The following is a 56,129-nucleotide window of genomic DNA, read 5'->3' on the forward strand; positions in this document are numbered from 1 at the left end:
GGGGCGGCGTGAGAGCGGTGCGCCGAGGATGGGTGGTCGTGGTGCGCGCCGGAGGCGGCGTGTCGATGCGCCTCGTGATGACCGGCCTGGGACTGCGAAATCAGCGGGCCGATCAGCAGCAACAGCATGGCCGTGAGCGCCGCGTGAAGCGCAACGCGGTACCAACGACGATGGGTAAAGCGCTGAAGTGGCAAGATGACGACCCTTGGCAAAACGTCGATAGCGGGCCTTGAGGGGCAGGCGGCCCGATTGATCGTGCCATGGTAGCGTAAAACGTGACCCGTTAAGAGGTTCGCGATGTGGCCTTTTGTCCCGGGCTCGGTCCCATTATTGCACGGCTTGCGCTTTTATGGTGCCTTTTCAGTCAGAATGTTCAATTCTGGTGCATGGCGTTGGTCACGATGAGTTGCTCTGCCCCGGCAAAGGGCCGCTTGGCATCCTTTCACCATTTTGGCGCATTAATTGCATTGGTCAGGGAATATGAATCAATCGATCAAGAGCGACCGTCTGATGACGGCATGCGATAGCAACGCATCATACACCCCCTCCGGCCACCGTTTCGACGACCAGCGCCGCTGGGCGGCGTCGCTTGCGCTGCGTTTTGCCCAGCGCGACGGCGCCACGCGCATGACTCAGGCGCGCCATCAGGGCCCGCTTCGCGTACAGCGCCCGTTCTACCCGGAAGGCCGCGGTGAGGCCTGCCATATCTACGTGCTGCACCCGCCTGGTGGTTTGGTCAGCGGCGATGCGCTGAGCATCGAGGCACAGGTGGAAAAGGGCGCCCACGCGCTTCTGACCACCCCCGCCGCCAACAAGCTCTACAAGGCAGACAGCCAGGGCGTGGCCTGGACCCAGCGCACTGCGCTTACCGTGGAGGATGGCGCGGTGCTCGAGTGGCTCCCCCAGGAAACCATCGCCTTCGATGGCTCGAAAGGCGAGCAGCGCACCCATATCGCCCTTCACGGTAGTGCCAAATGCCTGGGCTGGGAGGTGATGGCGCTGGGCCGCCCGGCAAGTCAGCTTCCGTTCGTGTCCGGGCGCATCGAGCAGCACTTTCGCCTGACGCTGGACGGCAAGCCCCTGTGGCTCGAGCGCCAGCCGCTGGACCCGCTGCACCCGCGTTTCGTCGGCCGTTGGGGCCAGGGCGGCGCCACGGTGCAGGCCACCCTTTGGGCGATAGGACTCGAGGACGGCCCCGCCGCCATCGAGGTGCTGCGCGAGACGCTTGCGGCCGAGCCGAACTGGGCAGTGACGCTTCGCCATGGCGTGCTGCTTTTGCGCTACCTGGGCGGCTCGCGGGTGGATGCCTGGTCGCTTTGCGAGCGGGCCTGGCAGCTTCTGCGCCCGCGCTTGATCGACCGCGAGGCCCACACGCCGCGCATCTGGCTGACCTGACGCTTCATCTTTTTGAGAGGATAACGCCGCATGGAACTGACCCCGAGAGACAAGGACAAGCTGCTGCTGTTCTCCGCCGCGCAGCTAGCCGAGCGTAGAAAGGCGCGCGGTTTGAAGCTCAACTACCCGGAAGCCGTGGCGCTGATCAGTTTCGAGATCATCGAAGGCGCCCGCGACGGCAAAACCGTGGCCGAGCTGATGAGCTTCGGCCGCGAGATATTAACCCGCGATGACGTCATGGAGGGCGTGGCCGAGATGGTCGACGAGGTGCAGGTCGAGGCAACGTTTCCCGATGGCACGAAACTCGTGACCGTTCATACGCCGATCAACTAGCGTTACACCCCTTGGAGGCAGCCATGATTCCTGGTGAGTATCAGTTAAAAGAGGGTGAGATCGAGCTGTGCGCCGGCCGCGAGCGCATCACCGTGGAGGTCGCCAACACCGGCGACCGGCCCATCCAGCTCGGCTCTCACTACCACTTTGCCGAGGCCAATCCGGCGCTTGAGTTCGACCGCGCCAAAACCCGTGGCTACCGGCTCGACGTGGCCGCTGGCACCGCGATCCGCTTCGAGCCGGGTCAGAGCCGCGAGGTCACGCTAATTCCGTTCGTCGGCAAGCGCGAGATCTACGGTTTCCGTGGCGATGTCATGGGTGCGCTGGAAGGAGACACGCAATGACCACGAACAGGATTAGCCGTCAGGCTTACGCCGACATGTACGGCCCCACGGTAGGCGACCGCGTGCGCCTGGGCGACACCGAGCTCTGGATCGAGGTCGAGCGTGACGCCACCCACTATGGCGAGGAAGTGAAATTCGGCGGCGGCAAGGTGATCCGCGATGGCCAGGGCCAGAGCCAGCGCGTCGATTCCGCGGTGATGGATACCGTCATCACCAACGCGCTGATTCTCGACTGGTGGGGCATCGTCAAGGCGGATGTCGGCCTGCAAGCCGGGCGTATCGCTGCCATTGGCAAGGCGGGCAATCCTGACACTCAGCCGGAGGTGGAGATCGTCATCGGCCCGGGCACCGAGATCATCGCCGGTGAAGGCAAGATTCTGACCGCCGGCGGCATCGACGCCCACATTCACTTCATCTGCCCCCAGCAGGTGGAAGAGGCGCTGATGAGCGGCGTGACCACCATGCTCGGCGGCGGCACTGGCCCCGCCACCGGCTCGAACGCTACCACCTGTACGCCCGGCGCCTGGCATATCGGCAAGATGCTCCAGGCGGTGGACGATCTGCCCATGAACATCGGCCTGCTCGGCAAAGGCAACGCCAGCCTGCCGGAAGGGCTCGAGGCGCAGCTCGAGGCCGGCGCCATGGGGCTCAAGCTTCACGAGGACTGGGGCACCACGCCGGCGTCCATCGACACCTGCCTGAGCGTGGCGGAGAAGTACGATGTGCAGATCGCGATTCACACCGACACACTGAATGAGTCGGGCTTCGTCGAGGATACGCTCGCGGCGTTCAAGGAGCGCGGCATTCACACCTACCACACCGAAGGGGCGGGCGGCGGCCACGCGCCGGACATCATCACCGCCTGCTCGCTGGAGTACGTGCTGCCGTCCTCCACCAACCCGACGCGCCCCTACACGGTCAACACCATCGACGAGCATCTGGATATGCTGATGGTCTGCCACCACCTGGACCCGAATATTCCCGAAGACGTCGCCTTCGCCGACTCGCGCATTCGCCGGGAAACCATCGCCGCGGAAGACATCCTGCATGATCTGGGCGTGATCTCGATGATCGCCTCGGACTCCCAGGCCATGGGCCGGGTGGGCGAGGTGGTCTGCCGTACCTGGCAGACCGCGCACAAGATGAAGGTGCAGCGCGGCCTGCTGCCGGAAGACGAAGCGTTGGGCGCCGACAACCTGCGCGCCAAGCGCTACATCGCCAAGTACACCATCAATCCGGCGATTACCCACGGGATCAGTCACGAAGTGGGGTCTATCGAGGTGGGCAAGCTGGCCGATCTGGTGCTCTGGAAGCCGGCGTTTTTTGGCGTAAAACCGTCGCTGATTCTGAAGGGCGGCATGATCGCCGCGGCCCCCATGGGCGACCCCAACGCCTCGATTCCGACGCCCCAGCCGGTGCACTATCGGCACATGTTCGGCGCCTTTGGCCGCGCGGCGAGCCAGACCCGGCTCAACTTTGTCAGCCAGGCCGCCATTGATGCGGGTATCAAGGAGCGCCTGGGGCTGCAAAGCGCGCTGTCGGCGTGCAAGAACGTGCGCGGGATGCGCAAGAAGGACATGAAGCTCAACGACGCCTGCCCGGAACTGACCGTGGACCCGCAGACCTATGAAGTACGCTGCGACGGCGAGCTTCTGACCTGCGAACCCGCCACGGAGCTTCCGCTGGCGCAGCGGTATCACCTGTTCTAGAAGCGGTCGCTAGCTGGAGCTACTCCTACAGGGCGCGGGCTCACCCTTGTGGGAGCTGGATTCATCCGGCGATGGAAGGCGCTAGCCTTCCCTTGATGAGGTGCCCCCTTAAAGAGGTCGCTAGCTAAAGCTACTCCTACGGTGCACGAACGTATTGTAGGAGCCCGATTTATTAGTGGTCCGACACTTCGGCGATGGAAGGCGTTAGCCTTCCCTTGGTGAGGTGCCACCGTCGGTCGCTAGCTGAAGCTGCTCCTACGGGTGGCTGGACGAGACAAGGCGCGCCACTTATTGAATGGCTAAGAGGTCGATCATGCTGAAACTGATAGAACGGTTAGGCCCCGTGGAAGCGAGCGCCGCCAGCGATACGCTCACGCTGCCCTTCGAGCTGCGCATCCGTGGCCGCCTGAAGGCCGAAAGCGACGCCGGCCAGGCACTGGGGCTGTTTCTCGATCGCGGCCCGGTACTGCGTGACGGCGAGGGGCTGAAAGCCGAGGACGGCACCGTGGTGCGGGTGCGCGCTGCCATCGAGCCGGTGGTCACCGCGCGCGTATCCGCTGGCCTTCCGCTGGCGCGCTTGGCCTATCACCTGGGCAACCGCCACGTGCAGCTGGCGCTGGGCGAAGACGAGAAGGGCGGTTGGGTGCGCTTCCCGCCGGATCACGTGCTGGAGGAGCTGGCAACGCTTCTGGGCGCGCTCCTCGAGCACCATAACGATACCTTCGACCCGGAGCCCGGCGCCTACCAGCAGCTGGGCCACGCGCATGCGCACGACCACGGCCACCACGACAGTGAAGAGGTGGAGGCGGCGCATGAACACTCTCACGAACATTCGCATGAGCATTCGCATGAACATGGCCATGACCACACCCATGGCCACTGAGTCCCAAAACGATCTGGCGCTGCTGGGGCTTTTGCAGCTGGTCAGCCCGGCGCTGCCGATCGGCGCCTTCGCCTTTTCCCAGGGGCTCGAGAGCGCGTTTGAGCTTGGCTGGGTGGACGATGAAGAGAGCCTGACCGAGTGGCTGTCCGGCGTGCTCGACGACGGCCTGACCCGCTGCGAGCTGCCGGTGATCGCACGCCTGTTCGAGGCCTTCGAGCGCGGTGACGCCGCCGACGTTGCCGAGTGGGACGCGTGGCTTGCCGCCACCCGGGAAACCGCGGAGCTTGTCGCCGAGGACAGCCGCCTCGGCGCATCCCTCAAGCGGCTATTGGGCAGTCTTGAGCTTCTGCCTGAAGGGAAATTGCTGCCCGAGCAGGCCGGTTACGTAACGCTTTTCGCCTACACCGCCTTTACGCGCAGCGTAAGCCCGCGCCAGGCCCTGCTCGGCTTTGGCTGGGCGTGGCTCGAAAACCAGCTGGCGGTGGCGTGCAAGGCGCTGCCGCTGGGCCACACGGCCGCCCAGCGCATCATCGAGCGGCTGCGTCCTGCGCTTTCATACGCTGTGGACCAGGCGCTAACGCTTGATGATGACGCGCTCGGCCCGGTGCTGCCCGGCGTGGCGCTGGCAAGCGCGCTGCACGAAACCCAGTATTCCCGGTTGTTTAGAAGTTAACGTTTAGAAGCTGATTGACCGATTCAGGAGAACGACATGACACACTGTTTACGCGTAGGAGTCGGTGGACCGGTAGGCTCCGGCAAGACCGCACTACTCAAGCAGCTCTGCCTTTCGCTGCGCGATCACTACGATATCGCCGTGGTGACCAACGATATCTACACCCGCGAAGACGCGGATTTTCTGCTCAAGCACGACGCGCTGGCGGCAGATCGAATCCTCGGGGTCGAGACCGGCGGCTGTCCGCACACCGCGATCCGCGAGGACGCCTCGATGAACCTGGCGGCGATCGACGAGCTGCAGAGCCGCCACCCGGGATTGGAGCTGGTGCTGGTGGAGTCCGGCGGCGACAACCTCTCGGCGACCTTCAGCCCGGAGCTTTCCGATCTCACGCTCTACGTGATCGACGTCTCCGCCGGCGACAAGATTCCGCGCAAGGGCGGCCCGGGCATCACCAAATCGGATCTTTTGATCATCAACAAGATCGACATCGCCGAGCAGGTGCACGCCTCACTCGAGGTGATGGAGCGGGATTCGAAAAAGATGCGCGGCGAACGGCCCTTCGTATTCACCAATCTTTACGACGGTGTCGGGCTCGAGGAGATCATCCGCTTCATTCTGGACAAGGGGATGCTGGAGGAGCGCCGGCCCGAAAGCGCGAGCGCGTAAAAACAGGTCGGCGTACAGGCAATAAAATGGCTGCCCTGGCCAGGCGGTTAAATGGTCAGAGCAGCCCAAACGGTGCGGCACGTCCGTGTCCAAGCGGGCCGTTTTTGGCCTCAAGGCCACCACAGTGAACCTCGCGCCTCTCAATCGCCTTAACTCAGGTTAATAAGAGGCGTTTTACACCGTTTGTAGCCTGCTTGATTGGTTAACCAGCGGTTATGAAAGGGCAAACGCACGCTTTAAGGTTTTTTTGACAGCGCTCATCTTCAGCTGGCCTGGCGCTCGCTTAGCCGCTCGGCGAGCAGCATTGCTGCCTGCCTGGCCACCGGCGAAAAGCCCGTCGCGTCACCCTGCACGCGCTCAGCCAGGCGCTTTTTCATCGTCCGCGCCCAGAAGGTTTCAAGGTGACGGCAGGTGGCGCTGGCCGCGGTGTCGTCATCACGCCCGCCGCTCAGGTTGGCGGCGATCTGGTTGACCATGTGAATCAGGTTGTCGTCGTTGTTCGACATAACGTTGCTCCCTTGGAAGGTGCCGCGCTCGGGCGGTGATAGATCACGTGGCGGTGGCGGCGGGCGAAGCCCACGAGCAGCAGCTTCGCCGCCTGGGCCTGGCGCACGGCGAGCGCCGTGGCTGCGGAAACCGCCACCAGCGCGCCGATGCCGGCGCTGGCGCACTTGTGCACCATTTCATAGCTGGCCCGGCTGGAGACCAGCACGAAACCGTTGTCGAGTGCCGCTTTCTCGCGCGCCAGCGCGCCGATCAGTTTGTCCAACGCGTTGTGGCGGCCCACGTCTTCGCGCACATGAAGAATCTCTCCCTCCAGGCTGCACCAGGCCGCACCATGCACCGCGCCGGTGGCGGCTTTCAGCGGCTGATGGGCGGAGAAGGCGTCGAGCGCACGGGCGATGGCGGCATCCGTAAGGGCCGGCGCGCGGACCTCGGGGATTGGGCGGATCGCCTGATCGAGCGCCTCGGTGCCACAGAGCCCGCAGCCGGTGCGCCCGGTCATGCTGCGCCGACGCTCCTTGAGCGCCATCAGGCGCTCGGTGGCAATCGTCAGGTGAACGGCCAGGCCGTTCTCCTCCTCTTTTACTTCCCAGTCGTAGCACTCGTGCGAGTGGGCAATGATGCCCTCGGTCAGGCTAAAACCGAGCGCCAGATCCATTAGGTCGCTCGGGCTTGCCATCATCACCGCGTGGGAGATGCCGTTGTAGATCAGCGCAACCGGCACTTCTTCGGCCAGCGCGTCTTCATCCACATCAGCCTGCCAGCCGCTTTGGTGGCGACGCACCTCGACCGGCAGGCGCGCCAGCGCCTGCTCTTCGCGCTCGGTAGCGTTCACGGCGCCTCCTGCTGCGCCTTCGCCAGATGGCGCTTCTGAGTCTGATCGAAGGCGTTGAAGCGCTGCTGCCAGGCGGAGGGCTGGCTGACTTTTTCTACCTGCACGGCGGTCACCTTGTATTCCGGGCAGTTGGTGGCCCAGTCCGAGTTGTCGGTGGTGATCACGTTAGCACCGCTGCCCGGGTGGTGGAAGGTGGTGTAAACCACGCCAGGCTGCATGCGCTCGCTAATGCGCGCGCGCAGCACCGTCTGGCCCGAGCGGCTGGTGATGCCGAGCCAGTCGCCGTCGCTCACGCCGCGAAGCTCGGCGTCACTCGGGTGCAGCTCCAGCACGTCCTCGTTGTGCCAGTGCTGGTTGTGCGTGCGCCGCGTCTGCGCACCCACGTTGTACTGGCTCAAAATCCGCCCGGTGGTCAGCAGCAGCGGGAAGCGGCGGTTGGCGCGCTCTTCGGTAGCCACGTACTCGGTGATCGCAAAGCGGCCAAGCCCGATCGGGAAGTTGAGCGCGTGCATGGTCGGCATGCCTTGCGGGTTTTCGTCGTTGCAGGGCCACTGGAGGCTGCCGTACTGCTCGAGTTTTTCGTAGCTCACCCCGGCAAAGCTCGGCGCAAGCGCTGCGATCTCGTCCATGATCTCGGACGGGTGGGCGTAGTTCATCGGGTAGCCCAAGGCGTTGGCGAGATCCTGAGTCACTTCCCAGTCCTGCTTGCCGGCCACCGGCGGGGTCACCTTGCGCACGCGGTTGATGCGCCGCTCGGCGTTGGTGAAGGTGCCGTCCTTCTCCAGAAAACTCGAGCCCGGCAGCAGCACGTGGGCGAACTTGGCGGTTTCGTTGAGGAAAATATCCTGCACGATCAGGCAGTCCAGCGAGCGCAGGGCGGCTTCGACGTGCTGGGTGTTGGGGTCGGACTGGGCGATGTCCTCGCCTTGCACGTAGAGCGCCTTGAAGGTGCCCTCGATCGCCGCGTCGAACATGTTGGGAATGCGCAGCCCCGGCTCATCGTCAAGCTGCACGCCCCATTTGGCCTCGAAACGGCCGCGGGCGTTGGGGTCCGCCACGTGCTGGTAGCCCGGAAGCTCATGAGGGAAGGAGCCCATATCGCAGGAGCCCTGCACGTTGTTCTGGCCGCGCAGCGGGTTCACGCCCACGCCTTCGCGGCCAATGTTGCCGGTGGCGAGCGCCAGGTTCGCGATGCCCATGACCATGGTCGAGCCCTGGCTATGTTCGGTCACACCCAGGCCGTAGTAGATCGCGCCGTTGGGAACGGTTGCGTAGGTGCGCGCCGCCTGACGGACGGCGTCAGCGGGCACGCCGGTGATGGGCTCAGACGCCTCGGGCGAGTGGCGCTCTTCACTGATGAACGCGCGCCAGCTCTGGTAGGCATCGGTATCGCAGCGCTTGGCGACGAAGTCCTTGTCTTCCAGGCCTTCGGTAATCACCACGTGGGCCAAGGCGTTGACCAGCGCCACGTTGGTACCCGGGCGCAGCGGCAGGTGCTGGGCCTCTTTCAGGTGCGGCGTTTTCAGCAGATCGATGCGGCGCGGGTCGGCGACGATCAGCTTCGCGCCCTGGCGCAGGCGCTTACGCATCATCGAGCCGAACACCGGGTGGGCATCGGTGGGGTTGGCGCCGATCACGATGATCGCATCGGACTTCATCACCGAATCAAACGTCTGGGTACCCGCAGATTCGCCTAGCGTGGTTTTCAGGCCGTAGCCGGTGGGCGAGTGGCAGACCCGGGCGCAGGTGTCGGTATTGTTGTTGCCGAACGCCGCGCGGATCAGCTTCTGCACCAGATAGGTTTCCTCGTTGGTGCAGCGCGAGGAGGTAATACCGCCGATGCTTTCGCGGCCATGCTCCGCCTGAATCGCTTTCAGGCGTTTGGCGGCGAAGCTGATCGCCTCTTCCCAGCTCGCTTCGCGCCAGGGCTGGTCGATGGAATCGCGAATCATCGGCGTGGTCAGCCGGTCCGGGTGAGAGGCGTAGCCGAAGGCGAAGCGCCCCTTCACGCAGGAGTGGCCGTGGTTGGCGTCACCGCCCTTGTAAGGCACCATGCGCACGAGCTTGTCGCCCTTCATTTGGGCCTCGAAGGAGCAGCCCACGCCGCAGTAGGCGCAGGTGGTGACGACGCTGCGATCCGGTACGCCATGGTCGATCACGCTGTTATCCATCAGCGTGGCGGTCGGGCAGGCCTGCACGCAGGCGCCGCAGGAGACGCAGTCCGAGTCCATGAACGCCTCGTCCTGGCCGGCGGAAACCTTGGAATCGAAGCCGCGCCCGTCGATGGTCAGCGCGAAAGTGCCCTGCACCTCGTCGCAGGCGCGCACGCAGCGCGAGCAGACGATGCACTTGCTCGGGTCAAACGTGAAGTAGGGGTTGGAGGTGTCCTTTGGCTTGTCGAGGTGGTTCTCGCCTTCAAAACCGTAGCGCACTTCGCGAAGCCCGACGCTGCCCGCCATGTCCTGCAGCTCGCAGTCGCCGTTGGCGGAGCAGGTCAGACAATCCAGCGGGTGATCGGAGATGTAGAGCTCCATCACGCCCCGACGAAGCTTCGCCAGGCGCTCGTTTTGCGTCGTGACCTTCATGCCCTGAACCACCGGCGTGGTGCAGGAGGCCGGCAGGCCCCGGCGGCCTTCGATCTCGACGGCGCAGAGCCGGCAGGAGCCAAAGGCCTCGAGGCTGTCGGTGGCGCAGAGTTTGGGAATGCTGATATCGGCAAGGGCGGCGGCGCGCAGTACGGAGGTGCCTTCCGGCACGCTCAGGGTGATGCCGTCGATTTCGACGTTGACCGAGGCCGCGCCCGGGCGGGCGGCGGGAGTGCCATAGTCTTTGCTGAAATCGACGCTGTTGGCCTGACGCCGTGGATCGAAATGTTCAATCATGAGTGTTCTCCGCTGGCCGGACGCTGGAAGTCTTCGGAAAAGTGCTTGAGCGCGCTCTGTACCGGGAAGGGGGTCATGCCGCCCATGGCGCAGAGCGAGCCGTCCACCATCGTCTCGCAAAGATCACCGAGCAGCGCGAGGTTGGCGTCGCGGTTCTCGCCCTTGCGAATGCGGTCGATCACCTCCACGCCGCGGGTCGAGCCGATGCGGCACGGCGTGCACTTGCCGCAGGACTCTTCCTTGCAGAACTCCATCGAAAAGCGCGCCTGCTCGGCCATGTCGACGCTATCGTCGAACATCACCACGCCGCCGTGGCCCACCCCCGCGCCGACCTCGGCGAAGGTTTCGTAGTCGAGCGGCATGTCCCACTGGCTTTCGGGCAGGTAGGCGCACAGCGGCCCGCCCACCTGCACCGCGCGAAGCGGCCGCCCGCTCAACGTGCCGCCGCCAAACTCCTCCATCAAGGTGCGAAGCGTCGTGCCAAAGGCAAGCTCGATTAATCCGCCGCGCTTGACGTTGCCCGCCAGTTGCAGCGCCAGCGTCCCGCGCGAGCGGCCCATGCCGTAATCGGCATAGGCCTGGCCGCCTTCGGCCAGAATGAGCGGCACTGCGGCAAGTGACAGCACGTTGTTGACCACGGTGGGCCGGCCAAACAGACCCTCGATGGCGGGCAACGGTGGCTTGAAGCGCACCAGGCCCCGCTTGCCTTCGAGGCTTTCCAGCAGCGACGTCTCTTCGCCGCAAATATAGGCGCCGGCGCCCAGGCGCACTTCCAGATGAAAGGCGCGCCCGCTTTCGCGGATGTTATCGCCCAGATACCCCGCTACCTCGGCGCGCTCGATCGCCTCATCAAGGATCTCTTTCGCCAGCGGGTACTCCGAGCGCAGATAGATATAGCCCTGGGTTGCGCCCACCGCGAGCCCGGCAATCGTCATGCCTTCGATCAGCATGTAGGGGTCGCACTCCATCGCCAGCCGGTCGGCGAAGGTGCCGGAGTCACCCTCGTCGGCGTTGCAGACGATGTATTTTTGATCAGAAGGCGCGTCGAGCACCGTTTGCCACTTGATGCCGGTGGGAAACGCCGCGCCGCCGCGCCCGCGAAGCCCGGAGGCCTTCACTTCATCGACGATGGCCTGGGGCGAAAGCGAAAGCGCCGCCTCGAGCCCGGCAAAACCCCGGTGGTCGCGGTAGTCGTCAATCGACAGCGGGTCGGTCACGCCGATGCGCGCAAAGGTCAGGCGCTGCTGGCGGGCGAGATAGTCGATGTCATCCACCGGGCCGAGCGCCAGCGGGTGGCTGACGCAGCCTTCGAGCAGGCCGCTGTCGAGCAGGCTGGGCACATCGGCGGGCGTGACCGGGCCATAAGCGACGCGGCCTTTCGGTGTTTCGACCTCGACCATCGGCTCGAGCCAGAAAAGCCCGCGGGAGCCGTTACGCACGATATCGATGCCTTCGTGGCGGGCGGCGGCTTCACGCTCCAGACGGCGCGCAACGGTGTCGGCGCCCAGGGAAAGCGCGGTGGTGTCGCGGGGAACGAAAACGCGGATGCTCATGCGCTGATCTCCAAAGGCCGGGTTTGCAGCTCATCGACAAGCTCGTCGAAGGCGTCCTGGGTCACGCGACCGCGGACCTGGCCATCGACGCTGATCGAGGGCCCGCAGGCGCAGTTGCCGAGGCAGTAAACGGCCTCTAACGTGATTTCACGGTCCGGCGTGGTCTGGTGGTAGTCCACGCCCAAACGGGACTTGGCGTGAGCCTCAAGCGCGCGCGCGCCGACGGACTGGCACGCCTCGGCACGGCAGATCTGCAGCACGTGGCGCCCCGGCGGGGTGGTGCGAAAGTGGTGGTAAAAGCTGATGACGCCGTGGATTTCAGCGCGGGTCTGCTGGAGCGAGGCGGCGATCAGGGGGATCGCATCGGTCGGGATGAAGCCGAAGCGGTCCTGCAGGGCGTGAAGAATCGGCAGCAGCGCGCCGGGCTTGTGTTTGAGCGCGTCGATCTCGGCTTGAATCGACGCCGACGACCATTCTGGAGACGGCTTCATCGTGTCTCTCCCGGTACGGATTGTTTGTTATCAATATGCACGCTGATGCTTATTTGAAATCGATTTTAAAAGGCGTGCACCACGGTCAATGTCACGCTAGCATCAAGCCCATAACGACAAAATATGAAAGATGCTGCCAATGAAGAAAATCACCGTGCTTCCTACCTGGTGCTTTCGTGACGATGCGGGAAACCAGCTGGATTTACAGCTACTTCGCCTTCTGGGCGCGGTTTACCGGCGGGGTAAGTTAACCCAGGCCGCCGAGGACGTGGGTATCTCATACCGGCACGCGTGGAACTTATTGCGCCAGGGAAGTGCGTTTTTCGGCGTGGCGCTGGTCGAGATGCAGCGTGGGCGCGGCGCGCAGCTCACGCCGCTGGGTGAAAAGCTTCTATGGGCGGAGCAGCGCGCGGTGGCGCGCCTGGGCCCGCAGCTCGAAAGTCTCGGCTCGGAGCTGAATCTCGCCATCGCGCGCGAACAGCAGGGCCAAGTGTCGGTGCTGCGCCTGCATGCCAGCCACGGCTTCGCCGTCGAGCTTCTGCCGAAACACCTCACGGCGCTGCCGCTGGACTTGCAGTACTGCAGTCCTCAGGAGTCGCTCGCTGCGCTCAACCGCGGCAGCTGTGACGTGGCGGGTTTTCATTTGCCCCGCGGGGCGGTGGGCGAGCGCATTCGCGCCACCTACCAGGGCCTGCTGAAACCTCGCGAGCATCGGGTGATCGGCTTCATCGCCCGCACCCAGGGGTTAATGGTGGCGCCGGGCAATCCGCTTGGCATTCAGGGTGTCGCATCGCTCGCGTTTGAGGGCGTGCGCTTCGTCAACCGCCAGGCCTCTTCCGGGACGCGCTCGCTGCTCGACTGCCTGCTGAGCGAGGCGGAGGTGACAAGCGTCGCCATTCGCGGCTTCGAAGTCGAGGAGTTCACCCACTCCGCCGTCGCCGCTTACGTGGCCGCCGGCATGGCCGACGTCGGCTTCGGCGTACAGGCCGGCGCCGAAAAGTTCGGCCTCGATTTCATCCCGCTGGCGGTGGAGGACTACCTGCTCGCCTGCCACCACCACGCCCTGAAGGAGCCACGGCTCCAAAGCTTTCTCGAGGTACTCAGCGGCGAAGCATTCCAGCAGGCCGTACAGGCCCTGCCCGGCTATCGCCCGAGCCGCTGTGGCGAGGTGATGGAGGTGGGAGAGGCACTGGAGCTCGCCCCAGGTTCGTAACCTGCATGGCGAGCGTACAAAAACGGCCCGCCTGGAGGGAGGCGAGCTGCACTGCAATTACAGGTTCGTTACCCAAAGGATAATGCCCGGAAATAGGGTAAAGACCCCGACGGCGCCCAGAAGAATGAGCCAGTAGGGCAGCGATGCCTTGGCCGCCGCCGTCAAATTCACCTCGTTTTTAGAAATCGACGATAGCACGAACAGATTGAGACCCACGGGCGGCGTGATCATGCCTATTTCGATAAGCAGCGTCACCACGATGCCGAACCAGATGGGGTCGAAGCCCAGGCTTGTGATCATGGGGAAGGTAATGGGCAGCGTCATCAACAGCAGTGAAATGCCGTCGAAAAAGCATCCCAGCACGATATAAACGATGACGATCATTAGCAGTATGCCGTAAGGCCCAAGTCCGAAACCGCCGATGGTTTCGACCGCGGCGCGCGGAATACCCAAAATGCTAACAGCCTGAGACAGAATTACCGTACCGATTAAAATCATGCCGATTGCGGTGAACATGATGGAGGCGTGCTTGAACGCCTGCCAGAGACGCTTGAAGGTCAAATCGCCCCACGTTAGCCCAAGCACGATGCTCGCAACGACGCCGAGCGCAGCGGACTCGGTGGGCGTGGCGATTCCCATGTAGATGGTGCCTAGCACGAAGAAAATCAGCAACGGCAGGGGCCATATCTCCTTGACCCCACTCAAGACGTGCCCAAGTGAAACCTTCTCCTTGAACGTAGGAGTAACCGGCTCACCGATTTTAGAGCGAATGATGATCCAGGTGGAGAAAGCGGCTGCGATGAGAAGCCCTGGTAGCATGCCCGCGATAAAAAGTTGGCCAATTGAAACATTCTGCGTGGCCCCATAGATAATCAGCGCAAGGCTTGGCGGAATCAAAAGCCCTAGCGTGCCGCCGGCGGCCAGAGTGCCCACCACGACGCTTGGGTTATAACCACGGCTTTTAAGCTCTGGGTAGCCGACGGCGCCGATAGCGGCCGCGGTCGATGTGCTCGAGCCGCTCACCGCGCCAAACAGCGTACACACCGCAATATTGGTGTGTAAAAGCTGCCCCGGTACCCGAGCGAAAAGTGGCGTCAAGCCGTTGTAAACGCGCCGTGATACGCCGCTGGCAAGCAGAATTTCGCCTAAAAAAATGAATAGCGGAACGGCACTAAGCGTGAAATCCGTCAGCATGTTCCAGGTTGCGTTGATGGCCAGCGCCGTGGCGCCGTTGGCTTGAAAATAGAGCAATCCTAAGCCGGTAAGTCCCAGCGCAGCACCCAGCACCGCGCCGCTGGTGAGAAACAGAATCAGGCTCGTACTCAAAAGCAGCCAACTCATATCGCATCCTCCGTCGAGGCCATGTTACTGGCGGGCTGTTTAAAGCCGTGGCTTAGCTGTATCAGGATACAAAGCGCCATGGAGAACGGCATGATGGCCATCCAGGGCCATAGCAGGATGCTGCTGATGTCCGTGCGCGAATTGATGGCAAACGAGAATTCCATGAACTTCCAGGATTCGATGGCGAAGACGGCGCAAAAGGTGAGTAGTACCATGACGGCGACGAAGTCCATGACCCTGGCGAGGCCTGCCGGCATGAGGTTGATAAGAATCTCGATACGTATATGACGGCCCTTGTTGAGCACGTAGGGCAGGCACAAAAAGGTCAGGGTCAAAAATAAAAGTCCCGCCAGCTCGTCGGAGAAGCGCAACGGGCGGCCGCCCAGGTAGCGCATCAAGGTGCTCACGAAAATGAGCAGCGTCATGACGATGCCGCTGGTGACTCCCAGCAAGAAAGAGGCGTAAGCCGTCTTGTCGAGCAGGCTGTCGATTTTTTTGATCATCACAGGGTAGCTCCAAAAAAAGAGCCAATGTGGATTGGCTCTTTTGGGCGGTGGGTCTGGTCGTTTTACTCTTCGGAAAGCGCTTGGGTGACGGTGTTGTAGTAGCGTGTGCCGTCTTCGCCCGCGTTTTCAGCCATGGCTTGCCACGCCTGCCAGGCGGCATCGACAAACGTTTGAACATCTTCGTCGGAGAAGTCCGGCAGCATGGTGATGCCTAGCGCTTCACGCTCCCGACGCGCCTGTGCTTCACGCTCCGGGTCTACCGCGGTAGCGCGGGTTTCGTTCCAGATCTCTTCGCCGGCTTCTTCCAGTGCCTGGCGCTGATTGTCATTCAAGCGCGATAGAGCGCGCTCGCTAATACCGAAAAGCCAGGGAGAGGCCGCCCATGGATGCAGGTAGGATTCGTACTCGGTGACTTCTTGAAGTGATACGGTCGGCGCCACGGTGGACAAATAATATGCGCAGTCAACGACGCCGGTCTGAAGCGCCATATACATATCGTTTTGCGGGATGACCTGGGCGGAAATGCCTAAAATATCAAAGGTATCGACCAGGTGCCGAGACCACACGCGTACCTTTTTGTCCTGCAGCTCTTCAAGCGTATGTACTGGCTCTTTACAGTGCAGGCCTACGTCAAAAATGGGAGCCACCACGCCACCCACGATCTCGATGTTCCAGTCAGCGAAGCCATCTTCGTAAAGCTCGCGAATAACGTCGAGAATTTCATCGTGCTGTGACGATTCGGTGATGGCTCCCTGCGCGTACACCGAGGAGAGCGCCGGTGCATCACGGGTATAGTACTCGCCATACAGTAGCGCCATGTCGACCATGCCTTGCTGGAGAATCCTCAACATGTCCGCTTCTTTCAAGCCGAGCGCGCCGGCGTGGTACACCTCGATTTCGAGCTCACCATCGGATTTTTCACTGACCAGCTCGGCAAAACGATCGATTTGCGCGGCTTCAGGACGCGACTGCGCAAGCCCGCTATGGAATTTCAGTGAGATATTATCGGCGTGTGTACTGGCGGCGAACATTAGAGAAAGCAGAGCCGTTGTGCCAAGAGCGAAGGGTTTAGCTTTGGAGTTATTCATATTGATGCTTTCCAGCAGTAGGAGGGAAACTCCATCTTGAGTCAAGCCACCGTGGAGGAAGACTGCCTTTTGCGACATGGAAAGACTGATTGGCGACATTGTGGTAAAGTCAATGCCCGAAAAATTTGACCATATTGTTAACGCCAGAAAAAAGCAACAACCACACGTAGCGTTTTATTAAAAACCCTTTTCTATGTCGAAGATTTTTTTAATGAAGGTGTCAGTGTACGCTCGTTAAGCCATGATGTTTATATGCATACCGTTTTCAGGCTTATGATAAACGGCCGTTTAAATTTTTCTGGTACCTTTGTTGCATGGATTAGCTGAAGGCGCCCCGCCGAGCTCTGTAGGCAACAAGTTGGCATTGTTTCAGAATAAGGAAGCATTTTGTCGTTGATAGCAAATGCCTTTGAAGTTAGGCGCTATAATAAAGATAGTCGTTGCCACGCTATTTTATCTTGAAACTTCTTTTCCCTGAGAAGTTGTTTTAATGAATGTTGGGGGCGTGATGAAAGACAGGTTTTCGAGTGTATTAAAGAATAAAAATATGGCCTATATCCATGGCGATAAAAACGCCAGAAGCAGCACGAGAAGCAAAAGGGTGGCTTTCATCCTGCTGGAAAACTTTTCGATGATGGCGTTTACCGGCGCGGTGGATGCGCTGGTGACCACGAACCTGATGAAGTCCTCGACGCTCTACGAGGTGCGGGTGGTGGGCGAGCGAGCGGCGACGGTGTCTGATCTGGGCATCGAGGTGTCGACGGATATGACGCTTGCGGATTTCGACAGTGCTGCGCTGGACGTCGATGTGGTCATCGTTTGCGGTGGGCTGCGCGTCAAGGCGCAGTCCAACGCGCTTTTACGCAGCCGGCTCAAGAGCGCGGACGGCCACGGCGCAATTCTGGGTGGGCTCTGGAACGGCGCCTATTTTCTGGCCGAGGCGGGACTGATGAGCGGCTATCAGTGTGCGTATCATCCGGACGGCCGGGCGATGATGGCGGAGCAGTTCTGGGATGTGTCGGTGACCAGCCGCAGCTTTATCGTCGACCGGAACCGGCTGAGCTGCGCCGGGGCCAGCAGCTCGCTGAGTATGATGCTCGAAGTGGTTCGCTCCGACTGCGGTAACGCGGTCGTCGGCGCTGTCGAGGAGATGCTCAGCTGCGACAAGGGGCTGGACTCGCCGGATATCTCGACACTTCGAGTCGATCAAAACCACACCCTGCCGGAGAAGCTCAAGATCTCGCTGCAGCTGATGAAGAACAACATCGAAGAGCCCCTTTCGATTGCCGAGATCAGTAACTGGGTGAACATTTCCCGGCGCCAGCTCGAACGCATGTTCTCGATCTACGTCAGCGCAAGCCCGTCACGCTACTACATGGAGCTTCGCCTGACCCGGGCGCGCCAGCTTCTACAGCAGACCAACAAACCGCTGGCGGAGGTGGCGGTGGCCACGGGCTTCGTCAGCATCTCGCATTTTCGCAACTGTTTTTATCAGCTCTTCGACATCACGCCGGGGCAATTTCGCAAATCCTGCCAGCAGGGTGACCAGGGCGCCTGAGCGCCGTCGCCGCTTTTTAAACATAAAAAAGGGAGCCCATGTGGGCTCCCTCGACGCGCCGATATGACATGGTCAGTTTCCCGACCAGCCCATGAAAATCGGCACGTACACCACCAGCAGCAACACGCCGATCAGCCCCAGCAGATAGGGGATGATCGCGCGGGTGATGCGCTCCAGCGGCAGCTGGGTCACCGAGGACGCCACGTACAGGTTGATCGCCACCGGCGGGGTGATCATGCCGATCGAGAGCCCCACCACGATGATCAGCCCGAAGTGGATCGGGTCGATCCCGAGCTGTAGCACCAGCGGCAGCAGCACCGGGGTGAGAATGATCAAGGCGCTGGCGGTTTCGATGAACACACCGGTGAGCAGAATCACCGCAACGACCAGCAGCATGATTACCAGCGGATTGGTGGAGAGCGACAGCACCGACTCGGCGATAGCGCCGGGCACCTGCCAGCTCGATAGCGTCCAACTGAGTACTGCCGACATGGCGATCACCAGCATGATCACCGCCGTGGTCATCGCCGAACGGATCAACAGCCGGTACGCCTGGGCCACGTTCAAATCGCGGTAGACGAATAGCGACACCAACAGCGCGTAGTTCACCGCTACCACGGCGGCCTCGGAGGGGGTAAAGATCCCGGTGAAGATACCGCCCAGAATGATCACCGGGGTCATCAGCCCCCAGCTGGCGGACTTGAAGGTGCGCCAGATGGTGGCAGGCGACAGCGACGTACCCTTGGGGTACTGGCGCTTGTAAGCCTGCACCAGGGCGATCGCCATCAGCCCCACCCCCATCGCCAAACCCGGTAGAAAGCCGCTCAAGAACAGCTCGGACACCGACTGCTGGGCGATCACCGCGTAGATGATCATCGGCACCGACGGTGGTATGACCACACCGATGGTGCCGCTCGCCGCGATCAAACTCGCTGCGGAGGCCGGCTCATACCCCTTGCGCTTGAGTTCCGGCACGAGACTCGACCCCACCGCCGCGGTGGTGGCCGCGCCGGAGCCCGAGATCGCGGCGAAAAACATGCCTGCCATGACCGAGACGATCGAGAGCCCGCCGCGCAGAAAACCCACCAGCGAGTCGGCGAAGCTCACCAGCCGCTCGCTCACCCGCCCCTGGGCCATCAAATCGCCGGCCAGAATGAACATCGGAATGGCGACCAGCGCAAACGAGTTGATGCCCTGGAACATCTGCTGGGTGACTACCATCAGCGGCACGCCGCCCTGGTAGAGCGCGTAGAGCGAGCTTGCGCCGATGGCGAAGGCGATCGGCACGCCCAGCAGCATGAGGAGAAAGAAGAGCCCGAAGAGAAGAAGCGTCATGGTGTCTGCTCTCCCATCGGTTTTCGCGGCTCGCCCTCGAGTACGATTTCGAAAAGATCCACCAGCGCGTACCAGGCCATGAGCGCCGCGCTGACCGGCATCACCGCGTAGACATACGACATCGGCACGCGAAGCGAAGCGGATTTTTGAAAGCTCTGCACCTGCATGTAGCGGTAGCCGATCACGATCAGCGTGATCATGAAAGCGATCACCGCCAGCACGGCGAGAAAGCGCGCCACCCGGCGTAGCGTGAGCGGCAGGGCGTCGACGGCGAAGGTGACGGCGATATGGTGGCCGCGCTGAAACGCCAGCGTGCCGGCGAGAAAGGTGATCCAGATCAGCAGAAAGCGGGCGACCTCTTCGGTCCAGCCCGCCGCGGTGAAGAACACCCGGGAAACGATCTGCAGCGTGATCACGACGATCAGCGCGGCCATGCCGAGAAACACCACGGGCTTGAGCACGGCGTCCAGGCCGCGCTCGATGGCCCGCAGAACGCTCACCACGGGGTCAAGCAACGAGAGCAACGAAGTCGATAGCGGTCTTGAGGACATGGCGGCTTACTCGAGGGCGGCCTGAATGCGCGGCAGGTAGTCGCCGAACCGATCGCCGTAGCGCTCGTACACCGGCGCTACGGCCTCGCGGAAGGCGTCGATATCCGGTGACTCATTGATCTCCATGCCGGCTTCGCGCAGCGCTGTGAGCTGCTCGGCTTCAGCCTCGGCGTTTTGCGCGCGCGCGTAGGCGGACGCCTCACGGGCGGCGTCCTGCACCAGCGTCTGCACCTCGTCGGGCAGCGCGCTCCACTTGGGCAGGCTCATCACAAACAGCGCCGGGGCGTAGATGTGACGCGTCATGGTGAGATAATCCTGAGTCTCGGCCAAGTCAAAGGCGTAGATGGCGTTGACCGGGTTCTCCTGGCCATCGATGGTGCCCTGCTGAAGTGCGGTCAGCGCTTCGGTCCAGGCCATCGGCACGGCGTTGGCGCCCAGGGTGCGAAAGGTGTCCACGTAGACTTCGTTTTCGATCACGCGCAGGCGCAGCCCGTCCAGATCCGCCGGCTCGTTGATCGGGTTGCGGCTATTGGTGATATTACGAAAGCCGCGCTCGGCAAACGCCAGCCCCTTGAGGTTCACGCCTTCGAGCTTGTCGAGAATCTCCTGGCCGATCTCGCCGTCGAGTACGTCATACGCCTCGTTGGCGGTGGGGAACAGAAACGGCAGTTCGAACACCGAAAACTCGTCGACGAAGTTGGCCACCGGGCCATTGGTGATCACGCCCATGTCCACGGTGCCGATCTGCATGCCTTCCAACAGCGTGCGCTCGTCGCCGAGGCTCGCGTTGGGGAAAATCTCCACGCTGACCGCGCCGTCGCTCTGCTCATCCAGAATTTCCTGAAAGCGCGTGGCGGCGAGGTGGTAGGTGTCGTCGCTATTCACCACGTGGGCCAGGCGCAGAGAGGTTGAGGGAATATCGGCGCTGGCGGTGGCGATGCCGAACAGGCCGGCGGCAGCCAGAACGAGCAGACGGGGCGTGAGACGAGAGGGGGCGTGTTCCACGTGAACTCCTTGAGAGCGCTGTTTTAATCGTTGGAGGGCATTTTTGCCGGGGCACTTTATCATAACGGCGCCAGACCATGCGGAGGCGGCTGGCGCTTGAGCCAACATGGCGTTGGCGGTAGCCTTCATGGCCCCGCACACGTCATCAATGCTTTCGCGGGAGGCGATGACAGGATAACGTTGCATTCGCTTTGGCTAAATTAAAACAGGCGGGCCGGCTTTTCAGGCCTCGCTCGACAGGTAGAGATCATGAACACGCTGATTAACGAGCTTGAAAACATCGTCGGTAAAAAAGGCATTCTGCTGGGAGACGACGTCGCCCAGCGAAGCGTCGACTGGTTCACCAAGGCCCCCTGCGAGGCCATGGCGATCATTCGGCCGCAGACGACGCAGCAGCTCAGCCAGGTGATGGCGGCGTGTCATTCGGCCAAACAGGCGGTGGTGACCCACGGCGGCCTGACCGGCGTCGTGCATGGGGCCGTCGCCAGCCCCAACGAGCTCGTGGTTTCGCTCGAGCTGATGAACCAGATCGAGGAGGTCGACGCGGTGGGCTCGACCATGCGCGTGCAGGCTGGCGCGACCCTGCAGCGCGTGCAGGAAGCCGCCGACGATATCGACATGCAATTCCCGCTGGATCTCGGCGCGCGCGGCTCCTGCACGATTGGCGGCAACATCGCCACCAACGCCGGCGGTATCCGCGTGATTCGCTACGGCATGATGCGCCAGCAGGTATTGGGCCTTGAAGCGGTGCTCAGCGATGGCACCGTGGTCAGCTCGATGAATACCATGCTCAAGAACAACGCCGGGTATGATTTGAAGCAGCTCTTTATCGGCAGCGAAGGCACCCTTGGCATCGTCACCCGCGCGGTGCTGCGCCTGCAGCCCAAAATGCCCAGCGAGCAGACCGCGCTGGTCGCGGTGCCGTCGTTTGAGGCGCTCACGCGGCTTTTGCAGTTCGCCTCAAAAGAGCTTGCCAACAGCCTGAGCGCGTTCGAGGCGCTGTGGAACAACCACTACGCGCTAATGACCAGCGAGGCCACCAAACACGCGGAGATTCTCGCCGGCGACTCGCCCTTCTACGCCATCATCGAAACCCTTGGCGCTGATGAAGAGAAGGACGCCGAGGCCTTCGCCGCGGTGCTCGAGAAGGCGCTGGAAGAGGAGCTGATCACGGACGCGGTGCTGGCGAACTCCAGCACCCAGCGCCAAGGCATCTGGGATATTCGTGAAGACATCGAGACGCTGGTATACGAGCTGAACCCGATGTTCTCCTATGACATCAGTCTGCCGATCGCACACATGGACGCCTACGTCACCACCCTCGAGGAGAAGCTCGAGGCGCAGTGGCCGGGCGTTGCTAAAATCGTGGTCTTTGGTCATCTGGGCGATGGCAACCTGCACATCATGATCACCGTGCGCGACCCGAGCCCGCACAGCCGCCGCGCGGTAGAAGAGATCGTTTACGGCACGCTCAGCCAGTACAGCGGCTCGATCTCCGCCGAGCACGGCGTCGGGCTCGAGAAGCGCGATTACCTGAGCATCTCCCGCACGCCGGAAGAGATCGCGCTGATGAAGCGTATGAAACTCGCGCTGGATCCGAAGGGGCTTTTGAACCCGGGCAAGGTTCTGGCCTGATCGCCTCGAGGCGCTTGGAGCCGACAAGGCCACCGCGACGGTGGCCTTTTTTTGTGACGCTGGCGAAAACGCCTACTGGGCGATCGCCTCGCGAATACGCGGCAGGTAGTCACCAAAGCGTTCGCCGTACTGCTCGTAGATCGGCTCGACGGCGCTCTGGAAGGCCTCGATATCCGGCGATTCATTGATCTGCATGCCGGACTCCTTGAGCGAGGCGAGCTGCTCGGCTTCCATGTCGGCGTTGAGCGCGCGCTCGTACTCCGCAGCTTCCTGAGCGGCGCCTTCCAATACCGTTTGAGCCGCTTCCGGGAGCTGGTTCCAGGCGGGCAGGCCCATCACGAAGATCGCCGGCGCGTAGGTGTGGCGCGACAGCGTCATGTAGTTCTGGGTCTCCTCCAGGTTGAAGGAGTGGATCACGTTGACCGGATTTTCCTGCCCGTCGATGGTGCCCTGCTGCATGGCGGTGAGTGCCTCGGTCCAGGCCATCGGCACCGCGTTGGCGCCCAGCGCCCGGAAGGTGTCGGTGTAGACCGGGTTCTCCATCACGCGGATGCGCAGCCCGTCCATATCGTCCGGTGTATTCACCGCGCGCTCGCTGTTGGTCAGGTTGCGAAAGCCACGCTCGGCATAGGCCAGTCCCTTCAGGTTCACGTCCGCGAGCTTATCCAGAAGCTCCTGACCGATTTCACCGTCCAGCACGCGGTAGGCGGCCTCGGGGGAGGGGAAGAGGAAGGGCAGCTCGAATACCGCCATCTCCTCGACGAAGTTGGCCACCGGCCCGTTGGTGATCACACCCATATCGACCGTGCCGATCTGCATGCCTTCGAGCAGCGTGCGCTCGTCACCGAGGCTCGCGTTGGGGTAGATCTCGATATCGACCTTGCCGCCCGTGCGCTCCTCTACCAGCTCCTCGAATTTGGTCGCGGCCATGTGAAAGCCGTCCTGCTCGTTGACCACGTGGGCCAGGCGCAGCGTGACCGGGTCCATGTCGTCGAAATCATTGGCGTGGGCGCTGCCCGCCGCCGCCAGAGAGACCGCAAGGGTCAGCGTGCTCAGCGTGAATTTTTTCATGTTATTGGGTTCCCGATGGGTTGCGAAAAGCGTGCCCGTTCAGCATGCCCCAGGGCGCCTCGGGCGGCAATGCGACCCCCGTCTAAAACCGCCCGCCGCTGGACAGCGCCCGCCCACACAGGTAGGATACGCCCCCTACGCGCCCGTAGCTCAGTTGGATAGAGTATCGGCCTCCGAAGCCGAGGGTCGCAGGTTCAAATCCTGCCGGGCGCGCCAGAATCCCAAAAAAAGCCCACGACGTTGTCGTGGGCTTTTTTGTACTCCTTTCTCACTCCACCCGACTAATCGCCGTCCGATCCGGGTCCAGATACCACTTGAGCCCCAGCCGCGAGTTACGCTCGAGCTCGGCAATCACCTGCGCGCCGAGTAGCAAGATAATGGCGCCAACCTCCAGACTCAGCAGCACGATGATGAGCGCGGCCAGCGAGCCGTAGATGGCGTTGACGAAGGATAGATGCGCGAAGTAGTAGACCAGCAAGAGCCGGACCCCTTCCCACAAAAGCGCGGCGACGAAGCCGCCGATGATCGCGCGCTTTAGGGCGATCTTGACCACCGGTAGAATCTTGTAGACGGCGCTGAAGAGCAGAAACACCCCAAAAAAGCTGATCAGGTTGAGCACTGGCCCGGAGAGACCGGCCAGCGGCAGTTGCTGAGCAAAGAGCGCCAGCGCCAGCGTATTGAGCGAGCTGATCAGCGTGACGACCAGCGTGAGCGCCAATAGCCCCGCGCCGAGTACCAGCATGAAGGCGTAGGGCAGCAGCACCGATACCCAGAGGCGCCGCTGTGGGGTTTCCGAGGTGTGAAAGATCAGCGCCAGCGCGTCTTCGAGCATGCGAAAGGCAAACGAGCTTAAAAGCAGCAGAATCGGAAAGCTCAGAATGCTGATGACATCGCGCGAATCCAGTAGCCCGCGTACCGCGTCCATCACCACCTCGGCGTGCGCTGGGGCCAAGTGGCGTGCCTGCACCGAGAGCACGTTGAGCAGATGCTGCTCGTCCACCACGCGGGTCAGCATCACGCCCAGCAGGGCGAAAAGTGGCACGATGGAAAGCAGGATGTTGTAGCCCACGCCGCCGGCCAGCAGGATGCCGCGGTTGTGCAAAAAGTGCGTGAGCACCCGCCAGGCGAAGGCCGCAAGTCGGGGGATCAGGAGCAGAACGCTCTCGAGCAGTGTGCGATGTCGAACCATAGCGAGCCACGCTCCTTGTGCCCCAAACGGGAAAAAGATGCCGATACGCTGCGCCAGCAAGAGAGAGGCGAGCGCATGCGCTCATCTTACCCGTTTGACGGCGTTGAGCGTTAAAACATTGGTGCGCAAGACAAACGGGTGCGGCCCCTCGCTCGCGTGGCTAAAGAGATAAACCCGTGCTGGCGGCGGTGGTTACATTACGGGTTGGTCGGCGTTGTGAGAAGGCGCTGAAAACTTTCTGGTGACATGGGCTTGGCCAGGTAGAAGCCCTGTGCCTGGTCGCAAGTGAGCGCCGTCAACCGGCCCAGCTGCTCGGCGGTTTCGATCCCTTCCGCCGTCACGGTCAGGGAGAGCGCGTGGCCCATGCTGATGATGGCGTCCACGATGGCCTGGCTGCTCTGCGACTGATCCAGCCCCATGATGAAGCTGCGATCGATCTTGATGCCGTCGAAAGGGTAGCGGCGCAGGTAGCTCAGCGAAGAGTAGCCGGTGCCGAAGTCGTCCATCGACAGCCGTACCCCAAGCGCCTTGAGCTCGAGCATGGTGGTCAGCGCGGACGTAGCGTCCTCGAGCATGACGTTTTCAGTGATCTCAAGCTCCAGTCGGTGTGCCGCGATGCCGGTTTCCCTGAGCACGCGATCGATACGCTCGACCAGATCCGAGCGCTGAAACTCCACGGCGGAGAGATTCACCGACACGATCAGCGCCTCTTCCCAGGATAGGGCATTTTGGCAGGCTTCTCGCAGCACCCAATCACTGAGCTCGAAGATGAATCCAGTCTCTTCGGCTAAAGGAATAAAACAGGCGGGGCTCAGCAGCTCGCGGGTCGGGTGCGCCCAGCGCACCAGCGCCTCGGCGCCCAACACCGCTTGCGAGAGCGCGTCGTACCGCGGCTGGAAAACGATGCGAAACTCGCCCCGGCAAAGCGCCTGACGCATATCGATTTCCAGCTGCCGGCGCTCCATAAGACGCTCAGTCATCGTCGGCTCAAAAAAGCAGAAGCGGTTACGGCCGCCTGCTTTTGCCTCGTAAAGCGCAATATCGGCGTAGCGTAAGAGCTCCTCGGCGCTGGAGCCATGTTCCGGGGCGGCGACAACGCCGATACTGGTGCCTATGTTGACCTCGCTGTCGCCGAGGCTAATCGATTGGTTGATCTGCTCGATCAGGCGCTGACACAGACGCTCGGCGTGCTCCTTCGTATGGCAATCGGGGGCCACGATGACGAACTCGTCGCCCCCCTGACGTGCGATGAAATCGTTTTCACGAGTGCAGCGGCGGATAGCGCGGGCTACCTCCTTGAGCACGGTATCGCCGGCAGCGTGACCGAACGTGTCGTTGACCGGTTTGAAGCGGTCAAGGTCCAGGGCAAACAGGAACATCGGCTGGCTGGCGCTTGCACTGATGCCAGGGCAGTGATCGAGATAGTCATGTAGGTAGTGGCGGTTCGCCAGTCCGGTCAGCGCATCGTGATGACTGATGTGCTCGATGTGGGCTCTCGCCTCGATTTCTGGGGTGATGTCGCACACGGTGCCCTGATAGCCCTGAAGCCGCTGCGCCTCGCGCACTTCACAGGCGAAGAGTTGGCAATGGCGCCGCTGGCCCTGGCTGTCGCGCAGGTCACAGGCTATCGGCTTGCGTCCAGGCGCGTTGCCGTGTTTCGCCGCAGAGGCAAGCCTGGCAGGGTCGTGGCCGAGCAGGTCACCCAAGGGGCGGCCAATCCAGTCGTGGCACGCAAGGCCAGTGAGTTGCGCAAAGCGCTCGGAGAGATAGGTCAGCGTTTGTTGGGCGTCGGTTTCCCAGATCCAGTCCGATGACGCCTCGGAGATGTTCTTGAACCGCTGCTCACTGATACGCAATTCGTGCTGCGCCCGCTCTATTTTTTCGCTCGCCTGATGAACGCGTCGACGCAGGCGCACGATCAGCAGCGTGGTCAGAACGCCCAGCAGCAACAGCATTGGCAAAAAGCGAACCAGAACCGAGCGGCCCATCGCTTCGCTTTTCCATTGAAAGGTGACACCTTCGCCGATCCCTCTTTGAAGCGCCAGCGAGGGGGAGGGCGCCCGAGTGATACCCGGTACCGCCGCCAGCTCGCGCAGGTTGAAATCCTGCGCGAGCTCCAGAAGGTCGGCCTTGCCCAATATATCGACGAACACCAGGTAGGAGAGCTGATCGAACTGTTGATAAGTGCTGTCCGGCCGGATGACGGCGGCGTAGGTAATGGCGGGAGTGCCGTTGACCGAAAAGTAGGCGTAGGAAATATCATCTTCCAGCGAGGCCGTTTGAGCGCGGTCAAGCAGCGCTACCAAATCGCCCGTGATCCAGTCGCGGGCGGTGACATCGCTGCGGGCGCCGTTGACAACGGCGTAGCGCGTTGCGCCCGTTGGCCCCACAATGAAAACGCCTTCCAGGCCGTACGTCTCAAAGAGCGACGGGCCGATATTGTCGCGCTCGAAGGTCCAGTTCGTATCGATGGTATCCTGGGTATAGCGATAGGCGTCGAGCCAGAACGCGTAGTCCGCCAGTGCCGTGCCGGTCTTGTCCTCGCGGCTCTGGAGCGCTCTTGCGGCGTAGGCTTCGCTTTGGCGCACCTGATGAGCATCCAGGGAAAGCGCCAGATAAACGAGCGTTGCTCCCGCTGCCAGAAACAGTGCGCAGATGACACCAATGAATACCCGCGAGGCGCCCCGGGTAGCGGCAGCGTAGTGCGCGTCATTCCTGAAAGGTGTCGATGCGTTTTCGGTCATTGAGCGCTCGGTAACCTGTAAGAAAAGTGAAATGCCCCCGGCCCATTAAATCGACCCGTAACCGACGATCTTTAATTCTGCAAGGCATGAACGCCGCTGTCAGGGACCTGCGCACATGCGTGGCGAAGGGGAAATCCAGGTTGCGGAGTGTGAACAAAATATGAACGTCTGCATCACGCTCGAGTAAGGTAGTGCGCCGTAGAGTGATCACCACTGGATGAGACAGCCCTGCACCAACAGGCATCTTGTACAGCGAAGCGTCATTTCATTGAAAAGGATGATCACCATGAAAAAGACAGCAATCGCCATCGCTATTACCGCCGCCGCCACGCTGGGTCTCGGCCAAGCCGCCATGGCCGACCAGAACGACTATCAGGAAGCGCTCGACCAGGCCGCGTTTGCCGACATGATCCAGCAAGCCGAAAGCGCCGGTGTTGCATCGTTTCGTGAGCTACAGATCGACGAAGAGCGCGGCACGATGGAGTTTGAAGTCGAAGGCTGGGATGCCGATGGCCAAGCGTTTGAGCTGACGCTCAATGGCGAAAGCGGTGAGGTCATGCACGAGTCGTCCACCGCAACCCAGGTCGCGCCCTGGGGACTGGACGCGCAGCAGCTCAACAGCGTGCTCGACCGCGCAAGCCAGGACGGTTTTGACCGCTTCGAAGATATCGACCTCGATGAGGACGGCTCGGTCGACGTCAGCGGCTTCGATGGTGACCAGCGCGAAATGGAGCGCAGCTACGGCCTTGACGAGTTCAAAGGCGGCCAGTAAACGCCGAGCGTAAATCATAGCGCTGCTTTACGATAGCGCTCTCACCGCCCCGTCGGCTCGATGTCGACGGGGCGGTGGCGTTTTAGAGAAGTACGTTCAAGCGTCGACCGGCACGAGGCGTACTTGGAGGATATCGAAGGTTTCCCATACTCGTCCCAGGGTATAGGGATCCTGGTCGATCCACTCGTCAAGCACCGAACGATTCTCGAAATTGACGTGAATCGTAGAGCCGATCATGCGCCCTTCGTCATCCAAGCACCTCCCCCAGATGCCTGCCGAGCAGTAGAAACACCTGTACGTGGCTACTGATCGTTCAGGGTGCTGGGTGTATCGGAAAGTCGGGCACAGCCAGCCCATGAAAGATGCACGGGCGTTCATTAAGCGGGTGGAAGAGAAGAGTCCCTTTAATATCCTGACAGTAGTGCTGACCGATAACGGTATGCCTTGGCAATCATCATTTTATGGCCCCCTCAGGAAAGCGACGATAGGTTAAAGAAGCTCCTTTGCTGCTCGCCTCATCATTTCTACTAACCATTGAATACCGGGATCCTGATCACGATAGGCATGCCACTGAATACGTTCTTCAAGCATAGGAATGTCGAAGGGAAGAGGGTGAATATCTATGGGTAATGATTCTTTATAAGTCTCTGCAAGTTGCTCGTGCACAGTGGCAATACGGTCGCTGCCCATAATCAAGTGAGGAAGCGAAGAAAACGTATAGCTGGTTAAAGCGATGTCGCGTTCTATACCCAGTTTTTCAACCCACTTTTGTTCAAACGTTGCAGCTCCAGTCGAAGGTACCATCTTTACATGGCGTGCGCCGCAGTAGCGTGCCAGGTTCATTTCCTGGCCATGATGCCGGCTTTGAGCACACGTTATGCATACGTATCTTTCATTGAAAAGGTGCTCATTAGGATGCTCGGTCGAGAGGAGTGGCTCAGGCGCCACCAACAGATCGGCATCGCCTTTTTCGATCGCTAAGTGAGGTGTTTCAATCTGAGGTAAAAAGCTGAACGAAATACCTGATGACTTTATATCGATTAGTTCTAGCACCCTGGGGATCAACGTGGACATGACGAAATCCGATAGGATGATACGAAATTTGCGGGTAGATTGACTCGGGTCAAATAAGATATCTGTCGATACTGTAGCCTCTACACGTACCAAAATATCGCGTACAGAGTGCTTCATTGATTGCGCGCGGGGGGTCAGTTCCATTCGACGTCCTACCTGAACAAGGAGAGGGTCGTCGAAGTAGCCTCTTAATCTTGTCAAGGCGTTTGACATGGCAGATTGGGTAAGATTCATGCGCTCTGCCGCTTGGCTGACCGACTGAAGAGCTAGCATATGGTCCAAGGCGACCAGTAGATTAAGGTCCAACTTGTTGAAATGCATATCTAAACTCAAATTTTATAGTATTTTTAAGGTATTTATGGCGTGCATGGATTGCATGTTTAAAGCTGGTATCGCGAATTTGTGTATCAATTGCATGAATATAAGGCGGGTTGATCATTTGCTCATATGATTAATTAGTCGAATAACGAAGAGTCATTTTTCACCTTTTATCAAAATTTGTAGTTTTCGTACGTAAGGGAGCGGTTTGCCTGCGTAACCATTCCCTAAAATAGGTGCATGCGCCGTCAATATTCTCCGGCCTATAAGGAGGCAAACGGAGTGCAGCATGAAAAAATCAAGGCACAGCGAGTCCGCAGGTGACGTCTCGGTGTGTGAACGCAATGTGAACGTATGCATCACGCGCGAGTAAGTTAGCGCGCCGTAGAGTGCTCTCCACTGAATGAGACAGCCCAGCATCAACAAGCTATCTTGTACAGCGAAGCGTCATTTCATTGAAAAAGGATGGTCACCATGAAAAAGACAGCAATCGCACTCGCTATCACCGCCATCGCCACGCTGGGTCTTGGTCAAGCTGCCATGGCCGAGCAGGACGACTACCAACAAGCGCTCGACCAGGCAGCGTTTGCCAACATGATTGAGCAAGCCAACAACGCCGGTGTCGCCTTGTTTCGTGAAATTCAAATCGATGAAGAACGCGGCGCGATGGAGTTTGAGGTCGAAGGCTGGGATGCCGGCGGCCAAGGGTATGAGCTGACGCTTAACGTCGAAAGCGGGGAAGTCATGCACGAGTCGTCTACCGAGACCCAAGTTGCCTCTTGGGGGCTGGACGAGCAGTCGTCCACCCCGACCCAGGTCGCGCCCTGGGGGCTGGACGCGCAGCAGCTCAACAGCGTGCTCGACCGCGCAAGCCAGGACGGTTTTGACCGCTTCGAAGATATCGACATTGATGAAGACGGTACGGTCGACGTCAGCGGCTTCGATGGTGACCAGCGCGAAATGGAGCGCAGCTACGGCCTTGACGAGTTCAAAGGCGACCAGTAAACGCCGAGCGTAAATCATAGCGCTGCTTTACGATAGCGCTCTCACCGCCCCATCGGCTCGATGCCGACGGAGCGGTGGCGTTTTAGAGAAGTACGTTCACGCGTCGACCGGCACGAGGCGTACTTCGCGGATATCGAAGGTTTCCCATACTCGCCCCAGGGTATAGGGATCCTGGTCGATCCACTCGTCAAGCGCTGCGCGACTCTCGAAGGCGACGTGTACTGTAGAGCCGACCATGCGTCCTTCATCATCGAGTATGGCGCCGCCGCTAAGAAAATGGCCTTGCGCTATCAGTTTTTTAACCCCCGCTAAATGCGCCTCACGATTCGCCATTCGGCGCGCCAGCGCATCGTCATCGGTAAAGTCGTAGGCCGTGATGACATACTGCATGAAGTTTTTCCTCGTTGGATGACTCGTTTGAGCGGGTTGCCATGATAAATAAGGTAGCCGCTAGACTGCTGTCTATAATTAGCGTCTGAGTCTAAAACCGTTGCGCTCCATGCAGTAGCGAAGCATTTCCTGCTCTTTTTGCGCTGAGAGATCGCGCATGCCAATTTCATATCGGCATTCGGCAAGAGCGCTTCGAGTGATTTCCTTATCTACACCTTCTTTGTACCAGTGGGGCTTTGAGGGCGTAGCGCAGCCTGAAAGAATGATCACCAAGCCCGCCGCAAAATAGGTTCTTGCGAAACATTTCATGGGTTCGTTTCCTTATTGGAATTTAATTTTTCTCATTAAAAGGTACTATAAAGGTTGCTTCGGATAATTGTCCATTGTGACAACAAGGACGTTTACGGATAACGGTAAACAAGCGCGCCTGATCCGCACGATGCGAAACGAAGCTACGTGCTGGAGCGAGCAACGGCTTGGCGGACGGCTCACGTGTCGGGCACTTCTCGCCCTATGCGGCGGCGCCAAGGCGAGAAAAAGGGCGATACCTCTTGCGCTTTACTCTTCCGGGTTTGACGCTCTAACAGAAACCGTTAAGGTAATTGTTGACCTTCTGGGGAATCCCGCGCGCTTTAAATAGGGGCACTTGGCGATAGCGTAGCTACCTTCATCCCCGGTGGTCATCTGCTTCGATGAAGGATTACTCACGCTTTAGTATTAAGTTAAGATAAGTCTTTCAGGGTGCAAGGGGAGAGTAAAAACCTGCCCTATTGTATCAATTCCTTACGTTGGCAGACGCGATGGAACACCTCGTTTTTCCCCGGATGATCGCCGCCCCATTTAAACTCGCCAGTTCGCTTTTAAGGCCCGCGCCGCCATGTACACACCCAGCCTGCTCTCGTTAGATGAATTCCCGGTGGGGTGCCTGGTGACGGATGCGCGGCGCCGAGTGCTTTACAGCAATCAGTACATGATGGAGCAGTATGGCCACTCGCCCGCGGCGCTGGCGGGGAGGGAGCTGTTCGATCTTTTCAGCAAGGCGTCGCAGATTCTTTGTGAGTCGTTCATCGTTCCGGCGCTGGCGCGAGAGGGGCAGTGCGAAGAGATTCGCTTGACGATGAGGTCGCCCAGTGGCCAGAGCCTGCCGGTGATGGTCAGCGCAGTGCACGATGACGCCTGTCAGCGCTGTTTCTGGAGCATCGCCAATGCCCAGCGCTCCGAGCAGCTCTACATGGAACTGAAGAAGACCCAGCAACTGCTGGAGCAGAAGGTGGCGCTTCTGCGTTCGCTCTCGCACGCCGATCCGCTGACGGGGCTGCCCAACCGGGCAGCCTTGAGCAAACATCTGGATCACAAGATCGACCGCGCCCGCCCGGGGAGCGCCGGTTTCGCGCTGGCGCTCATCGATCTGGACGGCTTCAAGGCGATCAACGACCGCCATGGCCACGAGACCGGCGACAAGGCGCTGCAGCAGGCCGCCAGGCGCTTGGCCGACACGCTGCGCCAGCAGGATCTGGTCGCACGGTTCGGCGGCGACGAATTCGTCGTGGTGCTCGATGGCCGCTTTTCCCGGGCGCTGGATGAGCCGATCTGGAACCGGCTGACGCAACGGCTGGCAGCGCCGCTATTGATCGATGGCGTGTCGCTGAGTCTTTCGGCCAGTATCGGTATCACGTTTTATCCGCAGTCCAACACGCTGGAGCCCGACCAGCTGATTCGCCAAGCGGATCAGGCGATGTATCAGGCCAAGCTGGCGGGCAAGGGCCAGGTCTGCGTTTTCGATAGCGACGATGAGGTCGTTCAGAAAGAGCGCCACGCCGCGCTTTCAGGCCTCGACGAGGCGCTGGTCGCCGAGCAGTTTCGGCTCTTCTATCAACCCAGGGTCAACATGCGAACAGGGGAGGTGCTGGGCGCCGAGGCGCTCATCCGCTGGCTGCATCCCGAGCAGGGCCTGCTGGGCCCGCAGGCGTTTTTGCCGGTGCTCTCGAACACGCCAAGCGGCATTCGGCTTGGGCGCTGGGTGATCATGACGGCGCTGCTGCAAATGCAGACGTGGCGCGAACAGGGCCTGAACCTGAGCGTCAGCATCAATATCGATGGATACCATTTACAGCATCCGCAATTTTTGCAGGAGCTGGGCACGATGCTGGCGGACGTACCCGAGGTGCCGAAAGCAAATATCGAACTGGAGGTGCTGGAAACCAGCGCGATCGAGGATGCGGCGCAGGCGGCCATGATCATCAACGCCTGCCGCGCGCTGGGGCTCAAGGTGTCGCTGGACGATTTCGGTACCGGCTACTCCTCCCTGAGCCAGCTGCGCGACTTGCCCGTGGATACGCTCAAGATCGATCGCAGCTTCGTGCAGAACATGCTCACTCGCCCCGGCGACTTGGCGATCCTCAAGGGGGTGATCGGCTTTGCCGGCGCTTTCGAGTGCGGCGTGATCGCCGAAGGGGTGGAAACGCTGCAGCACAGTCAAAAGCTGGTGGCGCTGGGCTGCGAAGCGGGCCAGGGCTACTATATCGCCCGCCCCATGCCCGCTGACGAGTTCCCCGGCTGGGTCGAGCGGTGGACACGAAGCGAGTTTGATCAAAAGTACGGCACACAAGCGCACGGCACACAGGATAATTGAGGAGTCATTGGGTTTGCTGAACAGGACATCCATCACGGCGCGCAATAACGTGACCGTGACAGGAGAAGGGGCAAAAACGCTCGTGCTGGCCCACGGCTTCGGCTGCGATCAGCGGGTGTGGCAGTACGTCGTGCCCACGCTTTCAAAGCGCTACACGCTGGTGCTGTTCGACTACGTCGGCTCGGGGCGCTCGCAGCTGTCGGCGTTCAGCCAGGCGCGCTACGCCACGCTGGAGGGTTACGCGCAGGACGTCGTGGAGATCTGTAAGACGCTCGATTTACGCGACGTTCATTTCGTCGGCCACTCCGTCAGCGCCACGATCGGGCAGCTGGCGGCGCTCGAGATCCCCGAGCGTATTGCCAGCCAGATCATGATCTGCCCCTCGCCCTGTTTTCTCAACGTGGGGCCGGAGTACCAGGGCGGCTTCGAGCGCGCCGATCTCGAAGAACTGATCGAGCTGATGGATCGCAACTACATCGGCTGGGCTCACTATCTGGCGCCGCTGGTGATGGGCCCGGAAAGCTCGGAACAGCTGATCGGCGAGCTCTCGGAAAGCTTCTGCTCCACCGATCCGGTCGTGGCCAAGGTATTCGCCAAGGCGACCTTCTTCGCCGACTACCGGCACCTGCTTCCCCGGGTGACGCCTCCGGCGCTGCTGCTGCAAAGCCAGGTCGACTCACTGGCAAGCCCCGCGGTGGGGCGCTATATGCATGCGCGCATGCCGCAGAGCACGCTCCGGGAGCTACCGTGCGTCGGGCACTGCACTCACATGACCCACCCTGAGACCGTCATTCGTGAAATCGATGCCTGGCTTGGTCAGTCTAGCTGAGCAATAGTTCGCCCTCGATGGGCACGAACTCGCTCGCCGCGCGCATCAGCGAGGCGGCGGTGAGGGCGGCCACGCCGTACACTTCGACGCGCTTACCGTGCACCCGGCGAATCTTCTCGGCCAGCAGGTCGAAGTCGCCGTCGCCCGACACCAGTACGATGACATCGGCCCGCTCGGCGTACTCGATGGCGTCGAGCGTAATGCCCACGTCCCAGTCGCCCTTGGCGGAGCCATCGCCGCGCTGAATGAAAGGCTTCAGTTTGACCTCGAAACCGATATGGCGCAGCGCGTTTTGAAACTTGCGCTGCCCCGAATCTCCCTTGTCGGTGGCGTAGCAAAAGGCCGCGACGACCTCGCGATGGGCGCTCGCCCGGCGGTAGAAGGCGCCGTAGTCGAAGTGCTTACCGAAGGCGTCGCGCGCGGTGTAGTAGACGTTCTGGGTATCCACGAAAAGGGCGACGCGGGTCATGAAAGGCTCGTTTGAAAGCGGAAGAAGGCCCGGACAAGTGAGGCGGGGCGCGTCTGACGTTTCATTATAGCGGCTAGTGCCGCCCTTCGAGAAACCGGCCGCGTGGGCGCCTTCAGCAGAGCCGGCGGAAAGCGATGAGCGGGATGTCGCCGTCGGGGTCGTCCACCAGCCGCGCCTCGACGCCGAACAGCGCGCGCAGAAGCGTGGGCGTCAGCACCTCGAGCGGCGGGCCGAGCGCCACCTCGCGGCCTTCCAGAAGCGCCAGCACCCGGTCACAGCGCAGCGCGTGAGAAAGATCGTGCAGCGCGACCACGGCGGTGATCGGCAGCGCCTTGATCAGCGCCAGAATGGCGAGCTGGTGGTGGATATCGAGATGGTTGGTGGGCTCGTCGAGCAGCATCAGCTGCGGTTGTTGCGCGTGGGCGCGGGCGATGTGCACGCGTTGGCGCTCGCCGCCGGAAAGCGAGGCCCAGAGCCGGTCGGCCAGCGCCTCCATCTCCACCGCGCCAAGTGCCCGGTCGACGGCGGCGGTGTCCTCGGCGCGCCAGTGGCCCAGCCGCCCAAGCCAGGGCGTGCGACCAAGCTCCACCGCGTCGCGGGCGGTGAGCCGCTCGTCGGTGTCCGCCTGCTGCGCTACCAGCGCCATGCGCCGGGCGATCTGGCGCCGGCTCAAGCGCGAAAGCGGCGTACCCTCGAAGCGCACCTCGCCCCGGCCTGGCGGCAAGAGCCCGGCCAGCAGACGTAAAAGCGTCGACTTGCCCGCGCCGTTGGGGCCAATCACGCCCAGCGTCTCGCCGGGAAAGACGTCGAGGTCGATGCCGTCGACGAGCCTTCGCCCGGATGCCGAAAAGCTCACGCCGCGGGCGCTCAGTAGCGGCGGGATCGCTTGACTCACTGCCGCCCCCGCACCATCAGGTAGGCAAACGCCGGCGCGCCGACCAGCGCGGTGATCACGCCGATGGGCAGCACCTGGCCGGGAATCACCACCCGGGAAACGACATCGCACAGCACCATGAACACCGCCCCGCACAAGGCGGTCGCCGGCACCAGCCGGCGGTGGCGCACCCCGACCAGCAGCCTACAGGCGTGGGGCACCACCAGCCCGACGAAGCCGATCGCGCCGGTGATCGACACCATCACTGCCGTCGCCAGCGCCGCCGTGCCGATCAAAAGCCCCTTCGTTGCCCGCAGATTCACACCGAGCGACGCCGCGCTTTCCGCACCGAAGGCGAAGGCGTCGAGCGAGCGCACGTGTCCAAGCGCCACCGCCAGACTCGCCCCGGCCACCGGCAGCGCCAGCCAGGCGTCCGGCCAGCGCACGCCGGACATATTGCCCAACAGCCAGAACATGATGCCCCGGGCCTGCTCGGCGTTGGCGGAGTGGGCGATGATGAAGGCGGTCAAGGCGTTGAACAGCTGCGCCCCGGCGATACCGGCGAGAATCAGAATGCCCGCGCCGCGCACGCCCTGGCCGCCGCCGGCCAGATGCGCCAGCAGCGCCACGAAGCTGAAGGCGGCAAGTGCCCCGGCGAAGGCGCCCATGGACATCGAGATCATTCCCGCCCCGAGGCCTGCCACGGTCACCGTGACCGCGCCGGTGGAAGCGCCCGCCGAGATGCCCAGCAGGTACGGGTCGGCCAGCGAATTACGTAACAGCGCCTGCAGAATCACCCCGGACACCGCCAGCCCCGCGCCGCAGCAGGCCGCCACGACGGCGCGCGCCAGGCGGTAGTGCCACACGATCGCCTCGTCGAGGGTGGAAAGCGGCCGGTCGATCATGCCAAGCTTGCTCGCCAATACGTTCAGCACGGTAGAGAGCGGGATGCGCGTCTCGCCGATCGAGGCGCCGACCAAAAGCGCCGCGATCAAACAAAGCGGCATCAGCCAGACCCACCGCGCGGAACCTGCGCCGATACGTGTCGCCCCCATCAGGACGACAGATCCATCTCGGCCAGCGCCTCGACCAGCGTCTCGAGGGCGTAGATGCTGCGAATCGACGGATCCATGGCGTGGGCGTCGATCTCGACCAGCCGGTCCTGCTCGACGGCCTCGAGCAGCCGGGTGACCGGATCGTTTTGCAGGAATTCGCGTTTCACAGCGATGTCGTCGGCGGGAAAGCGGCGCCGATCCATGCGCGCGGCAGCGATGAAGGTGGGGTCGGCGCGGGCGATGCTCTCCCAGCCCACCGTCGGCCACTCCTGATCAATACGCACCACGTTGTCGATGCCAAGCGTCGTCATCATCCAGTCCGGCACGCTGTTGACGCCGGCAACGTACGGATCGATCCCCAGGTCCGCCGAGGAGTACCAGAACACCCCGCGCAGTTCGCCCTGCAAATCGAGCGCCTGAGCGGCCTCGATTGCGGCGGTTTCTCGCGCCTGAAGATCGCTCACGGCATTCTCGCCGCGCTCGACGACGTCGAAGATCTCGGCCAGCGTTTCGATACTCTGGTACACCAGCGCCGGGTCAAACAGGCGTTCGCGGGCGCCATCCATGCTCTGATGGTTGTCCTTGCCCACACACTCGGTGGGCAGCGTCCAGAGCGGCACGCCGGCGTCATCGAACATCGCGGGCGTACCCACGACGCCGGCCGGGCCGACCATCCACTCGTAAGCAGAGATCACCAGGTCCGGCTCTTGCGCCAGCACGCTCTCGAAGCTCGGCGCGTTGTCGGACAACCGCTCGACGTCGGCATTCGCCTCGGCAAACGCCTCGAGCACCGGATTGACCCAGAGCGAGGTGCCTGCCACGTGCTCTTCAAGGCCCAGCAGGTAGAGCATTTCCGTCGGCGCCTGGCCGATGGTGACCACGCGCGCCGGCGCTTTTTCCAGGGTGATTTCGTGGCCGCAACTTTCGAGCGTTAGCGGGTAGGCGGTGGCGGCCTGGGCGTGCGGGGGCGCGCCCAGAGAGACGCACAGCCCTGCCAGGGCCAGCGCCGGGGATCGCTTCAACATCATGTACACTCCCGTGCATGATCGGCGCGCGTATGGCGCGGCCTGGTTGTGAGGATGCGTCGGCAGGTCTCCTGACTCACGGGTCGTCGCTAGCTCGCCTTCCCGGACGGATGTCCAGTGGCACGTGTGAGCATCGCTCGCCGCCTACAGTTGCGGGGGCAGTTCCGGTTCGCGCGAAGCGCTTCGGATTCCCTATCAAGTTCCGTACGGAACACCGATGCCGGCCATTCTAGAGAGCGCTGCAGGGTAGGGCAATCACGGCCCGCGCCGCGGTGGCGCTCATCCAATGCCTTGCCTACGCTGATAGCGACATCAGGGAGTTCGGCCATGACGTACGATGCGAACAAACGCGACATCCATGACATCAAGCGCTCGCGCTGGGCGGCGGTGCTGGTCGGCATCGGCGCGATGGCGGCGCTCGATGAGATCGTCTTTCATCAGCTGCTGCAGTGGCACCACTTTTTCGACTTTTCCACCCCCGCTTTCGGCATTCTTTCCGACGGCCTTTTGCACGCCTTCGAGCTCTTGGCAGTGGTGGTCGGCGTGTTTCTTTTGCTGGATCTCTCCCAGCGCGGGCGCTTGAGCGTGGCCTGGGCGAAGGCGGGGTTCTTTCTGGGGATGGGCGGCTTTCAGCTCTTCGACGGCCTCATCAACCACAAGATTTTACGCCTGCACCAGATTCGCTACGGAGTGGACCCGCTGATGTACGACCTGGTCTGGAATGCCTTCGCGGTCGGGTTTCTGCTGATCGGTGCGTGGTTCTGGCGCCGCGCCCGCGTGTTGCCCGCGCGCTGAATGCACGCCGGCCACCCCGCTTCGCCGCTCGACTGGCTGCCGTTTTTACTGGTCGTGCTCGTCACCTGCCAGTATCTGGCGGCGGCCGGGCTTCAGCGGGCGGGTGGGTCTGGCTGGAGCCTCTGGCGCTGCGGCTTTTTCCTTTTTGGCAGCGCACTTCTGGCCATTGCCTTCTGGCCCTTGTTGATGGCCTGGGCGCATGGCGATCTGGTCGGCCATATGACGCTGCACCTTTTGATCGGCATGTTTGCGCCGCTTTTCTGGGTGTTGGCCGCGCCGACGACGCTGCTACTCAAAACGCTGCCCCAGGCGGGCGGGAAATGGATGGTGAGGTTCCTGCACAGCCGTTTCATGCGCCTGGTGACCCACCCGGTCACCGCAACGCTGCTCAACGTGGGCGGCATGTACGTACTTTATCTGACGCCGCTCTACGCCGCCTCGCTGGAAAGCTCCCTGCTTCACTACATGATTCACCTGCACTTTCTGCTTGCGGGGTATCTCTTCTGCTGGGCGATCCTCGCCGAGCCCGACACCTCGCCCCACCGGTTAAGCCTGTGCTTTCGTCTGATCGTGCTATTCGCCGCGATCGCCACCCACAGCCTGCTGGGCAAGCTGATGTACGGCTGGGGGTTTCCCCGCGACACCGGCCACGCTCTCGAGCACGTCCAGGCCGCCGCCCAGTGGATGTACTACGGCGGCGACCTGGCCGAGGTGTTGCTGGCGGTGGTGCTGATGACGTTGTGGTTGCGGCGGCCGGCGGGGCGGCGCGAGGCCCTGCTGGGCTCGCATCCGCAGACCGGTTAGGCGATGGGCGCCTCGGCCTTGGACAGCGCCGCGCGGCCCTTGTCCAGATACTCCCGCATCTGCTCCTCGGGCACCATCGAGCCGCCGGTGGCCCAGACCAGGTGGGTGGCCTTGGCGAGGTGGCCGGCAAGGCCGAGGGTGTCGAGCGTGGCGCGGTCGGCGCGGGCCAGGTGCGCGAAGCCCGGCAGGCCCGCGACGGCGGAGGGTTCCAGCGCCAGCTTTTCGTGCTTTTGCGTCATGGCGACCAGGGCGTAGAGCTCCTCGTCGCTGACGGTGTAGAGCGCGTCGAGCATCGGCTCCATGAGCGTGCCGACGAACGCCGAGGGCCGCCCGACCGCCAGGCCGTCGGCGCAGGTGAGATTATCGAGGCCGATATCCTGAACGCTGATGGCGTTGTGCAGTTCGGTGGCCATGCCCAGCAGCATGCAGGGTGACGACGTGGGCTCGGCGAACACGCAGTGCACTGCGTCACCGAAGGCGTGTTTCAAACCGAAGGCGACCCCGCCCGGGCCACCGCCGACCCCGCAGGGCAGGTAGACGATCAGCGGGTGCTCTGCATCTACCCGAATGCCTTCTGCGTCGAGCTGGCGTGCCAGGCGCCGGGCGGCGACGGCGTAGCCCAGAAACAGCGCCGTCGAGTCCTCATCGTCGACGAAGTGGCAGCGCGGTGTGGCCAGCGCTTCCTCACGGCCCTGGGCAACGGCGACGCTGTAGTCGGACGGATGCTCGACTACGTCAACCCCTTTCTCGCGCAGCAGCGCCTTCTTCCAGTGCCTGGCGTCGGCGGACATGTGCACCGTGACCTTGAAACCGAGCTGGGCGCTCAGGATGCCGATGCTCAGCCCCAGATTGCCGGTCGAGCCCACCACGATCGAGTGGTGCGCGAACAGCGTTTTGAACGCCGCCGTGGCGAAGCAGGCGTAGTCGTCGGCGAGTGCAACCAGTCCGTGCTCCAGGGCCAGGGTTTCGGCGTGGAGCAGCACTTCGTGAAAGCCGCCTCGGGCCTTGATCGAGCCCGAAATCGGCAGGTGGCTATCGCACTTGATCCAGAGGCTTGCCGGCGCGGAGACCCGCCAGCGCTGGGCGGCGGCGAAGGAGAGCGTATCGGCGCGGTGTAGCGGCGACTCGATGATGCCCCCGGCCGCGGCGGTTTCCGGAAACACCTGAGCGAAGTAGGGGGCGAAGCGCTCAAGCCGTGCGGCGGCTTCGTCGATGTCCGCCGCGCGCAGCGGCAGCGTGTCGCGAACGCTCTCAAACATCGTGCGTTTCGAGTTGACCCAGAAGGTCGCCTCGCGCCGGGTCAGCGCGCGCAGCAGCGGGTCGGTGCCGGCGCGGGCGAGCGCCTGCCAGTGGTCGAGGGCGTGGTCGGCCATACGGTGTCCTTTTGTTCAGTCGGCGTAAGTAAAGCGTCAGGTTCGCGCTAGAACCCCATGAAGCCCTCGGCACTCTTGAGCGGCGCCGCCTTCAGCAGATCGTTCAGATCGACCCGGGGGCGTGCCAGCGCATCGTCGCCCTCGAAGAGCGTTTCGAGCTCCCGGGCGAAGGCCAGGGTCTCCAGGTCGCTGCCGCGCCGGCCGATGATCTGAAGCCCAAAGGGCAGGCCGCTTTCGTCGCGACCGGTCGGCAGCGTCACCGAGGGGTGGCCGGCTAGCGTCGAGGCGTAGGCCATGGAGAGCCAGTGGTAGTAGCTCTGGGTTGGCTCGCCATCGATCTCGGTGGGGTAGAGTTCGTGCCAGTCTCGCGGGCTGATGGTGGTAGTAGGCGCGAGCACGAAGTCGTAATGCTCGAAAAACGTCTGCCAGTGGCGGTACAGATGCTGCTGGTTGGTCAGCGCGCGCACCACGTCGAGCGCCGAGTAGCTTTCGCCCTCGCGCACGTTGTCGCGCACGTTGGGGCCGACCAGCTCCGGGTACTGCTGCAAGAGCTCGCGGTGCATGCCGGAAAAGCAGAGCGCGCGAATCACCGCGAAGGTGTCGTCGGCTTCCGGGCATTCCGGGTGGGTGTCGTCGAGCCGGCCGAACACGTGGCCAAAGCGGGCGAGCTTGTCGCTGAAGCTTCGACGCACGAGTTTTTCGGTCATGGCGAAGCCGAAGTCCGGCGTGAAGGCGACGCGCTGGCTGCAGAGATCCACTCGGGGCAGCTGACGAAACGCTGCCGGCGTGTGAACGGCTTGACCGTCGACCACCGGCGTCCAGGGATCGCGGCGGTCCGGGCGAATCATCGTCGAAAGCATCAGCGCGGCGTCCTCCACGGTGCGCGCCATGGGGCCGTTCATCGACATCGGAAGCCAGGCCTGGGCACGGTTGCCCGGCACGAGCCCAGGAGTGGGTCGAAAGCCCACCACGCCGCAAAACGCCGCCGGGTTGCGTAGGCTGCCGCCGGTGTCGGAGCCGGTGGCAAGCGGTGCCATGCCGCAGGCCAGGGCCACGGCAGAGCCGCCGGAGGAGCCCGCGGCGGAGCGAGTCACGTCGAACGGATTGGCGGTCACGCCGTAAACGGCGTTGCGGGTGTTGCCCCCGGCGCTCCATTCAGGATTGTTGGTCTTGCCGACCATGAGCGCGCCGGCTTCGCGCAGTTGCGCCACCATCGGGTCGTCGCCCTGGGCGACGTTGTCGGCGTAGATCTGGCTGCCGAAGGTGGTGGGAAGCCCGGTCACATCGACCATATCCTTCACGCACAGCGGCAGGCCATGCAGTGCCCCGAGACGCTCGCCCTGGTCGATGGCGCGCTGGGCGCTCTTCGCGCCCTGGCGCCAGGCGTCGACATCCTGAGCCACCAACGCGTTGACGGCAGGGTTGATCGCCTCGATACGGGCCAGACAGCTCTCGGTCAGCTCCACGGCGGAGAGCTTTTTGGTACTCATCAAACGTCGCGCCTCGACGGCGCTCAGGTCACAGGCATTCATCGATATCGCTTCCTTGTAGCAAAAAATCGGCCGGGCGGCCCGTGTCACGCGACCGGGGCAAAGGCGGTGAAATCCCAGCTTCGCCCGGGCGCGACCTCGATCAGCTGGCGGGTGTAGTCGGCGCGCGGGTTGCCCAACACCTGCTCGGCGGGGCCGTATTCGACCACCTGGCCACGCTGCATCACCAATACGTCATCACAGATCTGAGCGGCGACGCGCAGGTCATGGGTAATGAACAACACCGCCACGCCTAGACGTTCCTGAATGTCGTCCAAAAGCGCTAGTACCTGGGCCTGCACCGAGACATCCAGCGCCGAGACGGCTTCATCCGCCACGATGACGTCCGGCTCCATCGCCAGCGCCCGGGCGATGGCGATCCGCTGACGCTGGCCGCCGGAAAACTGGTGCGGGTAGCGCTCGATGGCATCCGCCGGCAGACCCACGAGTTCCAGCAGTTCGCGCGCCCGGGCCAGGGCCTCCCGGTACGGCTTGCCGTAGTTGGTTGGGCCTTCGGTCAGGCTCTGGCCGATGGTCAGACGCGGGTTCAGCGAGCGGTAGGGGTCCTGAAACACCATCTGAATGCGCCCGCGATGCGGCTTGAGGCTTCGCGAGCGAAGAGCGGCGATGTCCTGGCCGTTGACGCGCACGGTGCCGCCGGTCGGGGTGATCAGGCGCATCACGCAGCGCGCCAGCGTCGACTTGCCGGAGCCCGACTCGCCGACGATGCCCAGCGTACGCCCGGCCTGGAGCTCGAAGCTGACGTCATTGACCGCGTGGGTGGCCGCGCGGCGCGGTTTCAAAAAGCCCAACAGGCCGCGTTTGGGCGCAAATTCCTTGTGCAGCTCGGTAACACCGAGCACGCGGCGTTCGCTCTTGACGGGACGGGCGGGGCGCGGGGTCAGGCTGGGCACCGCTTCCAGCAGGCGCCGGGTGTAGGCGTGCTGCGGGCGGCCGAGAACGTCACGCACCGGGCCGGTTTCCACGATCTCGCCGGTCTTCATGACGCAGACACGGTCGGCGATATCCACCACCACGCCCATGTCATGGGTGATGAAGAGCACCGCGGTGCCGTGGCGCTCTTGCAGTTCGCGAATCAATTTGAGTATCTGGTGCTGGGTGGTGACGTCCAGCGCCGTGGTGGGTTCGTCGGCGATCAAGAGTCTGGGCTTCAAGAGCAGCGCCATGGCGATCATGATGCGCTGGCGCTGCCCGCCGGAGAGCTGGTGGGGAAAGCTGTGATATATGCGCTCGATATCCGGCAGGTGTACCTGGGCCAACGCGTCCAGCACCTGGGCGAAGCGCTCGGCACCGGATAGCGAGGTGTGACAGGCCAGCACCTCGTCGAGCTGCTTGCCGACGCTCAGCACCGGGTTGAGCGCGGTCATCGGCTCCTGAAAGATCATCGCCATGCGGCTGCCGCGAAGCTGGCTCAGGCGCTTGGGCGTGGCCTCCAGGAGCGACTCATTGTCCAGAGTGATGCGCCCGCCGGTGGCGGTGAGGCTTCGCTTGGGCAAAAGCCCCATGGCGGTGAGCGATGATACCGATTTGCCGGAGCCGGACTCGCCCACCAGACACAGCGTTTCGCCGGCGTGAATGTCGAAGGAGACGCCCTTGAGAATGCGCTTGGGCGTTTTGTCGGTGGTCTCGACGATCAGCTGATCGACGCTCAGTACGGGAGACTCAATTGGCATCTCAACTCTCCTTGCGCTTCATGGTGGGGTCCAGGGAGTCGCGCGCTGCGTCGCCCAGCAGGTTGATCGACAGAATGCACAGCGATAATAAAAAGCCCGCCCAGAAGATCAGCGACGGCTTGAGCTGAAAGTAGATGCGCCCGTCGGACATGATGTTGCCCCAGGTGGGGATTTCAGAGCTTAGCCCCACGCCCAGAAACGACAGCGTGGCCTCGGTCAGAATCGCCGCGGCGCACACGTAAGTGCACTGCACGATGAGCGGGGCGAAGGTGTTGGGCATCAGGTGGCGCCAGAGAATCGTGCGAGTGGGTGTGCCCATGAGCGTCGCGGCTTCCACGAAGGCCTCTTCCCGCGTGGCGAGCACGTTGGAGCGCACCAGACGTACGATCTGCGGGATCTCCGGTACCGTGATCGCGATCATCAGCATCCAGAGATTCGCCGAGGTGAGCGAGACGATGGCAATGGCCGCCAGAATGCCGGGAATCGCCATCAGCCCGTCCATGAAGCGCATCAACACCGCGTCGATGGCGCGAAAGTAGCCGGCAATGAGGCCCAGCGGCAGACCGATCAGAAGTGTGAGCGCCGCCACACCGACGCCGACGGTGAGCGAGACGCGGGCGCCGTACACCACGCGTGAAAAAAGATCGCGGCCGTAGGCATCGGTACCCAGCCAGTAGGTGGCATTGGCCTCCTGTAGCCGGTTGGCGGGATTGATCGCAGTCGGATCAAAAGGCGCGATCAGGGGAGCCAGCAGCGCCATCAGCGTAATGACGATCAAAATGATGGCGGCGATCCACGTGGTGGTGCGCGGGCGCAGGTGCAGCAGTCGAGAGGTCACGGCGTGCAGTGATGGGCGCATGCCGAACCTCCGGGGATAGGTATAGGTGGTCATCAGTAGCGGATCCTCGGATCGGTCACGGCGTAGGAGAGATCGATCAACAGATTGATCAGCACGTAAAGCCCGGCGGTCAGCAGGATGATCGCCTGGATCACGGGGTAGTCCCGTGCCAGCACGGCATCGATGATCAACCGCCCGAGCCCGGGGATGTTGAACACGCTTTCGGTTACCACCACTCCGGAGACCATCAGCGCGAAACCGGTACCGATAACGGTGAGAATCGGCACGCCGGCGTTTCTCAGCGCGTGGCGAAACAGCACCAGCCGCTCGCCCAGGCCCTTGGCGCGGGCGGTGCGGATGTAATCCTCCTTGAGCACTTCGAGCATGCTGGCGCGGGTCATGCGCGCGATCAGCGCGATATAGACCGACGACAGCGTCAGCGCTGGCAGCACCAGGCGGCTGGCGAATTCAGTAAAGCCGTGTTCCAGGCTGCGATAGCCCTGTACCGGCAGCCACCCCAGGTTGATCGCGAACACCTGAATGACGATGTACCCAATCACGAAGACGGGCACGGAGAAGCCGACCACGGAAATCGACATGACGAGATTGTCGATCCAGCTTCCCTGACGCCAGGCGGCGATGACACCCAGGGGCACCGAGATCAGCACGGTGAAGACGATGGCCGCCACCGCGAGGCTAACGGTGGGCGCAAGGCGCTGGGTGATCATCGACAGCACCGAGGTCTGGGAGATCAGCGAGGTGCCGAAATCACCCTGGAGCATGTTGCCCATCCAGATGACGAACTGGGTGTAGATGGGCTGGTCGAGCCCGAGTGCTACGCGAATGCTTTCCACCTGGGCGGGGCTTGCCATGTCGCCGGCGATGATCACCGCCGGGTCGCCCGGGGCCAGGCGCAGTAGAAGAAAGACGCTGAGCGCGACTACCAGCATTACCGGTATGGCCGCCAGCAGTCGGCGAATGAAGTAACTGAGCATGGGAAACTCCTCACATGGGCAGGCAGAACCCCCCGCCCGCCGGCGGGGGCGGCGGGTCATTCGGCCTTGTGCATGCCCCAGAACACCGGGATGGGGCCGGCGACGACATCGCTTAACTCGTCACGCCAGGAGATCACGTTCTGGAACTGGCCCAGGGGCACGAAAGTGACCTGCTCCATGGCCTGGCGCTGAATATCCTCGGCAAGTGCTTGACGCTCGTCGCCTTCGGTCGCGAGAGCAAACTCGTCGAGCAGCGCTTCCATGTCCGGGTCCGTGGGCCAGCCGAACCAGCTATCCTCTTCGCCGGTGCTGATCAACAGTGGGTTGATGCTCGGCGACCAGAGGCTGTCCACGCCGAAGTTGGTGAAGATCATGTCCCAGCCGCCGTCGCTCGAGGCCTCGCGGCTGGCGCGCTGGCTGACCAGGGTCTGCCAGTCCATCTGGCGAAGCTCGACGTTGAAGCCGGCGGCTCGAAGCGCCTGGGCGACCACCAGCGGCTGCGGCGTCAGCGTGGCCACATCCGAGGGCTGAAGCAGCACAATGGGGGTGTCGTCGTAACCCGCCTCCTCGAGCAGCGCGCGCGCCTCGTCCAGACTGCCGCCGCTGGTCAGTGACTCGCCGCCGGCCTCACTCGAGAGTGCGGTGTTGCAGCCGTAGACCGACGCGCAGGTTTCATAGAAGCGCGGGTCGCCGACGAGAGCTGCCATCACGTCGTCCTGGCCGATGGCGAGCAGCGCGGCGCGGCGGATGCGCTCGTCGTTGAAGGGAGGGTGGAGGAAGTTCATGCGGGCGAGTGTCAGCATGCCGAGCGGGTCGAGCACCTCGGCGTGAATCTCGGGGTTGCTCTCCAGAAGCGGCAGCAGATCGAAGGGCGTGCGTTCGATGTAGTCGATATCGCCGCTGTTGATGGCGTTGACCATGGTCTGCACGTCCGGCATGTGGATCCACTCCACCCGGTCGACGAACACTTCCTTGCTGCCCGCGGTGCCGGAAGGCGCCTCGTCGCGCGGCACGTACTCGTCGAAGCGTTCGTAGACCGCCTTCACGCCGGGCTGGAAGGCGTCGCTCACGAAGCGAAACGGTCCGGAGCCAATCTGGTTGGGCAGCGGCTGACCCGGCTCGATCGAGGCGACCGCCTCGGGCATCATGAACGCGGCCACCGCCGAGGGCTTGGCCAAAAGGCCGATGACATCGCCAAGCTCGGTGGTCAGTTTGAGCTCGACGCGATGATCGTCCAGCGCCGTCAGGCTCTCGAGATGATCGAAGATCAGTGTGCCGCCCGGGTCGAAGCTCGACCAGCGCTCGAGCGAGGCGATGCAGTCCGCCGCGGTCACGGGGCTTCCGTCGTGCCAGGTCAGCCCCTCGCGCAGGGTGAAGGTGTAGGTGAGGCCATCCTCGGAGACCTCCCAGTCCGCCATCTGCGGCTGCGGCGTCAGATCCGCATCCAGCCCGATCAGCGTATCGTAGATCATATAGCCGTGGTTGCGAGCGATGGTGGCACTGCTCGATACCGGGTCGAGTGCGCGCAGCGCCGAGTGCATCACGGCGTTGACGGTGGTGTCGGCGCTGGTTTGTGCGCTGAAGGATAAGGCACTGGCCAAGCCCAAAGCGGTCAGCAGCGTTTTTTTGGGGAAACGGGCAGGGAACGTCGGATTCATCGCAATCTCCATTGGTATTGTTGGCGGCTGGCGATTACCACGTTGGTAATAGGCAAATCGGCGCTTGTTATTGGTGGGGCGCCTTGTCGATCTGCCTCGGGCGGTGCTTCTTTCTCGATACTAGTGCTGGCAAAGCCCATCACGTTAGCGGTATTTTTCGAAAGCGGTATTGCCTTTTAAGCAATACCCGAACCCGTCCCGACCTGGAGGTTTTCAATGAACGAGCGGCTTCTGATCGACCCCGCGCTGCGCTATTTTCTGGAAATCGTGCGCCACGGGTCGATCAACAAGGCCTCCCAGACACTGCACGTGGCGCCCTCGGCAGTCAGCCGTCAGATCGCACGATTGGAGTCGGAGCTTGGCAGCCAGCTCTTCGAGCGCCACCCCGCCGGCATGCGCCTGAGCCCCTCCGGCGAGCTTTTGGCCGCCCATGCGCGTAAGGCGCGTCTGGACGCCGCCCGGGTGATCGAAGAGATCACCGGGCTCGAGGGCATTCAGCGGGGAACGGTGCGCATTGCCAGCATCGAGGGGCTGGCGAGCTATCTTCTGCCTCACGTGATTAGCCTCTACCGCGAAAAACACCACGGCATTCATTTCGACGTCATGGTGACGTCCTCGACGGACGTGATTCAGCGGGTGTGCGAGGGGCTGGTGGATATCGGACTGACCATCTCACCGTCGCCGGAGAAGAACATCAAGGTGGAAAAGCGCGTCATGGCGCCGATTCACGCGGTCATGCACCGCTCGCATCCGCTCGCCGACAAAAAGCAGGTGTCGCTTGCGCAGCTGGGAAGTTTCGATCTGGCGCTGCCCACCGAGAACACCACCATCCGCCAGCTCTTCAACGTCAGCTGCAGCCGTCAGGGACTTCTGATCGAGCCGGTGATGACCAGCAACTTCGTCACGACGCTGGTGCACTTTGCGATGTGCCAGGGCGGCATCACGCTGATCGGTGACGTGTCGATCCGGCATCTGGGTGAGTCCGCCGAGCTGGTGTCGCTGCCGATTCGCGATCGGGAAATGAGCGGGCGCACGCTGGAGGTGCAAACGCTTGCCGGGCGCGTGCTGCCCAAGGGCGTGGCGGACTTTCTGGGGGATCTGTGCCAGGCACTGGAAACGCAAACGCCGTAACGCAGGGCGTCACGGCGTCGCTCGCGAAGGCGTTGGTCAGGCGTGGGCTTTGCCCGCCGCCAGCACGTACAGAAATTCAAGCCCCAGGGTCGCGGCGGCAAGCGAGGTGATGTCGCCGTGATCATACGCCGGGTTCACCTCGACCACATCCATGCCGACAAGCTCCATGCCGACCAGCCCGCGAATGACCTTCAATAACAGGTCGGTCGACATGCCGCCGCACACCGGCGTCCCGGTGCCCGGGGCAAACGCCGGGTCGAGGCCGTCGATGTCGAGGCTTACGTAGGCCGGGTGGTGGCCGACGCGGGCGCGGATCTTCTCGAGGACGGCTTTCGGACCGTGGTCGTTCACCCAGTCGGCGTCCAGCACTTCATACGGATGATTGTGGCGATCATAGCTTGTCCGAATGCCGATCTGCAGCGAGTGCTCCGGCACCACCAGGCCTTCCTTGAGCGCGTGGTGAAAGATGGTACCGTGATCGAAGCGCGTGCCCTGCTCGTAGGTGTCGGTGTGGGCATCGAAGTGGATCAGCGCCAGCGGGCCATGCTCACGGGCGTGCGCGCGCAGTAGCGGCAGGCTGATGTAGTGATCGCCGCCGAGCGTCAGCATTTTCTTGCCGGCACCGAGCCAGCGCCCGGCGTGGCTCTCCAGGTTGTCCACCAGGCTTTCCGGCTCGCCGTAGGCGTAGTCCAGGTTGCCCGCGTCAACCACGCAAAGGCGCTCTTCCAGGGCAAAGTCCCAGGGCCAGCGCTTGCCTTCCCAGATCAAATTCGCCGTGGCCTGGCGAATGGCGTTGGGGCCCATGCGCGTGCCGGCGCGTCCCGAGCAGGCGAGATCGAAGGGCACGCCGCTGATCACGACGTCCGCATTACTCGCTTTTGGGTCAGTGGCTTTTTCCACGTTCATGAACGTCGAGATAACATCGCCGAACAGGCTTGGCATGATAGGGGACTGGGCCACTCGCGGGCGCCTCCTCGAAAGGGAGTGAAGGCGAAGACGATAAAAGGTTTTGAGTAATGAATGAAATGAATGTTTAGAATTGGATCATTCGCTATATGAATGGTGATTCGCCATGAAGTTGTTTCGGCATTTCGATCTGAACCTGCTGCGCGTTTTCGTGACGCTCATGCAGGAGCGCCACGTCACCCGGGCGGCGCTAAAGCTGCATCTTTCCCAGCCCGCCATCAGTCACGCGCTCAAGCGGCTGCGCGAAGGGCTCGACGATCCGCTGTTCGTTCGCATCGAGCAGGGCATGCAGCCCACGCCACGGGCCGAGGCGCTGCTGCCGACCGTCGTGCAGGCACTGGCGCTGCTCGAGCAGGGGCTCGCCCCGCCCGCAAGCTTTGCCCCGGCGACCAGCGCGCGCCACTTTACCCTGGCCACCACGGACTACTTCGAGGAGGTGATGTACCCGCTATTTTTGAGCCGGCTGCTCGGCCAGGCGCCGGGGCTGAGTTTCTCGATCGAGCTGATCACGCCTGACGCACTCGACGAGGGTCTGAAAAGCCGCCAGGTGGATATGGTGGTCGGGCTCGATAGCCGCGTCGAGCTGCCTACCGGAGTGGTGAGTACGCCGTGGCTCGATGAGGAGTGGGTGTGTTTGGCCGCGGCAGACAATGTCCAGGTGGGGGCATCGCTAACGCTTGGCGACTTTGCCGCACTTGCCCACGTCGAACTCGCCGACATCAGCGGGCTCGGGTTGGGGCCCATCGACGGCTGCCTGCGTGCGCACGGATTGAGCCGGCGGGTGATCTCGCGCAATCTCAACTATATCGCCGCGGCCCGGGTCGTGGCGCTAACCGGGGCGATCATGACGTTGCCCCGGCACATGGCCGAGCGCTTCATCGCGCTACTGCCGGTGCGCCTGGTCGAGGCGCCGCCGGAACTCGGCGCGCTGACGCTCACCCTGATCCAGCACGAGCTCTACGCGCGCGAGCCCGCCACGGCCTGGTTGTTCGATGAGCTTCGCGCCTTCGCTATCAGCCAAACGGCTTCGGGCTGGCCCGATTCTTGCCCGTAACGTTCGGGCCCACGGCATCGAACCCGGTGACGTGGGGCTGGCAGGGCGTGGCTATACGCTTTGCCTGGCGGATGCGGTAGGCTCGAAGGAACGCGTTTTGTATACGAGCGTCGCCACGTCGTTTCACAACGCAATTTCATTTTGATCAGGAGGCGTTATGGCGCTGGATATTGTCGTCATTGGTGCGGGCATGGGCGGGTTGAGCGCGGCGCTGGCCTTCAAACGCCAGGGCCACCGCGTGCAGGTCTTCGAGCGCGTCGAACAGATGCGCCCGGTGGGGGCCGCGATTTCGCTATGGCCCAACGGGGTAAAAGTGATGCATCGGCTGGGGCTGGGCAGCGCCATCGAACAGATCAGCGGCGAGATGACGCGCATGCGCTACCTGAGCCACGAGGGTCACCTGTTAAGTGATTTCTCGCTCACCCCGCTTTACGAGGCGGTGAATCAGCGCGCCTGCCCGATTTCCCGCGCCGCGCTTCAAAAGACCCTATTCGACGCCGTGGGCGCCGAGCATATTCGGCTCGGGCGCCACTGTGTGGATGTTGAAAGCGATGATGAGGGTGTGACGGCCGTGATGGAGGACGGCGAGCGTGTCAGCGCTGATCTGCTGGTCGTGGCCGACGGCACGCACTCAAGGCTTCGCGATAAAATCGTCGGGCAGCGGGTGGCGCGCCAGTACGTGGGCTACGTGAACTGGAACGTGCGCGTGGCGGCCACCGAGGCGCTGGCGCCGCTCGAAAGCTGGGATCAATACGTGGGCGAGGGCAAGCGCGTGTCGCTCATGCCCATGGGGGCCGGCGGTAACGACGAAGGGCAGCAGGAGTTTTACTGCTTTTTCGACGTGCCGATGGCGGCAGGCTCGCAAAGTGACCCAAGCCGCTATCGCGACGAGCTCAAGACGCATTTCAAGGGCTGGAGCCCGGCGGTGCAGGCGCTGATCGAGCAGTTCGACCCCGCTCGCATGGCGCGGGTCGAGATTCACGACATCGAGCCGCTCGAGCGGCTGACCGACACGCGGGTGGCACTGATGGGCGACGCGGCCCACGGCATGGCGCCGGATCTTGGCCAGGGCGGCTGTCAGGCGATGGAGGATGCCTGGGTGCTGAGCGAGGCCGTCAGCGCCGCGCTTGATGAAGCGCCTGATACCACGACGGCGCTTGCGACAGCGCTCGAACGCTACGACGGCGCGCGCGTCGAACGGGTTGGGGAGATCGTGGCGCGCGCGCGCAAGCGGGCGGCGATGATTCACGGCGAGAACCCCGCCGAGACCCAGGCCTGGTACGAGGAGCTTGGCCGCGAGGATGGCCACGGCGTGCTCGAAGGGATTCGCAAAACGGTGGCGGGCGGCCCACTTGCGTGACCGCCCGCCGAATTTGCACGATGAACGTGCGTGATGCGCTTGCCTGAGGCTTACATGATGAACTGGACGACGATATAGCCCACCGACAACAGCGTCAGCGTGGCGATCGCCAGCCAGCTCCAGGCATTAATCAGTTTGGAGGGGCGAAGTGATACCGGCACGGTGGCGCCGTTGGCGGTGAAGTGGTTGAGTGCGGCGAGAATCGGGCTCAACAAAAAGGCCACCACCATCACGAAGTCCATGAACAGGCGAAAGTTGCCCATCAGTGTGTAGAGAATGACCGCGGCGAACAGTGAAAGCCCGATCAGCGAGATCAGAAACGCCGGGCTGCCCTCGATCGTGCGCGACTCTTCGGTCGCGCCCACCGGGCGGGTGAAGGTGTACCAGGAAGCACTGATCATGCGCGGGAAGCCGTCGAGCACGGTCAGCAGGGTGGTGAGCATGACAGTAAACGCGGAAATGCCCACGACCACGCCGCTCCACTCGCCGAGTGTGCTGGTGTAAAGGCTGATGACCTGGCTTGCAAAGCCTACCGCGCCGTCGGCGGGGCTCACGCCCTGGCTGTGCATGACGCCGGCGCCCATGATTACGAAACACGCCGCCAAAACGCCAGCGCCGATATAGCCGATGTTGAAATCGAGCTTCTCGGCGGTAGTATCGCTACGCTTGCCCTGGGTTTTATTGCGCGCCTCGGACCACAGCGAGTTCATGACCGCCAGCGTAATGTCCGAAGGCATCAGGCCCAGCACCGCGACCAGCGTCACGAAGGTCGCCACGCTCCAAAGCGGCGAGGCCGCGGTGGCCGGATAAAAGGTCCAGTCCACCAGCGGCAGGGCAACGATGGCGGCCAGTACCGTGGTCACGCTCAAAATCACCACGAACACCTTGTTGACCCAGTCCAGCAGCCGGTAGCCGCCGGCGAAAGTGAGCACGCCGCACAGCGCGATCAGAATCACCGCCACCGTGGGCGGGCTGAGGGTCAGCGGCACGATGCTGCCGGCCAGCCCCGCCGTGGTGATCGCAATGGCGGCGATGATGATCGCGGTGACCGGAATCTGCACCAGCGCGAAGAGCCCCACCACCGAGCGGCCGAAGGTCTGACGGTAGCCTTCGACCAGCGACTTGCCGGTCACGCTGACATAAAACGGGCCGAAGAAAAACGACGGATACTTCAACAGCACCGCGAGCAGAATAAATCCTAAAAGCCCTACGCCGTACTCGGCGCCGGCGCGAGTGGATTGCACCACGTGGGAGGTACCGATGGCCGCGCCGGCAAACAGAAAGCCGGGGCCAAGCGCGGCCAGGTACTTTTTGGCGCGCGACGGTGAGCGCGCCACGTCGCCATGCAGTGAAGCGGAGTCTTGAGAGGGCATTGGGAGTTCCTTGTGAGCCGGATAACCAGCCAGGCGGTATGATTGTTGTGGCCTTCGCTGAGCGTGGCGCTATGGTAGCCTGGCTCGCCTGCGCTTTCATGCCGCATTTGACCATGGTGGTAGATCTGTTAAATATGAAGGGCGCACGCTTCACCCCCTCCTTTCACCCTCGTCAATAGGCCGGCCCATGCTCATCGCACTCGTTTACGGTTTGATCTTCGTCGGCGTCACCGCCACGCTCTATCAGCTTTACGCGGTGAACTACGCCATCAATTTCGACAACGCACAAAAGCTCTCCTCCCACAATCGCGCAAAGCTCGCGCGGCTGGATGCGGCGGCAGGGCAAGGCGGGCGGGGAGAAAACGCGCAAGCGGAAACCTTCGATCACGCTGTCGAGGCGACCCTGGGCGAGCACTTCGATAAAACGCTGGCGCGTGAGGCGATCGAAAATGATGATGAGAACGCCGCGCGCGCGCTGCTACGCCGCCACGCCACTCTGCGCTTTGGCACACGCGTAAGCGCCCGCATGGGGCCGCTGGGCCGCGTTCACTTGCCCAAGCGTGACTGGCGGGCGCTGTTCATTACGCTGGTGATCATCAATAGCCTGATCGCACAGTTTTTGGGCGGCATGAGTATCTATACGCTGCTCTACCCGGTGCAAACGCCGGCGCTTGCCTGGCTCAACGAGCCGGTGATCCTGATGGGGCTTATTTTTTTGCTCCTGCCGGTGAATCATCTGCTCGGCCGGCTGGATTTTTATTTGAACGATCTTTACCGCATCGGCCAGCTCACGCGCGAAAAGGGCGCCAAGGCACGCTTCGCCTGAGACGCCTTCATGATACGCTCGGGAGTCGTTAAGATAGCAGGCTCATTAAATAGACGAAGACCCTGTTCATGAGCTCAAAACGCTACCCCGAGCAGCGCCTGCTGGCGGCGCGCAAGCTGCACCCGAAGTTCACGCCCGTGGTCTTCGCCTTCTACATGTCCTCGATCATGGCGTTTTTGATGACCATCGTGATCACGGCCGTAAACGCCGGGATGGCCGAGGGCTTCATGTCGCTGGTCTGGCAGGCCTACCAGATAGCCATGCCGGTGGCGTTCGTGTGTATCCTGATCGTGCGCCCGGTAGTCGCCCGGCTGGTGCAGTGGACCGTGCGCTCGGTGTAGCCCGCTGGATGCATCAATCGTTGACCTGCCGCCAGGAGCGCCGACCAAGCGGCGCCTCATTGAGTTCGACGGTAATCACGCCGGTGTCGCCGGCATCCGGGTTGCCGGTGAACAGCGTCTCTTCCCCGTCACCGTTTTTAATGCCCACCAGGCGCTCGCCGCTACCCAGCTGAAGCCCAACGATCGCATCACCGTTGAGCAAGAGGCCAGTATCGATCGCGCCATCCCTGTTGAAATCGAAGATAGTGCCGCCGCCGCTGCCGCCGGTCTCGGCTACAAGCGAGAGAAAATAGCCCACGCGGCGCACGTTACACGGATTCGTGGTGTCGGGCCGCATGGTTGAAAAACGCACCCGCCGGGGCAAGCCGCTCGAGAACGATGGCGAGGCAATGACGCGCTCACCCGCTGGCAGCACCATGCGCCAGCCCAACTGGGTCGTCAGTGGTTTATTGGTCGTGGCACGCACGGTCATACCGCTCTGAGTGCCGGCCGCACTGATTTCTTGCACCAAAAGCTGTCCGGATGCGACTGACGTCGTGCGACTCTCCTGATCACGAATACCGATCAGCTGCTGCACGCTCTGATCGTTGCCGTCCTGGGTTCTGAAGTAGCTGCCGGTGCCGAAGATGACCATCAATCGGTTATCGGCCCCGCCGCTCAAGGTGACCGCCGGCGCTGATGTGATCGGCTGGGTACGCGCGCCGGTATAGAGTTTGGTGATCGTGCCATTTTGGGTAAGCGGGAAGCGCCACAGATTGCCGTTCAAATCCCCGGCGTAGGCAAAACGGGCGCCGCCGTTGAACGTGGGCCATGCGGTGACCGTGGCCGTAGCCAAGCCATTTGGTGTTTCCACACTGCCCTCACCGGTATCGAGCCGGGCGACGAGCGCGCCTGTCTGCAGGTCGACTACGTAAAGCGCGGCCTTGTAGCTTGTGCTGTTGTAACCGTTGCCGAAAATGGCCACCCAGCGGCCGTCGCTAAGCTGGGTGATGGTGGGCTCGCTCACGCCGCTGCCAAGCTCCGGTCGCCGAAACTCCCACAGCACGTTTTGCGCGCCCATATTAGTCGGATTGCTCACGTCCAGCGCGAACACTGTACGCCCGCCGGCGCCCATGGTGCCGACCGCGATGGCGCGCTTGTTGCCATTGCTCAGCGTAATTTCCCGTGCCGCCGGCGTGCCATCCATGAAGTAGCGGTGGCTATAGCCCGTGCGGGTCAGCTCGCGAAGCGGGGGTGAAGTGCCTTGGGTAAGCTCGGCGGGCAGGTAGGCGAAAAGTTCACGGCCGGTATTGGCGTTAAAGCCGTGCAGCATGCCGTCGTTAGCGGCGACCAGTAGAAGTGGCGGGCGCGACTCGCGCCCAGGCAGTAGCACCGGGCTTGCGTTGATAATGTCGCCCAACGGCGACTGACGGATGCGCAGTCCGGTCTGGTTAGACCCTTGG

General features: G+C 62.4%; 53 protein-coding genes, 1 tRNA gene, 1 pseudogene and 1 riboswitch (2 of these 56 running past the window's edge). Of the genes and pseudogenes, 22 read left to right on the forward strand and 33 right to left on the reverse strand.

Annotated elements, in window-relative coordinates; translation table 11 throughout:
* Window positions 1–194, reverse strand: the 5' portion of a protein-coding gene (locus RN346_RS01305; RefSeq protein ID WP_311961900.1) for a DUF2946 family protein. It extends 223 nt beyond the left edge of the window; only the first 194 of its 417 coding nucleotides appear in the window; it begins with the start codon at window positions 192–194; its stop codon lies beyond the left edge, outside the window.
* A gap of 316 nt (window positions 195–510) precedes the next feature.
* On the opposite strand from RN346_RS01305, the gene RN346_RS01310 reads away from it, so the two are divergent.
* The 7 genes from RN346_RS01310 to ureG all read left to right on the forward strand — a co-directional run bounded on the left by RN346_RS01310 (window position 511) and on the right by ureG (window position 6,006).
* Window positions 511–1,395, forward strand: coding sequence for an urease accessory protein UreD (locus RN346_RS01310; protein ID WP_311961901.1), 885 nt, complete (start codon window positions 511–513; stop codon window positions 1,393–1,395).
* A 30-nt stretch (window positions 1,396–1,425) separates the two neighbouring features.
* On the forward strand, window positions 1,426–1,728 hold the full coding sequence (locus tag RN346_RS01315) for an urease subunit gamma (RefSeq protein ID WP_263585412.1): 303 nt from the start codon (window positions 1,426–1,428) through the stop codon (window positions 1,726–1,728).
* A gap of 23 nt (window positions 1,729–1,751) precedes the next feature.
* Window positions 1,752–2,072, forward strand: coding sequence for an urease subunit beta (locus RN346_RS01320; RefSeq protein WP_263585411.1), 321 nt, complete (start codon window positions 1,752–1,754; stop codon window positions 2,070–2,072).
* Window positions 2,069–3,781 (forward strand): urease subunit alpha, encoded by a 1,713-nt coding sequence (gene ureC / locus RN346_RS01325; protein ID WP_311961902.1) that lies wholly within the window; start codon window positions 2,069–2,071, stop codon window positions 3,779–3,781. Before RN346_RS01320 ends, ureC begins: the two co-directional genes overlap by 4 nt.
* A 313-nt stretch (window positions 3,782–4,094) precedes the next feature.
* Complete coding sequence (gene ureE, locus RN346_RS01330; protein WP_311961903.1) at window positions 4,095–4,664, forward strand: urease accessory protein UreE; 570 nt, start codon at window positions 4,095–4,097, stop codon at window positions 4,662–4,664.
* Window positions 4,642–5,337: an urease accessory protein UreF gene (locus RN346_RS01335; RefSeq protein ID WP_263587360.1), complete on the forward strand. Its 696-nt coding sequence runs from the start codon at window positions 4,642–4,644 to the stop codon at window positions 5,335–5,337. Before ureE ends, RN346_RS01335 begins: the two co-directional genes overlap by 23 nt.
* Before the next feature lie 36 nt (window positions 5,338–5,373).
* Entirely contained in the window at window positions 5,374–6,006 is a 633-nt protein-coding gene (ureG, locus tag RN346_RS01340) for an urease accessory protein UreG (protein WP_263585408.1), read from the forward strand.
* A gap of 263 nt (window positions 6,007–6,269) precedes the next feature.
* On the opposite strand, the gene RN346_RS01345 is transcribed toward ureG, so the two are convergent.
* Genes RN346_RS01345 through RN346_RS01365 form a run of 5 tightly spaced genes read right to left on the reverse strand, consistent with a single transcriptional unit; the run spans window position 6,270 to window position 12,271 of the window.
* A complete protein-coding gene (locus tag RN346_RS01345; RefSeq protein ID WP_311961904.1) occupies window positions 6,270–6,512 on the reverse strand; it encodes a formate dehydrogenase subunit delta in 243 nt (80 codons plus the stop codon).
* Window positions 6,488–7,345 carry a formate dehydrogenase accessory sulfurtransferase FdhD gene (fdhD, locus tag RN346_RS01350; RefSeq protein WP_311961905.1) on the reverse strand — a complete coding sequence of 286 codons (858 nt, stop codon included), beginning with the start codon at window positions 7,343–7,345 and terminating at the stop codon, window positions 6,488–6,490. The genes RN346_RS01345 and fdhD overlap by 25 nt, the downstream gene beginning before the upstream one ends.
* A complete protein-coding gene (gene fdhF, locus RN346_RS01355; protein ID WP_311961906.1) occupies window positions 7,342–10,227 on the reverse strand; it encodes a formate dehydrogenase subunit alpha in 2,886 nt (961 codons plus the stop codon). The genes fdhD and fdhF overlap by 4 nt, the downstream gene beginning before the upstream one ends.
* Entirely contained in the window at window positions 10,224–11,780 is a 1,557-nt protein-coding gene (locus RN346_RS01360; protein ID WP_311961907.1) for an NADH-ubiquinone oxidoreductase-F iron-sulfur binding region domain-containing protein, read from the reverse strand. The genes fdhF and RN346_RS01360 overlap by 4 nt, the downstream gene beginning before the upstream one ends.
* On the reverse strand, window positions 11,777–12,271 hold the full coding sequence (locus tag RN346_RS01365) for a formate dehydrogenase subunit gamma (RefSeq protein WP_311961908.1): 495 nt from the start codon (window positions 12,269–12,271) through the stop codon (window positions 11,777–11,779). Before RN346_RS01365 ends, RN346_RS01360 begins: the two co-directional genes overlap by 4 nt.
* A 139-nt stretch (window positions 12,272–12,410) precedes the next feature.
* On the opposite strand from RN346_RS01365, the gene RN346_RS01370 reads away from it, so the two are divergent.
* On the forward strand, window positions 12,411–13,484 hold the full coding sequence (locus RN346_RS01370; RefSeq protein ID WP_311961909.1) for a substrate-binding domain-containing protein: 1,074 nt from the start codon (window positions 12,411–12,413) through the stop codon (window positions 13,482–13,484).
* Between the two features lie 57 nt (window positions 13,485–13,541).
* On the opposite strand, the gene RN346_RS01375 is transcribed toward RN346_RS01370, so the two are convergent.
* From RN346_RS01375 to dctP, 3 genes are all read right to left on the reverse strand, one after another.
* Complete coding sequence (locus RN346_RS01375) at window positions 13,542–14,825, reverse strand: TRAP transporter large permease (protein WP_311961910.1); 1,284 nt, start codon at window positions 14,823–14,825, stop codon at window positions 13,542–13,544.
* Window positions 14,822–15,328: a TRAP transporter small permease gene (locus tag RN346_RS01380; RefSeq protein WP_311962737.1), complete on the reverse strand. Its 507-nt coding sequence runs from the start codon at window positions 15,326–15,328 to the stop codon at window positions 14,822–14,824. The genes RN346_RS01375 and RN346_RS01380 overlap by 4 nt, the downstream gene beginning before the upstream one ends.
* 65 nt (window positions 15,329–15,393) lie before the next feature.
* Window positions 15,394–16,497, reverse strand: coding sequence for a TRAP transporter substrate-binding protein DctP (dctP, locus tag RN346_RS01385; protein ID WP_311961911.1), 1,104 nt, complete (start codon window positions 16,495–16,497; stop codon window positions 15,394–15,396).
* 523 nt (window positions 16,498–17,020) lie between these two features.
* On the opposite strand from dctP, the gene RN346_RS01390 reads away from it, so the two are divergent.
* Entirely contained in the window at window positions 17,021–17,977 is a 957-nt protein-coding gene (locus RN346_RS01390; protein ID WP_311961912.1) for a GlxA family transcriptional regulator, read from the forward strand.
* A 72-nt stretch (window positions 17,978–18,049) separates the two neighbouring features.
* Here RN346_RS01390 and RN346_RS01395 read toward each other — a convergent pair whose 3' ends face one another.
* Genes RN346_RS01395 through RN346_RS01405 form a run of 3 tightly spaced genes read right to left on the reverse strand, consistent with a single transcriptional unit; the run spans window position 18,050 to window position 20,868 of the window.
* Window positions 18,050–19,312 (reverse strand): TRAP transporter large permease, encoded by a 1,263-nt coding sequence (locus RN346_RS01395; RefSeq protein WP_311961913.1) that lies wholly within the window; start codon window positions 19,310–19,312, stop codon window positions 18,050–18,052.
* On the reverse strand, window positions 19,309–19,863 hold the full coding sequence (locus RN346_RS01400; RefSeq protein WP_311961914.1) for a TRAP transporter small permease: 555 nt from the start codon (window positions 19,861–19,863) through the stop codon (window positions 19,309–19,311). The genes RN346_RS01395 and RN346_RS01400 overlap by 4 nt, the downstream gene beginning before the upstream one ends.
* A 6-nt stretch (window positions 19,864–19,869) precedes the next feature.
* Complete coding sequence (locus RN346_RS01405; RefSeq protein WP_409335778.1) at window positions 19,870–20,868, reverse strand: TRAP transporter substrate-binding protein; 999 nt, start codon at window positions 20,866–20,868, stop codon at window positions 19,870–19,872.
* A gap of 249 nt (window positions 20,869–21,117) precedes the next feature.
* Here RN346_RS01405 and RN346_RS01410 point away from each other — a divergent pair, with 249 nt between their 5' ends.
* The gene (locus RN346_RS01410; RefSeq protein WP_263585398.1) at window positions 21,118–22,503 is read left to right on the forward strand and encodes an FAD-binding oxidoreductase; all 1,386 of its coding nucleotides are present in this window, start codon (window positions 21,118–21,120) and stop codon (window positions 22,501–22,503) included.
* 72 nt (window positions 22,504–22,575) lie between these two features.
* On the opposite strand, the gene RN346_RS01415 is transcribed toward RN346_RS01410, so the two are convergent.
* Entirely contained in the window at window positions 22,576–23,574 is a 999-nt protein-coding gene (locus RN346_RS01415; RefSeq protein WP_311959540.1) for a TRAP transporter substrate-binding protein, read from the reverse strand.
* Between the two features lie 139 nt (window positions 23,575–23,713).
* Between RN346_RS01415 and RN346_RS01420 the strand changes: the two genes are divergently transcribed.
* Window positions 23,714–23,790 (forward strand) — tRNA-Arg (locus RN346_RS01420).
* A 52-nt stretch (window positions 23,791–23,842) separates the two neighbouring features.
* Here the strand turns inward: RN346_RS01420 and RN346_RS01425 are convergent.
* Complete coding sequence (locus tag RN346_RS01425) at window positions 23,843–24,763, reverse strand: YihY/virulence factor BrkB family protein (RefSeq protein ID WP_311961915.1); 921 nt, start codon at window positions 24,761–24,763, stop codon at window positions 23,843–23,845.
* 197 nt (window positions 24,764–24,960) lie between these two features.
* The gene (locus RN346_RS01430) at window positions 24,961–27,507 is read right to left on the reverse strand and encodes an EAL domain-containing protein (protein ID WP_311961916.1); all 2,547 of its coding nucleotides are present in this window, start codon (window positions 27,505–27,507) and stop codon (window positions 24,961–24,963) included.
* Window positions 27,508–27,793: 286 nt separating this feature from the next.
* Between RN346_RS01430 and RN346_RS01435 the strand changes: the two genes are divergently transcribed.
* Window positions 27,794–28,279: a PepSY domain-containing protein gene (locus RN346_RS01435; protein WP_263585394.1), complete on the forward strand. Its 486-nt coding sequence runs from the start codon at window positions 27,794–27,796 to the stop codon at window positions 28,277–28,279.
* Window positions 28,280–28,375: 96 nt separating this feature from the next.
* Here RN346_RS01435 and RN346_RS01440 read toward each other — a convergent pair whose 3' ends face one another.
* From RN346_RS01440 to RN346_RS17045, 3 genes and pseudogenes are all read right to left on the reverse strand, one after another.
* Complete coding sequence (locus RN346_RS01440) at window positions 28,376–28,516, reverse strand: hypothetical protein (RefSeq protein ID WP_263585393.1); 141 nt, start codon at window positions 28,514–28,516, stop codon at window positions 28,376–28,378.
* A gap of 252 nt (window positions 28,517–28,768) precedes the next feature.
* The gene (locus RN346_RS01450; RefSeq protein WP_311961917.1) at window positions 28,769–29,497 is read right to left on the reverse strand and encodes a LysR substrate-binding domain-containing protein; all 729 of its coding nucleotides are present in this window, start codon (window positions 29,495–29,497) and stop codon (window positions 28,769–28,771) included.
* 36 nt (window positions 29,498–29,533) lie between these two features.
* Window positions 29,534–29,674, reverse strand: a pseudogene (locus RN346_RS17045) (LysR family transcriptional regulator); the annotation flags it as partial.
* A gap of 471 nt (window positions 29,675–30,145) precedes the next feature.
* On the opposite strand from RN346_RS17045, the gene RN346_RS01455 reads away from it, so the two are divergent.
* Entirely contained in the window at window positions 30,146–30,676 is a 531-nt protein-coding gene (locus RN346_RS01455) for a PepSY domain-containing protein (RefSeq protein ID WP_263585391.1), read from the forward strand.
* A gap of 96 nt (window positions 30,677–30,772) precedes the next feature.
* On the opposite strand, the gene RN346_RS01460 is transcribed toward RN346_RS01455, so the two are convergent.
* Window positions 30,773–31,066: a YciI family protein gene (locus RN346_RS01460; RefSeq protein ID WP_311961918.1), complete on the reverse strand. Its 294-nt coding sequence runs from the start codon at window positions 31,064–31,066 to the stop codon at window positions 30,773–30,775.
* A 78-nt stretch (window positions 31,067–31,144) separates the two neighbouring features.
* The gene (locus tag RN346_RS01465) at window positions 31,145–31,375 is read right to left on the reverse strand and encodes a hypothetical protein (protein ID WP_311959556.1); all 231 of its coding nucleotides are present in this window, start codon (window positions 31,373–31,375) and stop codon (window positions 31,145–31,147) included.
* 568 nt (window positions 31,376–31,943) lie between these two features.
* Here RN346_RS01465 and RN346_RS01470 point away from each other — a divergent pair.
* Both RN346_RS01470 and RN346_RS01475 read left to right on the forward strand, forming a co-directional pair.
* Window positions 31,944–33,698: an EAL domain-containing protein gene (locus tag RN346_RS01470; protein WP_311961919.1), complete on the forward strand. Its 1,755-nt coding sequence runs from the start codon at window positions 31,944–31,946 to the stop codon at window positions 33,696–33,698.
* 13 nt (window positions 33,699–33,711) lie between these two features.
* Window positions 33,712–34,527 carry an alpha/beta fold hydrolase gene (locus RN346_RS01475; protein WP_263585388.1) on the forward strand — a complete coding sequence of 272 codons (816 nt, stop codon included), beginning with the start codon at window positions 33,712–33,714 and terminating at the stop codon, window positions 34,525–34,527.
* On the opposite strand, the gene RN346_RS01480 is transcribed toward RN346_RS01475, so the two are convergent.
* The 4 genes from RN346_RS01480 to RN346_RS01495 all read right to left on the reverse strand — a co-directional run bounded on the left by RN346_RS01480 (window position 34,520) and on the right by RN346_RS01495 (window position 37,953).
* Window positions 34,520–34,996, reverse strand: a complete 477-nt coding sequence (locus RN346_RS01480) for an NYN domain-containing protein (RefSeq protein WP_263585387.1) — start codon at window positions 34,994–34,996, stop codon at window positions 34,520–34,522. The genes RN346_RS01475 and RN346_RS01480 overlap by 8 nt on opposite strands.
* Window positions 34,997–35,108: 112 nt before the next feature.
* On the reverse strand, window positions 35,109–35,891 hold the full coding sequence (locus tag RN346_RS01485) for an ABC transporter ATP-binding protein (protein WP_263585386.1): 783 nt from the start codon (window positions 35,889–35,891) through the stop codon (window positions 35,109–35,111).
* Window positions 35,888–36,925: an iron ABC transporter permease gene (locus RN346_RS01490; protein ID WP_263585385.1), complete on the reverse strand. Its 1,038-nt coding sequence runs from the start codon at window positions 36,923–36,925 to the stop codon at window positions 35,888–35,890. The genes RN346_RS01485 and RN346_RS01490 overlap by 4 nt, the downstream gene beginning before the upstream one ends.
* On the reverse strand, window positions 36,925–37,953 hold the full coding sequence (locus RN346_RS01495) for an ABC transporter substrate-binding protein (RefSeq protein WP_311961920.1): 1,029 nt from the start codon (window positions 37,951–37,953) through the stop codon (window positions 36,925–36,927). The genes RN346_RS01490 and RN346_RS01495 overlap by 1 nt, the downstream gene beginning before the upstream one ends.
* Before the next feature lie 40 nt (window positions 37,954–37,993).
* Window positions 37,994–38,184, reverse strand: a riboswitch (cobalamin riboswitch).
* Between the two features lie 93 nt (window positions 38,185–38,277).
* Between RN346_RS01495 and RN346_RS01500 the strand changes: the two genes are divergently transcribed.
* Both RN346_RS01500 and RN346_RS01505 read left to right on the forward strand, forming a co-directional pair.
* On the forward strand, window positions 38,278–38,745 hold the full coding sequence (locus RN346_RS01500) for a DUF2243 domain-containing protein (RefSeq protein ID WP_263585383.1): 468 nt from the start codon (window positions 38,278–38,280) through the stop codon (window positions 38,743–38,745).
* A complete protein-coding gene (locus RN346_RS01505) occupies window positions 38,746–39,549 on the forward strand; it encodes a cytochrome c oxidase assembly protein (protein ID WP_263585382.1) in 804 nt (267 codons plus the stop codon).
* Here RN346_RS01505 and RN346_RS01510 read toward each other — a convergent pair.
* Genes RN346_RS01510 through RN346_RS01535 form a run of 6 tightly spaced genes read right to left on the reverse strand, consistent with a single transcriptional unit; the run spans window position 39,546 to window position 47,636 of the window.
* On the reverse strand, window positions 39,546–40,922 hold the full coding sequence (locus RN346_RS01510; RefSeq protein WP_311961921.1) for a D-serine ammonia-lyase: 1,377 nt from the start codon (window positions 40,920–40,922) through the stop codon (window positions 39,546–39,548). The genes RN346_RS01505 and RN346_RS01510 overlap by 4 nt on opposite strands.
* A gap of 47 nt (window positions 40,923–40,969) precedes the next feature.
* Window positions 40,970–42,454, reverse strand: coding sequence for an amidase family protein (locus RN346_RS01515; RefSeq protein ID WP_311961922.1), 1,485 nt, complete (start codon window positions 42,452–42,454; stop codon window positions 40,970–40,972).
* 44 nt (window positions 42,455–42,498) lie between these two features.
* On the reverse strand, window positions 42,499–44,145 hold the full coding sequence (locus RN346_RS01520; RefSeq protein WP_311961923.1) for an ABC transporter ATP-binding protein: 1,647 nt from the start codon (window positions 44,143–44,145) through the stop codon (window positions 42,499–42,501).
* 1 nt (window position 44,146) lies between these two features.
* On the reverse strand, window positions 44,147–45,004 hold the full coding sequence (locus tag RN346_RS01525) for an ABC transporter permease (protein WP_263585378.1): 858 nt from the start codon (window positions 45,002–45,004) through the stop codon (window positions 44,147–44,149).
* Between the two features lie 32 nt (window positions 45,005–45,036).
* Window positions 45,037–45,978, reverse strand: coding sequence for an ABC transporter permease (locus RN346_RS01530; RefSeq protein ID WP_263585377.1), 942 nt, complete (start codon window positions 45,976–45,978; stop codon window positions 45,037–45,039).
* Window positions 45,979–46,034: 56 nt separating this feature from the next.
* Window positions 46,035–47,636 carry an ABC transporter substrate-binding protein gene (locus tag RN346_RS01535; RefSeq protein WP_311961924.1) on the reverse strand — a complete coding sequence of 534 codons (1,602 nt, stop codon included), beginning with the start codon at window positions 47,634–47,636 and terminating at the stop codon, window positions 46,035–46,037.
* 216 nt (window positions 47,637–47,852) lie between these two features.
* Between RN346_RS01535 and RN346_RS01540 the strand changes: the two genes are divergently transcribed.
* On the forward strand, window positions 47,853–48,767 hold the full coding sequence (locus RN346_RS01540) for a LysR family transcriptional regulator (protein WP_311959582.1): 915 nt from the start codon (window positions 47,853–47,855) through the stop codon (window positions 48,765–48,767).
* A 36-nt stretch (window positions 48,768–48,803) separates the two neighbouring features.
* Here RN346_RS01540 and speB read toward each other — a convergent pair whose 3' ends face one another.
* Complete coding sequence (gene speB, locus RN346_RS01545) at window positions 48,804–49,709, reverse strand: agmatinase (RefSeq protein ID WP_311960808.1); 906 nt, start codon at window positions 49,707–49,709, stop codon at window positions 48,804–48,806.
* Between the two features lie 130 nt (window positions 49,710–49,839).
* Here speB and RN346_RS01550 point away from each other — a divergent pair, with 130 nt between their 5' ends.
* Window positions 49,840–50,787, forward strand: a complete 948-nt coding sequence (locus RN346_RS01550) for a LysR family transcriptional regulator (RefSeq protein WP_311961925.1) — start codon at window positions 49,840–49,842, stop codon at window positions 50,785–50,787.
* A 157-nt stretch (window positions 50,788–50,944) separates the two neighbouring features.
* Window positions 50,945–52,147 carry an FAD-dependent urate hydroxylase HpxO gene (hpxO, locus tag RN346_RS01555; protein ID WP_311961926.1) on the forward strand — a complete coding sequence of 401 codons (1,203 nt, stop codon included), beginning with the start codon at window positions 50,945–50,947 and terminating at the stop codon, window positions 52,145–52,147.
* 50 nt (window positions 52,148–52,197) lie between these two features.
* On the opposite strand, the gene RN346_RS01560 is transcribed toward hpxO, so the two are convergent.
* Entirely contained in the window at window positions 52,198–53,520 is a 1,323-nt protein-coding gene (locus RN346_RS01560) for a divalent metal cation transporter (protein WP_311961927.1), read from the reverse strand.
* Window positions 53,521–53,707: 187 nt separating this feature from the next.
* Between RN346_RS01560 and RN346_RS01565 the strand changes: the two genes are divergently transcribed.
* A complete protein-coding gene (locus RN346_RS01565; RefSeq protein ID WP_311961928.1) occupies window positions 53,708–54,346 on the forward strand; it encodes a hypothetical protein in 639 nt (212 codons plus the stop codon).
* A 68-nt stretch (window positions 54,347–54,414) separates the two neighbouring features.
* Window positions 54,415–54,687 (forward strand): DUF2798 domain-containing protein, encoded by a 273-nt coding sequence (locus tag RN346_RS01570; RefSeq protein WP_263585370.1) that lies wholly within the window; start codon window positions 54,415–54,417, stop codon window positions 54,685–54,687.
* A gap of 13 nt (window positions 54,688–54,700) precedes the next feature.
* Here the strand turns inward: RN346_RS01570 and RN346_RS01575 are convergent, their stop codons facing one another.
* Window positions 54,701–56,129 carry the 3' end of a PilC/PilY family type IV pilus protein gene (locus tag RN346_RS01575; RefSeq protein ID WP_311961929.1) on the reverse strand. The gene runs 1,955 nt beyond the window's last position, so 1,429 of the gene's 3,384 nt are visible here — the last part of the coding sequence; its start codon lies off the right edge, out of view — the gene reads right to left on this strand; it ends in the stop codon at window positions 54,701–54,703.

The organism is Halomonas sp. PAMB 3232 (assembly GCF_031954225.1).
Classification (GTDB): domain Bacteria; phylum Pseudomonadota; class Gammaproteobacteria; order Pseudomonadales; family Halomonadaceae; genus Vreelandella.

Coding starts and splice junctions, on each gene's coding strand:
- RN346_RS01415 (WP_311959540.1), bottom strand. CDS start 23,574: ATGAAAAAATTCACGCTGAGCACGCTGACCCTTGCGGTCTCTCTGGCG.
- RN346_RS01395 (WP_311961913.1), bottom strand. CDS start 19,312: ATGACGCTTCTTCTCTTCGGGCTCTTCTTTCTCCTCATGCTGCTGGGC.
- dctP (WP_311961911.1), bottom strand. CDS start 16,497: ATGTCGCAAAAGGCAGTCTTCCTCCACGGTGGCTTGACTCAAGATGGA.
- RN346_RS01310 (WP_311961901.1), top strand. CDS start 511: ATGACGGCATGCGATAGCAACGCATCATACACCCCCTCCGGCCACCGT.
- RN346_RS01430 (WP_311961916.1), bottom strand. CDS start 27,507: ATGACCGAAAACGCATCGACACCTTTCAGGAATGACGCGCACTACGCT.
- RN346_RS01345 (WP_311961904.1), bottom strand. CDS start 6,512: ATGTCGAACAACGACGACAACCTGATTCACATGGTCAACCAGATCGCC.
- RN346_RS01495 (WP_311961920.1), bottom strand. CDS start 37,953: ATGATGTTGAAGCGATCCCCGGCGCTGGCCCTGGCAGGGCTGTGCGTC.
- RN346_RS01505 (WP_263585382.1), top strand. CDS start 38,746: ATGCACGCCGGCCACCCCGCTTCGCCGCTCGACTGGCTGCCGTTTTTA.
- RN346_RS01530 (WP_263585377.1), bottom strand. CDS start 45,978: ATGCTCAGTTACTTCATTCGCCGACTGCTGGCGGCCATACCGGTAATG.
- RN346_RS01540 (WP_311959582.1), top strand. CDS start 47,853: ATGAACGAGCGGCTTCTGATCGACCCCGCGCTGCGCTATTTTCTGGAA.
- RN346_RS01460 (WP_311961918.1), bottom strand. CDS start 31,066: ATGCAGTATGTCATCACGGCCTACGACTTTACCGATGACGATGCGCTG.
- ureG (WP_263585408.1), top strand. CDS start 5,374: ATGACACACTGTTTACGCGTAGGAGTCGGTGGACCGGTAGGCTCCGGC.
- RN346_RS01365 (WP_311961908.1), bottom strand. CDS start 12,271: ATGAAGCCGTCTCCAGAATGGTCGTCGGCGTCGATTCAAGCCGAGATC.
- RN346_RS01375 (WP_311961910.1), bottom strand. CDS start 14,825: ATGAGTTGGCTGCTTTTGAGTACGAGCCTGATTCTGTTTCTCACCAGC.
- RN346_RS01370 (WP_311961909.1), top strand. CDS start 12,411: ATGAAGAAAATCACCGTGCTTCCTACCTGGTGCTTTCGTGACGATGCG.
- RN346_RS01360 (WP_311961907.1), bottom strand. CDS start 11,780: ATGAGCATCCGCGTTTTCGTTCCCCGCGACACCACCGCGCTTTCCCTG.
- RN346_RS01380 (WP_311962737.1), bottom strand. CDS start 15,328: ATGATCAAAAAAATCGACAGCCTGCTCGACAAGACGGCTTACGCCTCT.
- RN346_RS01525 (WP_263585378.1), bottom strand. CDS start 45,004: ATGCGCCCATCACTGCACGCCGTGACCTCTCGACTGCTGCACCTGCGC.
- speB (WP_311960808.1), bottom strand. CDS start 49,709: ATGCCAAGCCTGTTCGGCGATGTTATCTCGACGTTCATGAACGTGGAA.
- RN346_RS01440 (WP_263585393.1), bottom strand. CDS start 28,516: ATGATCGGCTCTACGATTCACGTCAATTTCGAGAATCGTTCGGTGCTT.
- RN346_RS01535 (WP_311961924.1), bottom strand. CDS start 47,636: ATGAATCCGACGTTCCCTGCCCGTTTCCCCAAAAAAACGCTGCTGACC.
- RN346_RS01450 (WP_311961917.1), bottom strand. CDS start 29,497: ATGGAACTGACCCCCCGCGCGCAATCAATGAAGCACTCTGTACGCGAT.
- RN346_RS01570 (WP_263585370.1), top strand. CDS start 54,415: ATGAGCTCAAAACGCTACCCCGAGCAGCGCCTGCTGGCGGCGCGCAAG.
- RN346_RS01425 (WP_311961915.1), bottom strand. CDS start 24,763: ATGGTTCGACATCGCACACTGCTCGAGAGCGTTCTGCTCCTGATCCCC.
- RN346_RS01335 (WP_263587360.1), top strand. CDS start 4,642: ATGACCACACCCATGGCCACTGAGTCCCAAAACGATCTGGCGCTGCTG.
- RN346_RS01550 (WP_311961925.1), top strand. CDS start 49,840: ATGAAGTTGTTTCGGCATTTCGATCTGAACCTGCTGCGCGTTTTCGTG.
- RN346_RS01320 (WP_263585411.1), top strand. CDS start 1,752: ATGATTCCTGGTGAGTATCAGTTAAAAGAGGGTGAGATCGAGCTGTGC.
- RN346_RS01510 (WP_311961921.1), bottom strand. CDS start 40,922: ATGGCCGACCACGCCCTCGACCACTGGCAGGCGCTCGCCCGCGCCGGC.
- ureE (WP_311961903.1), top strand. CDS start 4,095: ATGCTGAAACTGATAGAACGGTTAGGCCCCGTGGAAGCGAGCGCCGCC.
- RN346_RS01455 (WP_263585391.1), top strand. CDS start 30,146: ATGAAAAAGACAGCAATCGCACTCGCTATCACCGCCATCGCCACGCTG.
- RN346_RS01470 (WP_311961919.1), top strand. CDS start 31,944: ATGTACACACCCAGCCTGCTCTCGTTAGATGAATTCCCGGTGGGGTGC.
- RN346_RS01435 (WP_263585394.1), top strand. CDS start 27,794: ATGAAAAAGACAGCAATCGCCATCGCTATTACCGCCGCCGCCACGCTG.
- RN346_RS01400 (WP_311961914.1), bottom strand. CDS start 19,863: ATGTCCTCAAGACCGCTATCGACTTCGTTGCTCTCGTTGCTTGACCCC.
- RN346_RS01500 (WP_263585383.1), top strand. CDS start 38,278: ATGACGTACGATGCGAACAAACGCGACATCCATGACATCAAGCGCTCG.
- RN346_RS01515 (WP_311961922.1), bottom strand. CDS start 42,454: ATGAATGCCTGTGACCTGAGCGCCGTCGAGGCGCGACGTTTGATGAGT.
- RN346_RS01520 (WP_311961923.1), bottom strand. CDS start 44,145: ATGCCAATTGAGTCTCCCGTACTGAGCGTCGATCAGCTGATCGTCGAG.
- RN346_RS01410 (WP_263585398.1), top strand. CDS start 21,118: ATGAACACGCTGATTAACGAGCTTGAAAACATCGTCGGTAAAAAAGGC.
- hpxO (WP_311961926.1), top strand. CDS start 50,945: ATGGCGCTGGATATTGTCGTCATTGGTGCGGGCATGGGCGGGTTGAGC.
- RN346_RS01565 (WP_311961928.1), top strand. CDS start 53,708: ATGCTCATCGCACTCGTTTACGGTTTGATCTTCGTCGGCGTCACCGCC.
- RN346_RS01480 (WP_263585387.1), bottom strand. CDS start 34,996: ATGACCCGCGTCGCCCTTTTCGTGGATACCCAGAACGTCTACTACACC.
- RN346_RS01465 (WP_311959556.1), bottom strand. CDS start 31,375: ATGAAATGTTTCGCAAGAACCTATTTTGCGGCGGGCTTGGTGATCATT.
- RN346_RS01560 (WP_311961927.1), bottom strand. CDS start 53,520: ATGCCCTCTCAAGACTCCGCTTCACTGCATGGCGACGTGGCGCGCTCA.
- RN346_RS01490 (WP_263585385.1), bottom strand. CDS start 36,925: ATGGGGGCGACACGTATCGGCGCAGGTTCCGCGCGGTGGGTCTGGCTG.
- RN346_RS01315 (WP_263585412.1), top strand. CDS start 1,426: ATGGAACTGACCCCGAGAGACAAGGACAAGCTGCTGCTGTTCTCCGCC.
- ureC (WP_311961902.1), top strand. CDS start 2,069: ATGACCACGAACAGGATTAGCCGTCAGGCTTACGCCGACATGTACGGC.
- fdhF (WP_311961906.1), bottom strand. CDS start 10,227: ATGATTGAACATTTCGATCCACGGCGTCAGGCCAACAGCGTCGATTTC.